Genomic DNA, 57,671 nt, shown 5'->3' with positions numbered 1-57,671 from the left:
TGCGGCACAGTACCAGGTGTCACGTCCAGACAGTGACGATGATTTCTTGCGTTTTTTAATTCGTCTAAAAAAGCAAGTTGCTACATCCGACGGAACTATTAATTCAATTGAACGGGTAATCGCTAATTCCTTGGAGATTGATCTAAGTGAGATTCACGTTGAATCTACAAGGGATGGCACAAATAAAGTAAATCATATTACTGTATATGGAATCCCGTTTGAATATGCGGATGACAAACGCAAAACAGAAATTATGCTAACTGGATTACAAGCTGCCACATTACTCGGAGTCTGGATTGATCAAGTGGCATTCACCATCAACACGCAATCTTCGCTTTATATAGCAACCCAAACGATTCAGGAAGAAATACTCTATGTATAGGAGGCAGCATGTAAATGCAAAAAATGGGTGATACTATTATTACGGACTTAGGGATGGATTTATTGAGTTCTGTAAATAATGGTAATGACAAAATTACTTATACGAAAACGGTATTAGCTGCTGACGACTTAACACAGGAATCTGATGTGGATATTCAAAAAACCACATCACTAACATTAATTCAGCAAACAACCGGAACAACGGTTATCAGTCGAGTTGATAATACAGTTAATTTAGGAGCCACTTTTACTAATAAAGAAGTTACTCAAAATTTCGATTTTTATGTTATTGGTTGGTATGCTAAGGGCAGTGCAGTTATAACAGATGAACGGTTATTTGCAATCACTCCCAGCACTGTTAAGCAAACAATGCCGGCGGGAAAGGATGGAGCAGCAACAGCTGCAATCTCGCCAAAATACGCCAGTGCTTTAAGCCGATCGGCAACTGTGAGCTTAAATCCTGATCAAGCAGGCACAGTTACTCCAGAATATGTTGACCAGAAGATTCAACAGATTATTAGCCAGGGAATTGTTAATGCAGGTTCAACACTATCAGAATCTGATAACCTTGACAGTTTTATTACCACGGGCTACCACTTGATTAAGGGCAGTTTGCCGCTTAGTGCACCAGAAGACTTTTCAACTAATGGCCAGATTATTGTTTATGGGAATAAAGACACAACGGATGGTGTCACACAATTGGCTTACGACGATATTAATGGCACAAGCTACGTTCGATCATATAATCCGACCAACAATAAATGGTCTGATTGGGATTTAGTTATTACCAAGTCTCAATTGAATGCGGTTTTGCCAACTGACATCGCCAGAACTGGTGAAAATAATGACTTCAAAGGCAAAAATACTTTTGAAACCGATCCCACTGATAGTGCAGGGAATGCTTATGCCAAAACAGTTGACGTTAATCAGCAACTGGATAAAAAAGTGAATATTGCTGATATGCGTAAACCAGCTAGTGATGTAGCAGGAATTGAAGAGGTTAGTTCCAAGCAAGATAAAATTGGTTACACACCTGCTGATGACAGTGAAGTAGCCCACCTATCCGGTGCCAACAACTTTGATACCGTTCCAACTGTTAACAATAATCCGTTATTACTAGCAAGCAGTTTACCGTCTGACCTAGCACGAACATCTCAGCAAACCAACTTTACAGCAGGTTTGCAGTCAGGAGGTGTTCCAGTCGCTACTAGCGACGATTTGAAAAGCGTTGAAAACTCGGCTTGGCATACGGTAACGCTTCCCAATTCGCAAGGATTAAAAAGTATTACAATGATATATAAAAACCATGAAGATGATAAATATATTGAGGCAAATATTTACGCGAACTCTGTCCATACAACTATTTATGCATGTACCATGCTTGATCTTAGCGGAATAGTTAATCGTATAACCGATATTGATTTATTATTTGTATCATATTCTAGTAACGGGTTTTTAAACAACGATGGAAGTACTGTTGGATCAATTTCAGCTACGGCTGCGGGAGCTAAAATTTCTTTACCAAGTAACTGTGAAATTTATTCACCAACAAACATCGCTATTATGTCAAACAGTGGAGGATCATTTGCAAAAATATACTATGATTCCCTAGTTAATAATTAGAAATAATGAAAATTTTATGAATTACTATGTAAAACTTGACACCGATGATCGGGTATTCAATTTTGGCAAAATATGATATAATTTTTCCGTGGATAACAGCCCATTCACTGTTGTTATTCATACCCTTCAAGTGTATATTCCCCCAGAATATATACCTCTAGATATATTCATACTTTTTCATATATCCCCTAAAAGTATATGAAAATGCATCTATCTACGGATAGGTGCTTTTGTTTTGCCCGAAAATTAGCCGTCTATGAAAATAGATGGCTTTTCTTTTACCCCAAAATAGAAGGGAAGTGAGGCCGTTGCCATTAAGCGATGAGGATCATCAAATGTTACTGAAACATGGCAAAGAATTATCAGACCATGAAAGACGCATTACTGATCTCAACAATAAAATGACTGACACTTTAAAGAGTGTTGATGAAAGTAATAAGTATTTACGAGAACAGAATACTCGAATTTTAGAAGCTGTCATTCGTGGAAACGAAAAGAATGAAACTCATAAAAACGAGATGGAAGTTATCAATCGTCAGAACTTGTGGAAGGTGGTTACCATTGCGATCGGGTCCAGTTCCGTTATTTATTTGATTCTACAACAACTCATTCATTTCTTACATTAGGAGGAGAATATTATGAAAATTTTTAAACAGATTAGTGATATTTTTAGCTGGCTTCAAAGTACCGGCATTCTAGCCGCATTGGTGGCTCTGATTATTGTGGTCGTGAAGCAAGTCCAACCATACTTAAAGATTCACATTAAAAATAAGCAACTTAACCAGGTGACGGATTTCGCCCTAACGACCGTTACCAAGTTTGCCACATTGGCGGGATTATCCAAATCTGACCGGAAAAAGGCGGCCGACAAAGATGTGGCTGACTTTGCGGCACAACTTGGGCTAACCTGGGTAACTCCGGAAATTGTTGACTCAATCGTTGAAGCAGCCTATCAGCAATTCAAGAAACTCGGCTATGATAATCATCAACCACAGACTTTGCCAGAGCCAACTGAGACAGCCGAAAATTCGGCCACCCCACAAACATCGGCAAGCTCTGCAGCACCAGTCGCACAATCATCCGCACCCAAACCTGAAGGTGTAGGACACTCCGCTTCTCAAGCACCTCAAACCATCCAATCAGTAGCAAATTCAGGGAGTGATCAGAATGCCTAAAATTGTAATTGATCTTGCCAGTTACCAAGGATCATCAGTTTCATACTTCAAAACTTTTAAAGCTCATGGAGTTGATGCTGCTATGGTCAAATTGACTGAGGGCACCAACTACTTGAATCCGAAAGCATCCGCCCAAGTGACGAATGCCTATAAAGTATTTGGTGCAGTTGGCGCTTACCACTTCTTTCATGGAAATGGGACAGCAGAAGCGCGGTACTTTTTGGCTTGGGTCAGGAAGTTTGGGCTGGATAAGTCAACAGTTCTAGCAATTAATGTTGAAGCATCCGGATTGCCCTACAATACAACTCCCCAAGTGAACGTCTTTTTGCGCTATCTTATCAATGCCGGTTATAAAAATGTCATCACCTACGGCAGCGGTTCCTGGTTCAATTCTGGACGAATTAAGCGATCGGAACTTATTGACAAGCATATCTGGGTAGCTGCCTATGGCGTTTCGCAGCCTGGGGTAGCCAACGCAAATAGTTGGCAGTTTACCGATGATTTTAAAGGACTAAAGGTTGATGCTTCGTATGACTTTGATGGCTCACTTTCTGGCAGTAAAATGGTTGCTAAGCCAAATTACTATAAGTCACCAAAAATTGGCTTGTATGAAGTGACTTCTCCCGTCTGGATCTACAAAAAGAAGAACTTCAGCAAAGACACGCAAAGCAAACAGCGTCTGATGAAAGGCTCACGGATGTGGGCTAAGGCGGTCAAAGCTGGTAAGATCACCCATTTAAAGCTGAAGTACGCTAAAGGCTATATCAGTAGCAATGCGGATTACGTTCACCGGATTTATTTAAAAAAGTAGTATGTTTACATTTTTCAGCTAAAAAGGCAAACTGTTAACATCATAGGCTCGTGTTAACTACGCTCACTCCTCTGGGGGTGGGCGCTTTTTTGCTTTTTGAAATTATATCTATTTAAATATAACATTTTTGCTTATTCTGTTTACATTTTTCAGCAAAAGGTGTAAAAGTGAATACATGATGTGAGAACGTTGATATATCAAGCTCACCTCGATAATTCGGGGTGGGCTTTTTTTATATTAGAGATTAAATTTAACTGGGTGGGCGTTTACACTTTTTAATAAATAGTGTATTTATAAGCGGCACCAGTTGAGAAAACTCGTTACTTTAGTGACGAGTAGTTCACGTTTACATCAATGTGAAAACACTGATATTAATCCCATCTTGTTAATTCGAGGTGGATTTTTTAGTTTTCAAAGTGTTTGGAAAAACATTTAACATTTCGACCTCAAGCGGTTTTTCTACTATATATATGATTGAATCATCTTGATAACGTAAGTACAATTTGTTATTAATTAATTCGTTTTGATCCATTATCATTATCTAGAATAATACATACGAAAGAAGATAGTTTTGTCTTCTAGAATCTTGTTGACCATTTTTTGACCCAATTTCTGAAAAAGAAATAAAGTAAGAGAAAATAACGACAACTTTCAGCTAAAATAAAAACGCCTCGAATCCATCATATAAAAGGATTTGAGGCGTCTTATCAACGTTGCAGTAAAACTGCTAAAAATGGTACACTATGTCGCAAGAGAGATTCGAACTCTCGACCTACGGTTTAGAAGACCGTTGCTCTATCCAGCTGAGCTATTGCGACAAATCAACAATAACAATTATATGAAATATTAACAGGGTAGTCAATGTTTAATCAGTCTTTTAGGGCAAAGATGTCAATATGATTATGAATTCCTTAAGAAAGTTGCATTTTTATTAAAATTTGAGTTGGTTGAATTCAAAAATTTGAACGTTCGTTGACAAAACTGGATAATGTAGTTGTGCAGCAATCTGCTGTCACAACAATTAGGAGGTGGACGTTGTGGGATTTGTAATCTTTATTGTCTTCATTTTCATCGTTAGTGGCATTATTCAGTATTTTACCAATTCTTCAACCACCACGCGAGCCAATGGCAGACATTTAGCTCAACGTAAATAAAACAGCCGTGGGTAGCGGTTGTTTTTTTATGGGATCAGGTTTCTATTGACGAACACCTGCCAATTATGTATACTAGTAACGTTGTAATTGTGGCTTCCACAGCTACAACCGCTCGATTCAAGCTGATAAGTCTTCGATAGTGATCGGAGCGCTTGTTCTCGGCGAGTCTAAGCAAACTTATAAGGAGGTGCACAAGATATGTACGCAGTTATTACTACAGGCGGTAAGCAATACAAGGTTTCCGAAGGCGACGCAATCTACGTTGAAAAATTAGACGCAGAAGAAGGCGCAAAGGTTACTTTTGATCAAGTTGTTATGGTTGGTGGCGATTCAGTTAAAGTTGGTACACCATTAGTTGATGGCGCATCAGTAACTGGAACTGTTGAAAAACAGGGTCGTCAAAAGAAGATTATCATCTTCCGTTACAAACCAAAGAAGGGCTCACGTTCAAAGAAGGGCCATCGTCAACCATATACCAAGGTTGTTATTGATTCAATCAAGGCATAATTTACTTTGAGGTGACTGATATGATTAAGGCGACCATTAAGCGTTATCGCGGTCATGTAAGTGGGTTCACCATTACCGGCCATGCCGATGCGGGTGAATATGGGCAAGACATTGTCTGTTCTGCTGTTTCTGTGTTAAGCATCACAACGGTTAACGGTCTTCAAGAGGTTGTTGGACTGGATGTCGATGTCGACAGTGACGATGACAATGGTGGCTATTTATCAGTCAATGTACCAGTTGTTAGCGATTCAAAAAAGCGCATTCAAGCTGATGCAGTTTTGAATACTTTTGCGAACGGAATGGCTGATATAGCCGAAAGTTATAGTAAGTATATTAAGTTAAACACAGCGAAATAAATCAATTAATCTGGAGGTGTAAACCTATGTTAGCAATGAATTTACAATTCTTCTCTCACCATAAAGGTGGTGGATCAACTGCCAACGGTCGTAACTCAGCTGGTCGTCGTTTGGGTACAAAGGCTGCTGATGGCTCATCAGTTCACAGTGGATCAATCATCTATCGTCAACGTGGAACTCATATTTACCCAGGGAACAATGTTAAGCGTGGTAACGATGATACATTGTTTGCAGTCGTTGATGGAGTTGTTCGTTTCGAAAGAAAAGGACGCGACAAGCGTCAGGTTTCAGTTTATCCAGTTGCTGAAGCTGCAAAGTAAGCACAATAGTTTAATTAAAGAGGCTGGGACAAAACGCGTGTTTTGCATCCCGGCTTTTTAATTGCTCAGGATTAGAATGCCATTTTCATTGGCTATTTTGACCGAAAGTATTATATAATCTATTTATGTTACATTACATTTAGGAGGAACAACAATGGCAATTTCAACTGCTGATTTTAAAAATGGTTTAACCATCGAGGTCGATAACGCAATTTGGCGGATTTTAAGCTTCCAACACGTTAAGCCTGGTAAGGGTGGCGCATTTGTTCGTTCAAAGCTGAAGAACTTGCGGACCGGTGCTGTTCAAGAAAAAACTTTCCGTTCAGGCGCTAAGATGGAACAGGCTCAAATCGATACGCGCAAAATGCAATATCTGTATGCTGATGGTGATCAACATGTCTTCATGGATATGGATACTTACGATCAAATTTCAATTCCTGCTGAACAAATTAAAAGCGAACTGAATTATTTACAAGAAAACATGGAAGTTCAAGTTATTCAATACGGCAACGAAACCTTAGGAATTGAATTACCTAATACCGTTGTTCTTGAAGTAGCTTCCACTGAACCTGGTATCAAAGGTGATACTGCTTCGGGTGGTTCAAAACCCGCAACTATGACGACTGGATTAACATTGCAAGTTCCATTCTTTGTTAACCAGGGTGACAAGTTGACTATCAATACCACCGATGGAACTTACATTTCACGGGCATAGTAGCCGATTGATCTGAAACGGAGGCTTTATAATGGCTGAAGACACGAATATCATTCTTCATTCAAATGATCCCGAACTTGGCAAAATTGAGATTGCACCCAATGTCCTGGAAATTATTGCTGGGGTAGCCGCATCGCAAATTGACGGCGTTAACCGGATGCGTGGCTCATTTTCAACGAGTGTCAATGAATTACTTGGAAGAAGAAAAGAACACGGTAAGGGCGTTAATTTGACATACACAGATGAGGAATTAACGATCGACGTCTATGTATACTTGAACTATGGCGTTTCAGTTCCAAAAGTTGCATTGGAAATTCAAAGTCAAGTCGAACAGCAGCTGTTGTTTATGACCGGCTTGAAAGTCACCGAAGTTAACGTGCATGTTCAAGGCGTGATTCCGGAAAAAACCACCAGTACGATTGATCCGGATAATCCGTTCGCTGACAATGAAGAAAATGGTGAGGAATAGTGGAATTAACACGACACCAGATCAGAGAAATTGCGTTTCAAACACTGTTTGCCCTAAATACCAACGATCAAACTGATTGGAAGGATTTCTTCCAAGTTTTGACGAGCGGTAAATATGGCGACGACTACCCAGAATACCTGCATCAACTTATTTCTGGCGTTTTGGAACACAAGTCTGAAATCGATCATACAATTGAAAAGTATTTAGCTTCCAGTTGGTCACTTGAGCGAATTGCCCGAACCGATTTAATCATCTTGGAGATTGCTATCTACGAGATGGTTTATGTGGATGACATGCCTGCCAAGGTATCAATCAATGAAGCAATCGAACTTGCAAAAAAATTTAGTGACGACCGTTCACGAAAATTTGTTAACGGGATTTTGTCACATGCTTTAGAAGAACTGGTAAAATAGATTTACACATGTGTAAATCTATTTTTTTGTACATATGATTTCTCACGATGAAAATATAAAGGAGCGGTTTCTAGATGGCAACGATTATTGATGGAAAAGCATTGGCAAAGAAGTTAAACGCACAGACGAGCGAACGGGTAAAACAACTCCAAGACCAACACGGAATCACTCCCGGGTTAGTTGTGATCATTGTCGGCACAGATCCTGCCAGCCAGCGATATGTCAGAAATAAGCATCGGACGGCCGTTAGATTGGGAATCTATTCAATTGTCAGGGAATTACCAGATACCATTACCCAAGATGAGTTGCTGAAAGTTGTTCAGGAGTACAATCAGGATCCCAAGATTACGGGGATTTTAGTGCAGGACCCACTGCCAAAGCAAATCAATGAAAAACAAATCACCCGTTCCATTTTGCCTGAAAAAGATGTCGATGGTTTTCATCCAATTAACGTTGGAAAATTATACTTAAATGATTCAACCAAGTATCCGGTTGCATGTACGCCCAAAGGTGTGATGACAATGTTTGATGAATATCACATTGATTTGAAGGGGAAAAACGCGGTGATGATCGGCCGAAGTGCCATTGTCGGTAAACCAATGGCTGCTTTAATGTTAAATGCTGGTGCTTCGGTTTCAATTCTCCATCTTTTAACAAAAGATATTACTGAATATACTAAGAACGCTGATGTGATTGTTTCAGCAACCGGGAGTCTTCATACCGTTACTAAAAACGATGTTAAACCGGGAGCCGTCATTATTGATGTTGGTCAAAATATTAATGAAGAAGGGCACCTAGTGGGAGACACCGACTATGATGATTTATTTGACAAAGTTTCTTACATCACACCCGTTCCCGGTGGTGTTGGTCCAATGACAATTGCAACTTTGATGCAGCAAACTGTTGATTTAGCAGAATGGAGCCTTGAACGTGGCGAATGATTATTTAACCGTTAGCGCCTTAACAAAATATATTAAAAGAAAATTTGATGTTGATCCGTATTTAACTAAGGTATACCTCACTGGGGAAATCTCCAACTTTCGATTGCGCCCGAATGCCCACCAATACTTTAGCTTGAAGGATGATCACGCGAAAATTAGTGCGATCATGTTTAAATCGGCTTTCAACCGGCTAAAATTCATCCCTGAAGAAGGCATGAAAGTTTTAGTTGTGGGCCATATTTCGGTCTATGAACCCAGTGGAAGTTATCAAATCTATGTGGAACAGATGGAACCTGACGGCGTTGGTCAGCTGTACCAAGCTTACGAACAGCTCAAACAAAAACTGTCCACCGAAGGGTTATTCAATTTGCCAAAGCAGCCGCTGGCAAAATTTCCCAAACGAATTGCGGTCGTCACTTCGCCAAGCGGCGCGGTTATCCGCGATATTATTACCACTGTCCGCCGTCGATATCCGATTGCCCAAATTGTCCTGTTTCCTGCCCTGGTTCAAGGAACCGAGGCCAGTGCAGACATTGTCCGACAAATTGAGCGAGTCAATCAAATTGGCAATTTTGATACCCTCATTGTCGGGCGTGGTGGCGGATCGATCGAAGATTTGTGGCCGTTTAATGAAGAAAACGTCGCCAGAGCGATTGTTGCCAGTAAAATTCCAGTCATTTCCTCAGTTGGTCATGAAACCGACACCACAATTGCTGATTTAGTTGCCGATGTTCGGGCCGCGACACCAACGGCAGCTGCCGAACTGGCAGTTCCCAGGTTGGATCAAGTGTTAGTTGACCTCAGGACGACCCAAAACCGCATCATTAATGCGACTTACCAGGTTGTTCAGCAAGACAAACAGCGATTGAAGCGACTCCGGCAGTCCACTGTTTTCACGACACCTCAACGGATTTACGAAACTTTTGCTCAACGTTTGGATCTACTGACGCAGCGACTCTATAATCAATCTGACAAGATTACCGGTAAACGAAAGGATCGTTTTTCTGATCTTAAATTGCGCCTGCGTTTGGTCGCGCCAACATATACGATTAGAGAAGAGCAGCAAAAACTGGCAACACTCAAAGGTCGACTCAACCGGGCAACAACTCAGAACCTGAAAAATGTTTCCCAACATTATCAGATGTTGGTCGGCTCACTTGACCACTTGAGCCCGTTGAAGATTCTCAGTCGAGGTTATACGTACACCACAGACGAACAGGGACATTTTATCAAACGGGTTGCCGACTTGAGCAGCAAAACAATTGATGTCCATTTCAGTGACGGTATCGTCAACGCTTCTGTCAATCAGATAAATGCAAAGAAGGAGAAATAATATGCCTGATAAACAAGACAATCAAACCTTTGAGGAAAAAATGGACCAACTGGAAACCATCGTCAATCAATTGGAACAGGGAAACGTTTCCTTGGAAGAGTCGATGGCCAAATTTAAAACCGGAATTCAACTGAGTGAACAGCTTCAAGACACCTTAACCAAGGCCGAACACACCATGGCCAAAATGATGGACAAAGATGGCAATGAAGTGGAATTCGAAGCACCTAAAGATGAAAAGGATGATAGCGATGGCAACCAACCTAACTGATTTTGAACGGTTGTGGGTTCCAAAAATCAATCAGATTTTGGAAAATGACATCAAACCGGATACGGATCAGACGACTCTGGAAGCAGCGATGAGTTATTCAGTCAACGCTGGAGGGAAACGCTTACGACCCTTGTTGACGCTTGCGGTATTGGCGAGTTTGGGCGACCCAATCGACCAGACCGTCTTAAAAACCAGCTGTGCACTGGAACTAATGCATTCGTATTCTTTAATTCATGATGATTTGCCGGCTATGGACAATGATGACCTCAGACGGGGAAAGCCTACCAATCACGTAAAATTTGGCGCTGGGATGGCAACTCTTGCAGGTGATGGCCTCCAACCACTGGCATTTCAGTGGCTGGTGGATAATGATTTGGACAGTCAAACCCAAGCTGAACTGACTTTGGCACTTGCCAAAGCTGCCGGCCCCCATGGGATGGTTTCAGGTCAGGCCGACGATATCGAATTTGAAGGCACCCGGCTATCGTTGTCAGGGCTTCAAAAACTTGACCGCAACAAAACCGGTGCCTTGATTCGCTATGCCGTTGAAGCTGGCCTGATTATGGGCCGGGTTATTCCGGAAAAACGCAAGTCACTGTTAACGTTTGCTGAGAAGTTTGGCGAAGCTTACCAAATTTACGATGACATCTTAGACGTTGTTGGGACAGAAGCAGAAATCGGCAAACCGGTCCACCAGGACGCTAATAAAAATACGTATCCCAATTTGCTTGGTTTGGCCAAATCATATGAAATGCTGAATCAGACGGTCGCCGATGCCCAGCAGGCCCTCGCAACTGCCAGAGAAGCGCTATCGATTGATACCAGTCTGTTAAATGATTTCACAAGCTATTTTAAAAATAAGGACGAAAAGTAATATGGAAAAGCAACGAGTCGATGTACTACTAGTAACCCAAGGACTGTTTGATACCAGGGAAAAGGCCAAACGTGCCGTCATGGCGGGAGAGATTCTTGGTGATAACGAAGAACGGTTGGACAAACCGGGAACCAAAATCCCTGTGGATACCGACCTGCACCTTAAAGGCAAGCCAATGCCGTATGTCAGTCGTGGCGGGTTAAAACTCGAAAAAGCCCTCAAAGTATTTCATCTGAATGTTAAAGGGCTGACCGTGTTGGATATCGGCTCCTCAACTGGCGGGTTTACGGATGTGATGCTGCAAAACGGTGCCAAATTAAGCTACGCACTGGACGTCGGCAGTAATCAATTGGTCTGGAAACTGCGGGAGGATCCCCGGGTTGTGGTCATGGAACACACCAATTTCAGGTACAGTAAGTTGGCCGATTTCACCCATGGACAGCCTGAGTTTGCCTCAATTGACGTTTCATTCATTTCTTTAGAGTTAATCCTGCCACCGCTGAAACAGATCATCACTAAAAATGGTCATGTGGTGGCTTTGATTAAGCCTCAATTCGAAGCTGGTAAGGCCAATGTTGGCAAGCATGGTATCGTTAAGGATCCCGCTGTGCATAAAATGGTCTTGGAAAAAATTCTGAACTTCGCTGTGGCCAACGGTTATTCAGTTCAAAACCTTGATTTCTCGCCGATCAAGGGTGGCGCTGGCAATATTGAATTTTTAGTTGAGTTAGAATCTGATGATCAACCAGTCATGTCACCAAATGTTTCGATTGAAAAAGTCATCGAGAACGCTTATTCTGAATTAAAGGGTTCGTAAACCTGTATTTTTATTCAATTTTATTGTTGGGGGTGTAATGATGCGTAAGAAAGAACGCCAAAGGCTAATCAAACAATTACTGACAAGTAATAATATTCAAAGACAGGAAGATTTTGTCTCGCTACTGGATAAGCAGGGGATAAAAGTTACTCAGGCCACTGTTTCCAGAGACATTAAAGATATGCAGCTCGTCAAAGTACCTTCAGTTACCGGTGGGTATCGATACAGTTTGCCGACGCAAAAAAATATTGATACTGAAAAGAAACTGGTTCAATCGATTCGAGATTCGTTTGTGTCGGTTGACTCTCAAGACAAGTTGGTCTTTATGAAAGTCTTACCTGGTAGTGGACCGGTCATTTCTAGTTTGATGTACCAGATGAACTACAGCGGGATTTTCGGCACCCTCGGCGATGACAACACGGTCTTGATTATCTGCAAAACCGAAGCCGATGCGATTAATATGCGCAATCAGATCAATAGTATGTTGGGAACTGAATAGAATTATTGAGAGGTTGAAAACATGTTACTCGAACTATCAATTACCGATTTTGCAATCATTGAACACTTAGATATTGATTTTCAGGCAGGAATGACCGTGTTAACCGGTGAAACCGGGGCTGGAAAGTCGATCATCATTGATGCTGTCGGCCTCTTGGTTGGCGGCAGGGGATCCCATGATCTCATTCGGACCGGGGCTTCCAAAGCCGTTATTCAGGGAAACTTCATCCTTCATGATGATAACCCCACCTACAACGTCCTTGATGACCTTGGAATTGATCACAGTGACGGTAACGTGATTATCGAGCGGGTCATTTTTGCCAATGGTCGCAACAGCTGTCGGGTAAACGGAATCATGGTCAATATTGCCACCCTCAAACGAATCGGCGAAACGATCGTCGATATTCAGGGTCAAAATGATCATCAGGAGTTAATGCGGCCGGAACGGCACATTCAATTATTAGATGACTATGCCGAAGATGAACTGGCAAGTGTTTTGCAATCTTATCAAGACCAATACGATCAATTTATTAAGCTGCGCGATCTAAATCAAAAGAAACATCAAAATGAGAAGCAGTGGGCTCAACGGGTTGATATGCTCAAATTTCAAATTAAAGAGATTGAAGCTGCCGATCTCCATGAGAATGAGGACACAGATTTAGTCGCTGAAAGAGACCGGTTGAACAATTTTCAAAAGATTCATGATGCGCTCTTGGCTAGTTATGAAGGCATTAACGGCGACGAGGAGGCCAGCGGGTCAATTGATTCAATCGGATCGGCAATGAGTTCGATGCAGGACATTGAAGATTTGGATCCTGAATATAAACAAATTTCGGATAATCTATCCGGAGCTTTCTTCGCGCTTCAAGATGTTGCCAGTCAGATTTCCGATCAATTGAGTAATTTAGAATTTGATCAGGACCGTTTGGATCAAGTTGAGCAGCGTCTCAACACCATCTATCAACTCAAGCACAAATATGGTGATTCAGTCAGTCAAATTTTGGACTATCTTGCCAAAATCAAACAGGAACTGAAACAAATGTCGGGGGATGCCGAAGCCAGCGACGATTTGGATAAGCAATTAGCCACGCTCAAATCCGATTTGATTCAGCAGGCAACTAAGATCTCAGACATTCGCCACCGGTGGGCTAAAAAGCTTGAAAAAGCCGTTCACCAGCAGTTATCCGACCTTTACATGGATAAAGCGGTCTTTGAGGTCAATATCCAGCAAAATCGTGCTTTAAACCGGCTGGGTGCAGATCGAGTTGAATTTTATATTCAGACCAATCCTGGTGAGAAAATGCTGCCATTGGTCAAGTCAGCTTCTGGAGGCGAATTGTCCCGGATTATGTTGGCTTTAAAGACCATGTTTGCCAAGGCTGCTGGTGTCACATCAATTATTTTCGATGAAGTCGATACCGGCGTTTCTGGACGGGTTGCCCAGGCGATTGGCAATAAGATTTATACGATTTCACAAAAATCTCAAGTTTTATGTATTACCCATTTACCACAAGTGGCTGCGATGAGTGATCATCACGACTTTATTGAAAAAAAGATTGCTGACAATCGGACAACCACGACGATTACGGAACTGACAACCGCCCAAAGTGTCGCTGAAATCTCGCGAATGCTTTCCGGAACGGCAATTACCAAGTTAACCAAGGAACATGCTAGTGAGCTGTTGAAATTGGCGGATGAGGAAAAACAAAAGATCAAAGCATCTTAAGTGCCGTCGAAAAATAAATGATTAATTTCCGCTATCCACTTGGAAGCTGCTGTTGAACGCACTGTTTACCCAGATTAATCCTAAAAATGCAAAAGGGCTTGGGACAAAACATTCAGTTTTGTCTCAAGCCCTAAAATATAATCTGATATAATCTTAGTATTTACGAATCGCTTTAATTTCTGACAACTTCACAATTCGAGTGAAATGATTATCATCTGAAGTCAATAGGTAACGGTCTGCGGAAAGTTTGGTTAAGTAGCCGGTCTGTTCATTATCCTGATCGTTAAATTCGATCGTGATGGGAAAGTTGTTTTCGAGTGTCTGTTGAATGAAATAATTCAGCTGGAAAGTCGGCATTTGTTTGATTTGGTGAGTGTTACGGACAATTTCGAAGAAGCGATCATAGTTGGTTCGAAAGGTCTTGGTAATTTCTGAGAGATATGATTGTTTGTTTTGCATTTTGTTCACCCCGAACATTTGTTTGTAGCTTCATTATACGAACGTTCGTTCTAAAACGCAACCCCCAAATGCAAATTTCTTAATCAGTGCCCTGGGACTTGTCAAATGGGGCAAAAAGGGCGATAATAGCAGGTATTACAAATAATTGAAGGGATTTTTTCGATGGCTAAAAGAGGAATGTTGATTGTTTTATCAGGACCGTCCGGAGTTGGTAAGGGAACGGTGCGTAAGGCGTTGTTTGAGGAGCCTGATGTTGATTTTGAATATTCAACTTCAATGACAACCAGAAAGCCGCGTCCCGGTGAAAAGAACGGTGTCGATTATTATTTTGTTTCCAAAGAGCAGTTCGAAGAGAATATTCAGAATGGTGAAATGCTCGAGTACGCCAAGTATGTTGACAACTACTATGGGACCCCATTAAAATATGTTAACGAGACCTTGGAATCCGGCAAGGATGTTTTCTTGGAAATTGAAGTCAATGGTGCCATGCAGGTTCGCGCCAATGTTCCTGATGCGGTCTTCGTCTTTTTGACTCCGCCAGATCTAATGGAATTAAAACACCGTCTGGTTGGTCGTGGAACTGACAAGATGGATGTTATTAATAAGCGCATCAAAAAGGCCGTCGGCGAGATCAGCATGATGCGTAATTATGATTACGCCGTCTTAAACGACCAGGTTCCTTTGGCTGTTGACCGAATCAAGTCGATTATTAGAAGTGAACGATTAAAAGTTGCTCGGGTGATGCCCGATTATGAGTCAATGTTAGGAGATAAATAATTATGTTACTTTACCCATCTGTTGATAAATTGTTAGATAAAATTGATTCCCGTTATTCATTAATTGCGCTTTCCAGCAAGCGGGCCCATGAATTGGATGCCGGTGCCAAGCCATTATTGGATCACTACAAATCACAAAAATCAGTCGGCAAAGCTTTGGAAGAAATTGCTGCTGGTGTATTGAAAATCGATCCTAAAGCAAAAGATTTTGAATAAGATTGATCATTAAGGGACTGCGGCAAAACGACTGTTTTGCTGGCAGTCCCTTTGTCTTTGTTGGACAAGATGATACCAGCCAATCCTGTTGTCAGCTTATCTTGTGATCCCGGCCGAAACTCGGCGTTAGCAATCCGGGGGGATCATTTTGAAGTTAATCGCCTTTTCCACTGGGGTGCAGCCAACTTTTAAGACGCCGACTGTTTTTATCCGTCTTAGATTTGGTACAATAAAGAATGAAATCTGAAACGGGGTGGAAGAATGTTTCAAAACAAAAACGTTGCCGTATTTGTGACGGGCAGCATTGCCGTCTACAAATCACTGTCACTGGTACGCCTATTAGTGAAGAACCACAACGATGTTCACGTCATTATGAGTGAAGCAGCCCAAAAGTTTGTGACACCGCTGGCATTTCAAACTGTCAGTAAGAATACCGTATTGACCAGCGATTTTGACAGTAAAGATCCGACAATCATTCCCCACGTCAAGACTGCTGATGATGCTGATTTGGCAATTGTTGCCCCGGCATCCGCGAATACGATTGCCAAAATGGCGAATGGCATTGCGGATAATATTGTCACTTCCACATTATTAACGATGGCAGTGCCGGTATTTGTTGTGCCTGCCATGAATACTCACATGCTCGCCAATTTTGCCACCCAACAAAATATCGCCAACTTAAAACAAGCCGGTATTCAAATCATGGAACCGGCTGAAGGCTTCCTTGCCGAGGGCTATTCCGGGAAGGGCCGGATGCCGGAACCCAGCGAAATTTTAACGTGGGTTGATGGAAGCTTAAAGCTGAAAGGTGGATCCTTAGCCGGAAAATCTGTCGTCGTCACTGCCGGAGGAACCCGTGAACCACTTGACCCGGTTCGCTATTTAACCAACCATTCATCTGGAAAAATGGGCTTCGCAGTGGCCAACGCTTTCAAAAATGCCGGTGCCAATGTCACGTTGATCGCGGCTAATCCGTTGATTACCCCGCCATCCGGCGTCAATTTCATTCGAGTTGAAACGGCGGCTGAATTGTTAGCAGAGGTCAAACAAGCCTTTGTTCACGCTGATATTTTGGTAATGGCCGCCGCTGTTGCCGATTATCGACCGGCCAAGGTAGCCGATAAAAAAATCAAAAAAACAGCTGATAATCAAACCATGACCCTGGAACTCGTTAGAAATCCCGATATCTTAAAAGAAATTGCCACTATCAAACAGCCTGGCCAATTAGTGATCGGCTTCGCTGCCGAAACCAATGATTTAATCAGCAACGCCACCAAAAAAATTCAATCAAAGAATTTGGACATGATTGTGGCTAACGATGTTTCCCAAAGCGGGATTGGCTTTAACGCCGATAACAACCAAGTGACATTTTTATTTGCTGACGGCAAGCAAATTAAGACGAATGTCGAGAGTAAGGCAAAGGTTGCCGATCAGTTAATCGATATTATTGCCACACAAATGCAAAATCAGTGAAAGGAGAATCTGCCTTGCAGGTTGCTCAAGTTATTGTTGACGTCCCAGCACGCCAAACCAACAGTCCGTTCAGCTATTCGATTCCAGATCATTTAGCGGATCAAATTCAACCTGGCATGCGCGTCCAGGTTCCTTTTGGCAACCGCAAAATTACTGGGTTTGTGGTTGGTCTTTCCGACAGTTCCAGCTTCAACGGCAAACTCAAACCGATTGCCGACCTGATTGATTTATACCCAGTCGTTAATTCTGAGTTACTTAAATTGGCTGAGTGGCTGGCTGATCAAACCTATTCCTTTAAAATCAGCTGTTTACAAACCATGCTTCCAGGTGGAATGCGGACTAAGAACCAAAAGAAACTAATTGCCAAAAATGAACAAGTTTGCCAGCAGTATCCGGAAATCTTCCAAGGACAGCCAGAAGTCGAATATGACCGCCAGAAATATAATAATCAGGTTTTAGCAGAGATTTTAAATCTGCAGAAAGCCGGCGATATTCAAGTTGAGTATGATCTCACCAACCGCGCCCGGCCAATTATGCGAAAAGCTTATCGAGGTCAATTAAATGACGTCCAGATTGATGACGCCCTCAAAACCGTACGGAAAAATGCTCGTGGACAAATTCAATTGTTAAACCTGCTCAAGACCCATCAAAACGAAACACTTCTGGTTTCCAAATGGGCATCCCTTGGAGTGACCAGCGCCACTTTGAAAGCTGCCGAAAAGAAGGGGTGGGTGGCTTCAACATTGAAGCGCCATGTTCGCAACCCATTTCTCAGAGATGTCGCCCCCAGTCAGCCGTTTAAGTTACAACCTGATCAACAAGCAGCAGTCAATTCGATTGAACAGGCGGTCGTCCACAAAAAAGATCAGGTCTTTTTATTGGAAGGCGTCACCGGTTCTGGAAAAACCGAAGTTTACCTGCAGTCAATTGCCCACGCGCTGGAACTTGGGCGGACGGCGTTGATGCTGGTGCCCGAAATCACCTTGACCCCTCAAATTGTTGGCCGCATTCGCAGCCGATTTGGTGATCAAGTGGCGATGCTTCATAGTGCGATGTCTTCCGGCGAACGCTACGATGAATGGCAGCGGATTAACCAAGGGAAAGCCAAAGTGGTCGTTGGGGTTCGCTCAGCTGTGTTCGCGCCGCTCAGCAATATTGGCTTAATCATTATGGACGAGGAGCATGACAGCAGCTACAAACAAGCCGACAACCCTCGCTACCAAACCCGAGATGTTGCTAAATGGCGGGCTGCCTATAATAATTGCCCCGTGGTACTGGGAAGTGCCACTCCATCGCTGGAATCCCGTGCACGGGCAATGAAGGGCGTCTATACACTGTTAAAGCTGCCGCATCGCATCAATCAGCATGCTTTACCGCACGTTTCGATTATTGATATGAAAACTGAACTGGCAAAACACCACAGTGCACTATCGACAAAATTGGCCGATGCGATCCAGGTTCGCCTCGACAAACATGAGCAGGTGATTTTATTGCTGAATCGCCGCGGTTATTCTGCCTTTTTGATGTGTCGAGACTGCGGGTACGTTCCTCGATGCCCCAACTGCGATATTTCGCTGACGATGCACAAAAATACACATACCCTTAATTGTCATTATTGCGGCCACAAAGAACCGGTGCCAACTGTCTGCCCACAATGCCACAGTAAACGGATTCGCTTTTATGGCATGGGCAGTGAGCAGCTTGAGGAACAGGTCAAAGACATGTTTCCAACTGCCAGAGTTCTGCGAATGGATGTTGATACCACTCGTAAAAAGGGGTCTCATGAAGCAATTATTGATCAATTTGGCGCCCACAAGGCGGATATTTTGCTGGGAACGCAAATGATTGCCAAAGGATTGGATTTTCCTGAAGTCACCTTGGTCGGCGTCTTAAACGCAGATTCAGCGTTGCAGTTTCCAGATTTTCGATCAAGTGAACGGACTTTTGAACTCCTCACGCAAGTCTCGGGCCGCTCGGGGAGAGCCGACAAAACCGGGGAGGTCATCATCCAGACCTTTAACCCTGATCATTATGCGATTCAATTGGCCAAAACGCAGTATTACGAGAAGTTTTACGCCACCGAAATGCGTGTCCGCCACGATGGCAAATACCCACCGTACTACTATACAGTTAAGTTAACCGGCAATTCTCCCAGTGAGAATCAAACGGCTTCGGAGATGTTTGGGATTATGAACTTTTTAAAAAAGCAGCTATCCCCACAGGCAATCATTCTCGGCCCAACGCCAAAAACGATTACCCGAATTGACAACCGTTACTATTACCAAATCATTATCAAGTATCGAAAGGAACCTCAGTTAAAGGCCACTTTAGACGAGATTTTAGTCCAGTCACAAAAAAAGCAACGTCAAGGCCTCCAAATTGCAATTGATAATGAACCGCTGGACTTTATGTAATTTGAATCACGAAAGGAAACGATAAATTTGACGACAGTTGTGTTCATGGGAACGCCACAGTTCGCGGTCCCAATTCTACAAGGATTACTTGATCAAAAATACGATATTTTATGTGTTGTCACCCAACCGGATCGACCAGTCGGCCGGAAACACCGGATTTCACAAAGCCCGGTTAAACAAGCCGCCGTTGCCAATCATCTGCCGGTGTTTCAACCTGAAAAACTTAGTGGGAGCCCGGAAATGCAGCGGGTCATTGACTTTCATCCAGACTTGATTGTCACGGCAGCCTACGGTCAATTTTTACCGACGAAGATGTTAAACGCCGTCAAAATTGCGGCCGTCAATGTTCATGGCTCACTTTTGCCTAAGTACCGTGGTGGCGCGCCTGTTCAGTACGCGATTATGAATGGTGATTCAGAAACCGGCATCAGTCTCATCTACATGGTTAAAAAGATGGATGCCGGCGACATTTTGGCACAAAAAGCGGTTCCAATTCAGCCAGATGATGATACCGAGACGATGTTTGACAAACTCAGTATCGTGGGCCGCGACCTGCTGTTAGCCACTTTGCCAAAAGTGATCACCGGCGATATCTCCCCAGTGCCTCAAGATCAGGATCAAGTCGTCTTTTCACCCAACATCAAACCGGAAGAAGAGCAACTGGACTTCAATCAAACCGCGTTTATGGTTAACGCCAAAGTTCGTGCCCTGCGGCCGGATCCGGTCGCTTATACGGTTATCAACGGTAAACGAACCAAAATTTGGCGGGCACAAGTCGTCGATCAAACCACTGAAATGGCGCCAGGATCAGTGGTTGAGAAAACCAAGCATCAATTATTATTGTCAGCAGGAAAAGGCACTGTTTTATCCATTCAGGAGCTTCAGCCCGCCGGCAAACCAAAACAACAAATAACAGATTACTTAAATGGGATTGGTCAGTCACTTAAAGTTGGCCAACAGGTGATTAAATAAATGAAATATACAACAAATAATCCACGCCAACTTGCAGTCATGACGTTGGTTCGCACCAGTAATGGTTCATATTCAAATCTGCAGATTAATGCCGTGATTCAATCCACTTCAATGGGCCCAGCTGATAAAGGACTGTTCACCAACATTGTGTACGGGGTCATTCAGCATCGATTAACGCTGGAATATCAACTCCGGCCGTTTTTGCGTGAACCGGAAAAGACTGAAGCCTGGGTCAAAGAGTTGCTCTATACCGCGATGTACCAGTTGGAGTATCTGGATCGGGTTCCCAAGCGGGCAATCTTTGATGAAACAATTAAAATTGCCAAGCAGATGGGCCATGACGGCACCCGCCGATTTGTGACCGGTATTTTGCATCAAATGGATCGGCAGGGGATGCCAAACTTGGATGACATTCAGGACGAAAAGACCCGACTATCGATTGAATATAGTGTGCCAACCTGGTTGGTAGAAATGCTTGACGAACAACTTGGCAAGCCAAAAACGGCTTCAATCTTAGCATCCCTGAATAAAGCGCCAAAACAATCGGTTCGTGCCAATTTAGCCAAAATCTCTCAAAAAGATTTGCTGGCAGATTTGGCCAAGGACGGCTATGATGCCGAACCCAGCCAAGTTTCCAGTGAAGGGATTATTATTAACGATGGCCAAATCATTCACAGTGACTTTTTCACTGACGGCCTGTTAACCATTCAGGATGAAAGTGCCATGCTGCCAGTTGAATCAATGCAGATTTCCCCTGATAACAACGTTTTGGATGCCTGCAGTGCCCCGGGCGGCAAAACTACCCAAATTGCCAGCCGTTTGAAGGCCGGCAAAGTCTTTGCATTAGATATTCATAAAAACAAACTAAAGACCGTCCAGCGAAATGCCACTCGTCTCGGAGTCTACAAGCAAGTTGAAACTTTTGAATTGGATGCCCGCAAAGTCGATACCAAATTTGAAGACGGCTTGTTTGATTCAATTTTAGTTGATGCACCGTGTTCTGGGCTGGGACTCCTCAGAAGAAAGCCGGAGATTCGTTATGACAAAACAATTGCTGATATCAATCGTCTAAGTGAGATTCAGTTACAAATTTTGAATGCCGTTTCCGCTAAAGTTAAAACTGGTGGTACTATTACATATAGTACCTGTACGATTGTTAAACAGGAAAATCAAGACGTGATCGCCAAGTTTATCAGCGAGAACCCTAATTTTGAAATCACGAAGACAAAGACTGCCAATCATTTGAATCCGGATAGCAAGATGGTTCAAATCTACCCCGATGACTATGATTCAGACGGCTTCTTTGTTTGCTCCCTCATTCGGAAATCATAACGGAGTTGATCAATTTGCAAATTGCATATCAATCCTCAACTGGAAAAGTTCGCGACAAAAATGAAGATGCGGTCGGCGCGTTCAAAAATCAAACCGGCCTCATTTTGGCATTAATTACCGACGGAATCGGCGGCAATAATGCTGGCGAAGTCGCTTCTCAAATGGTTGTCACCCACATGGGAGCCGCTTTTGAAACGACCAGTATTTCCAGCCTGGATAAAATTGAAACTTGGTTTGAAAACCAGTTGGCAAAAGAAAATACCGCGATTATCGATGAATCCAACACGGACACACGACTCCATGGTATGGGGACGACCATCGTGGCGACACTTATTGATGGCAAACAGAGTCTGATCGCCAACATTGGCGATAGTCGAGGTTATGTCTATTCCAACGGGCAATTCACTCAGATCACGGAAGACCATTCCTATGTGAATGAATTGGTCAAACACGGTGATATCACTCCAGACCAGGCCAAAACCAACCCATACAAAAATATTATTACCAAGAGTCTGGGAATCAACAACGATTCGGCCGCCGACTTCAAACCGTATACCGCCCAACCTGGAGATCAAATTTTACTCTGTACCGACGGTTTGACCAATATGGTCGACGATGCCGACATCGAAAAAATTTTGTCAATGGATGAAGAATTACAGACTAAGTGTGACATGTTGGTGTCCTTGGCCAATCAAAATGGCGGCTTGGACAACATTACTGTCTTGATCGCCCAATACGATTCGGAGGTGACCGCCGATGAATAAAGGCTATGTATTAAACGGTCGCTATGAAATTATCGGTCGCTTGGGCGAGGGTGGAATGGCCGACGTATACCTGGCCGAAGACCTCATTTTGAAGCGAAAAGTTGCCGTTAAACTGTTGCGACTTGATTTCCGAGACAACCCCAAAGCTAAGAAGCGCTTTCAGCATGAAGCAATGGCGGCGACCCAACTGGATAATCCTCACATTGTTGGCATTTATGATGTTGACGAGGTTGAGGGGATGCAGTATTTGGTCATGGAATTTGTTGACGGTGAAGATTTAAAGAAATACATCAAGGACAACTTTCCCATTCCCTATGCCGAAGTTGTCAATATTATGGAGCAAATTTGCTCAGCTGTCAGTGAAGCCCACCGGCATAATATTATTCACCGTGATTTAAAGCCTCAAAACATTTTGGTCGATAAGAACGGTTATATTAAGATTACCGACTTTGGAATTTCCCGGGCCGGTACAGAAGATACGATGACTCAGACTCGTTCGATTATTGGCTCGATTCACTATTTGTCCCCTGAACAAATTAAGGGCCAGATGGCGACTGCCAGATCGGACATTTACTCATTAGGGATTATTCTCTATGAAATCTTGACCGGCAAAGTGCCATTTAACGGTGATACCGCCGTTTCAATTGCCATTAAACATTCACAAACGCCAATGCCTTCAGTCAGGGATTTCGATCCGCGCATTCCCCAGGCAATGGAAAATGTTGTCTTGAAAGCCACCGCTAAGAATCCCGATGATCGTTATCAAACAGTTAATGAAATGGCTGCTGATTTGAATACGTCATTGGACAAGTCACGGGCTAATGAACCTAAATTTACGGTTCAGCCGCCACAAAACCCGGTTGATGAAGCAACCCGGGTGATGCCATTTTCACCATTGGATGATACGACTGCCTCAGCGGATGCCAATCCGGCTAAACGCGAGGAAAAGCCTGCCGGTACCTCGAACGACAAACCAAAGCCGCCGAAGAAAAAACGGCGACGAAGATGGTGGATTATCGGTGGGATTGTTGGCCTGCTGTTAATTATTCTGGCCTTCATCATGATTGTTTCAGCTAACGGGAAAACCACGGTGCCAATTGTCTCCGGGACGTTGGAAACTGAGGCGGAAGCCAAGATTAAAGCCGCTAATTTGACCGTTGGCAGTGTCAAATATCAAAGTAGTGATAAGATTGATCGTCATCGCGTCATCAGTTCCAGTCCCAAGGAAGAAACCAAAGTCAAAAAGGGCACCAAGGTCAATTTGGTCGTGAGTTCCGGGCCTCGTCGCGTTCGGGTCGGCAACTATGTCGGTCAAGAATATGATGTTGTCAAACAGAAATTGGAAGACGAAGGGTTTACGGTTCATCGGCGTAACGCTCCTTCAAGTTCATTTGGCTCAGGCAGAATTCTCCAACAGGACTTTGAGTCCGGCAAACGGTTCAATCCGGCTACCAAGACACTGACCTTTGTGGTTTCAACCGGTGTTAAACGGATTACGCTGAAAGACTTAACCGGCATGACCAAGGCTCAAGTGGTCTCATATTCTAACAAGGTGGAAATTAACCCAACTTTTGATTATGTCTACTCTGACGATCAGCCCAAGGGGCGAGTTGTCCGCCAATCACCAAATGCCAACGAATCGATTCAACAGGGCGGCAACGTCGCGGTTTGGATTTCTCGTGGGCCTAAGAAAGACAGTTCGGATGAATTGAAGAGTTTCAATGTTAAAATTATCATCCCGTACCTCGACAACAGTTCGGCGGCATCATCTGACTCCACATTGAATGAAAGTGGCATCTCCAGTGATGCTGCTTCCACAGATAGTTCCAGTGGTTCCAACGAGAACGTGGTCTTGATTTATCTCAAAGACCATGATCATAGTTTGTCGACGGTTTACAAGCAGATGGTGATCACAAAGGATACGCAAGTCACCTTGCCATTTAAATTGTCTGGCAATGAAGTCGGTCAATACAAAGTGGTCCGCGATGGTCGGACGATCATGCGTGATAACAACGTGACCTACGATTCACATTAATAATTACTGCAAAACAAAGTCACTTCTCTTATAATGTAAGGGAAGTGATTTTTTATCGAGGTGATCAATTGAAACAGGGAAAGATTTTTCAGTCTTTGAGTGGCTTTTATGATGTTCACTCAGAAGGCAAGGTTTATCGAACACGCGCCAGGGGGAATTTTCGAAAGCGTCAAATTACACCGTTGGTCGGCGATGACGTTGAGTTCCAAGTTGAAGATGGCGACAAAGGATACATATTGAAGATGCTGCCACGAAAGAATTCTCTGGTTCGGCCACCGATTGCCAATATTGATCAGGCGATTGTGACGACGGCAACCACTCAGCCGGAGTTTTCCAGTAACTTATTGGACCGTCAGTTGATTGCATTGGAAATTGCCAATATCAAGCCGATCATTTATTTCACCAAGACGGATCTGTTATCTGAAAAACAACTGAATTATTTTAAAGATTTAGCAGTTGCCTACGCTAACATTCCTTATGACGTTATTCTGCCGGAAGCCGCGTTTGATGAAAATTCGTTGAACCATTTACGGCAATTGTTTTCAGGAAAAGAAAATGTGATAATGGGACAGACGGGTGCCGGCAAATCGACACTTCTCAATCACTTGGCACCGGATTTGCAGCTCGCTACCGGTGAGATTTCTACGGCATTAAATCGTGGAAAACACACAACCCGAAAAGTTGCTTTATTGCGGGTCAACGATGGGTATATCGCAGACACTCCCGGATTTTCCTCGTATGATACCTTGGAGATCGATTACCGCCAGCTTGCCAATTATTTCCCAGAGTTCAAGCGGGCATCTGTGAAGTGCCGCTTTCGGGGATGTGTGCACGTCAATGAGCCGGACTGCGAAGTGAAAAAAGAAGTGGCCAGCGGTGAGATCATGCAGAGTCGGTATGAGAATTATCTGCAGTTGTACACCGACATTAAAAACCGGAAACCAAATTATAAAAAGTGAGGAAGTTAGTTATGATTAAAGTTGCACCTTCAATTTTGAGCGCGGATTATGTCAATTTACAAAAAGATATTGAAAAAGTCGACCAGGGTGGGGCAGAAGTGCTCCACATCGACATCATGGACGGTCAGTTTGTCCCCGCTTTATCTTATGGACCTGGGTGGGTCAAAGCCATTCGTCCGATCACCAAGATGATCTTGGATGTCCATATGATGGTTGAACAACCGGAACGTTTCATTGACCAATTCGCGGATGCAGGAGCCGATATCATCGGAGTTCACGTTGAGGCAACCCCTCATATTCACCGGGCTTTGCAGATGATCAAGAACAAAGGGGTCAAGGCTGAAGTTGTCATCAACCCAGGTACGCCGGTATCAGCCATCAAGCCAGTACTATACATGGTTGACCAGGTCTTGGTAATGACGGTTAATCCTGGATTTGGCGGTCAGAAGTTCCTGCCTGAAACGGTTAAAAAGATCGCAGAACTCGATGAGTTGAAAAAAAGTGAAGGCTTGAACTTTGACATCGAAATTGATGGTGGCGTTAATGACCACACGGTTGTGGGTGCCTATCAAGCCGGTGCAACGGTGGCAGTTGCCGGATCATACGTTTTTGACGCCGATGATCCTGTTAGCCGAATCAAAGCAATAAAGGATGCGACCAAATAAATGAAGATCTTAAATCTATTGGTTGGCGGCCCCATTGACCTCTGGCCAGACGAATTGAAAAATGGACAGATTAAAGGTGATTGGATCGGCATCGATAGAGGCAATCTCCATTTGATTGAACGGGGAATCGACCCACTTGTCGCGATTGGTGACTTTGATTCCTTAAAACCGGCAGAACTTCAATTGGTTCGTGACCACATTAAGGATATCCGCCAATCAATTCCTGAAAAAGACGATACTGATACCCAATTGGGGTTGAAGGTCGCCTTGCAGGAACATCACGCCGATCGACTTGACATTTACGGTGCGACGGGTGGTCGGCTGGATCATTTTCTAGCCAATCTGTGGATGGTTTTGGAGCCCCGGTTCAAGCCCTACGCACCGAAAATTCGAATGATTGACAAGCAAAATACGATTACTTTCTTTTTGCCAGGGACTTATCAGATTGAAAAAGAACCTGATAAAAAATATTTGGCCTTTGTGGCGTTAACGCCGATGGATCATTTAACTTTGTTTGATGAAAAATATCAGCTGAATGATTATCAGGTTAAACACCCAATGTCGCTTGCCAGCAACGAATTTGTTGGTGAAACTGCCAGGTTTAAATTTGGCAGTGGGGTGATGTGTGTTATTCAAAGCAAAGATATTAATCGTTATAACTAAAAAAAGGGGCAACCCTCAGCTCACCGAAAACGGCTGCTGAGAGTTGCCTCTATTTTTGAAGGTAATAAAAAAGACCGATTAACATCGATCCAAGTTATTACTATACACGGGTTACTTTACCTGATTTAAGTGTTCGGGCAGAAATCCAAACCTTCTTAGGCTTGCCATCAACAAGAATGCGAACTTTTTGCAAATTTGGCTTCCAGCTGCGACGGCTTGAGTTTAAAGCGTGTGAACGTTTGTTACCAAAGTGGGTACGCTTACCGTTAATAAAATCCTTTGCCATGGGTAACAAATCTCCCTTCTCTTTGATTTTAGTGTTAAAGTCTGTTTCATTACACTAGAATAATTTATCATACATACATTGATATTGCAATACTTTTCTTTCAAGTAATTATACTTGACAGTCTTCTTGGGGGCATCAAGATTACTTTGGTTTTTAGCGTTATTGTGGTAATATTAACTATCGTTAATAGGTTAATAGAAAATTAAGGAGGCTGCTGCACATGGCCGTCAAAATCAAAACCAGATTTGGAACAGTTGACATCGACAACAACGTCATCGCAAATGTTGTTGGTGGGGCTGCCACCGATAATTACGGAGTCGTGGGTATGGCAAGTCGCAATCAGCTCAGAGACAATGTCAACACGATTTTAAACCGCGAGAATTATTTCAAAGGTGTTGTGGTTAAACAACACGATAATGAAATTGAAGTTAACGTTTATATTATCGTTGCTTATGGCAACAAAATTTCAGAGGTTTCTAAAAACGTTCAAGCAAAGGTTAAGTATAACCTACAAAGTATGCTTGGGGTATCTGCAAATTCGGTCAATGTCATCATTCAAGGCGTTCAGGTAATGAATGACTGATTATGCAAGTGACCAAGGAGGACAAGTTGTTGAAGGTTACAGAAATTACCAACACCGAATTTACGGCAATGGTTCAAGCAGCCGCAACTAAACTAAATAAAAATTCTGATTTTATCAATTCACTGAACGTATTCCCGGTTCCGGATGGAGATACCGGAACCAATATGAGCCTATCCATGGCTTCGGGTTATAAATATGTGAATAAAGATGTCAAGACAAACGTTGGCGATTTAACCGCTGCTTTGGCTAAGGGACTTCTAATGGGAGCCCGAGGCAACTCAGGGGTTATTTTATCGCAGATTTTCCGGGGCTTTTCGAAGTCCACGGAGGGTAAAGAAACTTTGAGTGCCCAAGATATTTCTGATGCCTTCGTTGCCGGGACGGAAATCGCCTATAAGTCCGTTATGAAGCCAACCGAGGGAACCATTTTGACCGTTGTGCGAATGGCCGCTACTGCTGGTAAGAAAGCAGCCGCTACGACCAATGATGTTGTCGCTGTCATGGATGCCATCTACCAGGCCTCACAATCCGCTTTGGAGAAAACACCGGATTTATTGCCGGTTCTGAAGCAGGTTGGCGTCGTCGACTCGGGTGGACAAGGATTGGTATTCGTTTTGGAAGCTTTCGATGATGTCTTGAATGGCAGAAACGAAGCTGAATCTGGTGAATATCAACCTAACGATGCGGAAATGAATCAGATGATTAAAGTGGCCGATCAAAGTGTTCAAAGTAAATTAAATCCAGAAGATATCGTGTATGGCTACTGTACGCAAATTATGGTCCGAATCGGCAAAGGCCGCGAAGTCGATCATCAATTTGACTATCAGACCTTTTATGATTATCTCGCCAAACTTGGCGATTCATTGCTGGTGATCAACGATGATGATATTGTCAAAGTCCATGTTCACACTGAACATCCCGGCAAAGTGCTTGCCTGGGGTCAGGAGTTTGGAGATTTGGCAACTGTTAAAGTCGATAACATGCGACTTCAACAAGAAACCATCATTGAAGAAGATGAGGACAGCCAAGAGGATGCTTCACCAATTCAAAAAGCTGAAAGTATCAGCACCCAACAGCCAACTTCAGATACTGCCATTATTTCTGTTTCTTCAGGCAAGGGGCTGAACCAACTGTTTGAAAGTTTGGGCGTCAACTACATTGTCAGCGGCGGACAGACGATGAATCCTAGTACCGAAGACATTGTCAACGCAATTCAAAATACAAAAGCCAAACAGGCAATCGTCTTGCCGAATAACAAAAACATTTTCCTGGCGGCTGAACAAGCTGCCAAGGTGGTTGATATTCCGACGGTCATTGTTCATTCAAAGACGATCTCACAAGGGATTACCGCCATGCTTGGCTTTAATCCGGAAAATTCGCTCGAAGATAACCAAAAGGCAATGGAAGATAATTTGCCAACGGTTAAGTCCGGCCAAGTGACGACCGCCATTCGTGACACTAAGATTGATGATTTGGATATTAAAAAAGATCAATTTATGGGCATCGTTGACGGCGATATTGCCACCGTTGGTGATAAACTGATTGACACGGCCATCCAGATGGTTAAGAAGATGCTGGATGACGATAGTGAAGCCATTACGATCATTTACGGTGAAGGCGCTGATCAGGCGGCTGCCGAAAAAGTCCAGGCCGGCATTTTGAAATTGGATGACGAACTGGAAGTTGAGATTCACGAAGGTGATCAACCAGTCTACCCATTCTTAATTTCGGTTGAATAAACAATTCCTAAAAGTTTGGTCAACACTGGCCAAGCTTTTATTTATATCAATGACAAAGGAGGGATAACATTGGCCAGCTTAAGTGATTCGGTTGGGGTTCTCAAAGGAGTCGGCGAAAAGCGCCTGACTGCTTTTAATAAGCTCGGAATCAATACCATCAACGACTTACTGACTTATTATCCCCGCCGATATGATGATTTATCGCTAAAAGATTTAAGAACTGCCGTCGATGGCCAAAAAGTCACCGTCAAAGGGATCGTGATTAGCGAGCCAACTGTTCGTTTTTTTGGTCGGCGCAAAAGTCGGCTTGGTTTTCATTTAAAAATTAATGATGAAATCTATAACGTCACTTTTTTTAATCAGCCGTGGCTGAAAAAGCAGCTTGAGTTGGAAGCCCAAGTGATTATTTTTGGTACCTTTGACCGCAATCGTAACCAGATTCAAGGGATGAAAATTTTAAACGGCGAAAAAAGCGAAACCTATGATTCAATCTATCCAAGTAACAAAGAAGTCAAACAAAATACCATTAAGCAATTGATCAAGCTTGGATTTGATGAATACCAGGATCAGCTAGTTGACGTTATTCCAGAATCAATTCGCACCAAGTATCGATTGGAATCTTTCCACGATACCATTCAAAATATCCATTTTCCAACATCACCGGTCGCTGCCCAAAAAGCTTTTCGAACTGCCAAGTTCATGGAATTTTTCTTATTTGCCATGAAAATTCAAATTTTAAAACAGCGCCACAGAAAACCGGATCCGGCAGCCAAAGTCACCTACGATCCCGATCTGGTTGGGCAGTTCACCAGTCAACTAAAATTCAAACTGACCGATTCCCAAAACAAAGTTGTCAATGAAATCTTGACAGACTTGGGCAAACCATTGGAAATGAATCGCTTGCTCCAAGGGGATGTTGGTAGTGGCAAAACTGTGGTTGCTGCAATTGCTATTTTGGCAGCGATTAGTGCCGGCAAACAAGCCGCAATTATGGCCCCAACTGAAATTCTAGCCGAGCAGCATGCCAACACGTTTGCCAAGTTGTTTGAAAAATTTGATATCAACATTGCCCTGTTGACCGGGGCGACCACTGGCCTAGCCCGTAAGGCGATGCTGCCACGGATTGCTGACGGCGAAGTCAATCTGATTGTCGGCACCCACGCCTTATTCCAAGATCAAGTTGACTATCACGATCTTGGTTTGGCGGTCATTGACGAACAGCATCGCTTCGGGGTCAACCAGCGCCAGGCCTTACGACTGAAGGGAAATAGTACCAACATGCTGGCAATGACTGCCACGCCGATTCCGCGGACACTGGCGATTACGATGTACGGTGATATGGACGTTTCTGTGATCGACGAACTGCCAAAGGGCCGCAAGCCAATTAAGACAACTTGGATTACCTCCGCTAAAACGGATAGTGCCATCCGATTCGTTAAGAAACAATTGGATGCCGGAAATCAAGTGTACGTCGTCACACCGTTGATAGAGGAATCGGAAGCTGTCGATATGAAGAACGCCATGGCGATTTTCGACCGTTTCAAAGCGATTTTTGAACCGCAGTATTCGGTTGGTCTCCTACATGGGCGAATGTCCGATGAAGAAAAGGATACGGCCATGGCCGATTTTAAGAACAATCAATTCCAAGTTCTGGTGGCGACAACGGTGATTGAAGTTGGCGTTGACGTGACGAATGCCAATACCATGCTGATATTTGATGCCGATCATTTCGGTTTGGCACAACTCCACCAACTTCGCGGTCGCGTTGGCCGTGGCGACACGCAGTCCTACTGCATTTTGATTGCCGACCCCAAAAACGAGTTGGGTAAAAAGCGGATGACGGCGGTTGCCAGCAGCACCGACGGCTTTTTCCTCTCCCAAAAGGATTTGGAATTGCGTGGCCAAGGTAACATCACCGGCAGTAAACAATCAGGGATGCCTGATTTCAAAGTGGCCGATCCGGTTGGTGATTTGAATATTTTACAAGTTGCCAATCAGGAGGCCCAGAGTATTACGGTTCATCAAGACTGGCAAAAGCAGCCAGAAAATGTACAATTATCACAGTATTTAAAATATAATGAAACTATTACTACGGATTAAATAGGAGTTAAATATGAAAATTGCAGTTGACGCCATGGGCGGCGATTACGCCCCTAAAGAAGTTGTTGAAGGAATTGAATTGGCACGGGATGCTTATGCCGATGTTGAATTCCAACTATTTGGTCAAACCGACCAAATTAAAAAATATCTTAAAAATGATGATCGAATTCAGATTGTCCAAGCCGATGAAGTCATCGAAATGGGTGATGAACCGGTTAAAGCCGTTCGTACCAAAAAACAATCCAGCATCGTTCTGGCAGCAACCGCCGTTAAAGAAGGAACTGCGGATGCATTCTTCTCGGCAGGGAACACTGGTGCCATTTTAGCCGCTGGTTTGTTTATCGTTGGCCGCATCAAAGGAATCGATCGTCCCGGATTGACCACCACTTTGCCGGTCATCGGCGTTAAGAATCAAGATAAATTTGTGATGATTGACGTGGGAGCCAATGCCGACACCAAGGTTTTAAATATTTACCAGTATGCCTTGATGGGAAAATATTACGCCCAAAACGTCAACCAAGTTGAAAATCCACGAATTGGTCTCTTGAACAACGGGACCGAAGCGGATAAAGGTGATATGAATCACCGGAAAGTGCATGATCTTTTGGCAGCCGACAAAGATATCAATTTTGTCGGCAACGTTGAATCCCGTGAATTACTCAACGGGGCCGCCGACGTGGTTGTGACCGACGGCTTTACCGGAAACGCCGTATTAAAGAGCATTGAGGGAACTGCTTTGTCGATGCTCAGCTTAATTAAGACGACCATCATGGATAGCGGCACTAAGGCAAAGTTTGGGGCTTTGATGTTAAAAGACGCTTTCCACAAAATTGGTGGTTCAATGGACTATTCACAATATGGCGGCGCAGTTTTACTCGGCGTTAATGCGCCGGTCGTCAAGACACATGGCAGCAGCAAAGCAGACACGGTGAAGAATACGATTGGCCAAATCCGCCAGATTATTGCCTCAAATATGATTCCTGATCTGAATCAATACGTCGTCGACCATGCTGATGAACTGCAGCAGATAAAAGATAGTATCAAAAGCAGTAAATAGTTGATATAATAATCATTAGCAAATTAATTTTATGAAATAGGTGTTTATCAAAATGGACAAAGATGAAGTGTTTAATAAAATTGCCGATTTGGTGGCTGACCAGTTTGATGTCGACCGAAGTAAAATTACCGGTGACTTAAATTTCAAAAACGATCTTGATGCTGATTCAATTGATTTTGTTGAATTCGTATTGGATATGGAAGATACTTTTAACGCAGAAATTTCCGATGAGGATGCTGAAAAGCTGAATACCATTAACGAGGCCGTTGATTTTGTCATGGCTCATCAAAAATAATAAAAGTAATCTTAAATTGGAATTATCTCAAGTTTGATATAATTTCAATTTTTTACTGTTATCTGGATTTTATGTGGAGGTAAAAGATTGATAAAGGGTTTAAATGAGATGCTAAAGCAAGATTTTGGCATCCATATCGACGATCAGGATTTGCTTGATGAAGCATTCACACAGGCTTCTTACGTCAATGAGCATCGCGGTGAAGGCTTAAAATTTTATGAGCGTCTGGAGTTTTTGGGGGATGCAGTTTTACAGCTGATCGTCTCCGACTACATTTTCAAACGTTATCCAAAGATGCCTCAAGGACGGCTCACGCGACTTCGAGCAGCAATGGTTAATGAGCAAAGTTTCAGCACCTTTGCCAGAGAATGTCATTTTAATCAGTATATCCGTCTCGGTAAGGGCGAAGAAAAGGCGGGGGCTCGTGATCGGGACTCGCTGTTATGTGATATTTTTGAATCATTCGTCGGCTGCCTTTATTTGGACCAAGGGCAGGCCGAGGTAACACGGTTTGTGACCAAAGTGATTTTTCCAAAGCTCGATGAAGGCATGTTTGCCGAATTCTTTGATCATAAGACCGAGTTACAAGAACTCGCCCAAGCAGACGGTCCGGTGGCCATCGACTATGAATTAGTGGACGAATACGGACCCGACAACGACCGTTCGTTTAAGGTCAACGTCTCAATTGACGGCAAACTTTACGGTGTTGGAATTGGCCATTCCAAGAAAGGCGCCGAGCAAAAGGCCGCCCAACAAGCCCTGGAACAGTTTGATACCGAGGGCGACAATCTAGTTTAGACTGGAGAATGAGTGTGCAACTTAAATCCATTGAAATTATCGGTTTTAAATCATTTGCAGACAAAACCCTCATCAAGTTTCCGGGTGGAATGACTGGAATTGTTGGTCCCAATGGAAGCGGTAAGAGTAATATTGCCGAATCAATCCGTTGGGTAATGGGGGAACAATCTGCCAAAAATCTCCGTGGGTCGCGGATGCCTGATGTTATTTTTTCAGGCTCCGCCGATCGACGGTCTTTAGGCATGGCCTCGGTGACTTTAACCTTGGACAACTCCGACCATTTCATTAAGTCTCCCTTCGATGAGCTCAAGCTTTCCCGGAAACTCTTTCGGAACGGCGATAGTTCCTATTATTTAAACGAAAAACAGTGTCGTCTTAAGGACATTACCGATTTGTTCATGGATACCGGCATCGGTCAAGGGTCATTGTCGATCATTTCTCAGGGTAATGTGGAACAAATCTTCAACAGTAAACCTGAGGAGCGACGATCAATTATTGAAAATGTCGCCGGCGTCTACAAATACAAGCAGCACAAGAATACTGCCCAAAAAGAAATCGATGAGACTTCCGATAATCTCAATCGAGTGGAAGACATCATTTCTGAACTTCAAAGTCGAATGGCACCGCTTGAAGAGCAAAGTAGTCTGGCAACGGATTATCTGGATCAAAAAAAGCGTTTAGATCAGTTTGAAAAGCAGCAGTTAATTTTGGCAACTCAGAAATTGATCGCAGCCGGCCAGCAGCTCAAACACACCGTTAGTGAAAAGTCTGACTTGGTTAATAAAATTTACGCTCAAGTTCGCCGGGATGAAAATGACCGCGACAAACTGAAAGCCAATTTAACTCAAAACCGGGCCCAAATCGACCAAATCAACGAGCAAATTCTGACAGCAACCGAACAAATTCAGTCGCTGAAGAGCAAGCATCAGTTGTCCGCCCAAGAGAAGTCTTTTAAGGACGCCGATTTAAACCGGATTTCGGAACAAATCAAACTGACTGACAAGCAAATTGACGATTTTCAGGTCAAACTCACCCAATCGGTGGATGCCGGCAAACGGCTATCGGAAAAAATTGCTGCCAAACAAGCCGATTTCGACAAACTGGCAGAAGCCCAAAAAGCGAATAGCGTTTCGGTAATTGAATCTGAAATCGACCAATTGCGTAATCAATATGTCGACTTACTGCAGCAAAAAACCGACATTAAAAATCAAATTACCATGAAAACTCATGATGAAGCCCAACTTGAGCAGCAACTGGGGTCACAGCGACAGCGGATTAATAAAGTGCGCGAAGACCTTGGCCAAACCCAGGCAGAATTGGCTAACAAACAAACCGCTCTAGCATCCAGCCAATCTGAATTGACGGATGTTTCCAAGCAGCTGGCTGATTTAACTCAATTAATGAATACTCACCAGCAGGCTGTCGACAGTTCCCAAGCCAATTGGCTGGCAGCACTCAAAATTGCCGAGCAGGCCAAAGCAAAAGCCGAGTCTTTGAAGAATCTCCATGACTCTTATCGTGGCTTTTATCGGGGCGTGGCGAATCTTCTCAAACGGAAAAACCAATTAACCGGGATTTTGGGGCCGGTCAGTGACTATTTAACGATTGATCAACGATATGTGAAGGCCATCGAGACCGCATTAGGATCTCAAGCCCAACACGTCATTGTCGAGGATAACCGGGCCGCTTCCTCCGCCATTGGTTTGCTGACCAAAGAGCGTTTGGGGCGGGTGACCCTGCTGCCAATTTCAACCATTAAAAGTCGGTGGCTAAGTTCGACAATCGTCCACGAGTCACAAGAAGTTCTTGGATTCATTGGTGTAGCAGCCGATTTGGTATCCATGCCGGATAATCTCAACCAGATTAAAGGCTTCCTTTTGGGGACCACGATTATCGCCGATACGCTTGACCACGCAATTAACATTTCCAAGCAAATTAATCAGCGCACGCGCATTGTCACTTTGGATGGCCAAGTCGTCAATGCCGGTGGATCCTTAACCGGTGGTGCCAGTCGTCATGATAACCAAGGGGTGTTGGTTCAAAAATCCGAGTTGGCCGCTCTCAATCAATCGACCGCTCAAATGGACCAAAAGCTGACGGAAAATGAACGTCGGCTCCAGCATGCCAAGGATGAGCTGGCTAAAATCACTGCGTCACATGAGCGTGGTCAACGAAAAGCGTTCGAAATTCGCCAACAGACCGCAACCTTGGAGGACCAGTGTCATTCACTTGAAGAGGCTGTTCAGGAAAAGCAGCGTGAATTTAAGACCCTCCAGCTCGCTTTGAAGAACGCTGCCCAGTCCGATGGAACAACTGACACCGACCAGCTGGTCAACCGTCAGGATGCCATCGACAAACAATTGCGGGCAGTCAATGACGACTTGGATAACAAACGGGTTCAACTGGCAAACGTTAAACAATCGGCTCAAAAATTTACCACGGAAAAGCAACAAGTCCGAGAGGCGATTGTTGTTGAGCAGCAAAAGTTGAATCAGCTTGAAGTTGATCAAACAGGAATCAAAAAGCAGATTGCGACTCATCGGCAGAATCGGGACCGCCTGATCAAACAGCGAGACCACTTAAAGGCTGAACTCAGTCGTCAAGTGGACGCGGGGACGTTGAACGAGCAAATTAAGACTGCCGAAGCCAGCCAACACGCACTTAACCTGACGCAAAACAAGTTGAAAGCCACCGTTGGCGAAGCGCAGGATCATTTGGATCAGTTAAATCAAAAGATTCAAGATGAGCAGATTAACTTGAATAACGCCAAATATGAACTTACCAGTGCCCAGACAGCTGCTGCTAAAAACCACCAGAATCTGGATACCAACTTTGCGACTCTGGAAACGACTTATCAGATCGATCAACATGATTTAGCGAATCCCGACTGGAATTGGGATGAAAAGCAGGTTGCCAGCCAAATTAAAATGCTGCGGACCGGGATTGACGAAATTGGGCCGGTGAATATCGGTGCCATCCAGGAATTCAAGGAAGTTTCCAAACGTTTTGAATTTTTGACCAGTCAAAAACAAGACCTCTTGGATGCCAAGGATCATTTAACCGCCACCATGCGCGACATGGATGACACCATCACGACTAAATTTGCCACGGCGTTCAAACAAGTCAGCCAAGCCTTTTCAAAAGTCTTCGTTGATATGTTTGGCGGCGGTGAAGCCAAACTGGTCTTGACCGATCCTGATGATATGTTGGATACTGGAATTGAGATTATGGTTAAGCCGCCTGGCAAGAACTATCGCAACTTAAATCTCTTGTCCGGTGGCGAGAAAGCCTTAACAGCGATCACCATGCTGTTTGCGATCATTAAGGTTCGACCGGTGCCATTTTGCATCTTGGATGAGGCCGAAGCCGCCCTTGACCCGTTTAACGCAGACCGCTTTGCAAAATACTTAAAGCGTTTTGGTGATGAGACCCAGTTTGTGGTCATCACTCATCGAAAAGAAACCATGATTTACGCCGATCAACTGTATGGGGTAACGATGCAGGAATCAGGCGTTTCAAAAGTTGTTACTGTTAATTTAGATAATTTAAAAACGGAGGTGAGTTGATTGGGACTTTTTGATATATTTAAACGTCGTTCCAAAAAAGACGATGAAAAAAAGCCGACTGAATCAACTGAACAAACCGAACCCAAACCAGAAGCACCTGCCAAAGACGACCAAAGCGCCGCCACTTCAAATCAAACAACCACAGATGTTGAAGAGTCCGCCAAAGCCACTAAGAGGCCGGCTGATGAACCAGCTGAAAAGACCGAAGAACAACCGACAGAACAGCCTGAAGAATCAAATGGCCAACAAACCACAAAGCAGCCGGACGATGCTCAAAAACCAGCACCAACTGTTAGTGAACCAAATTCATCGGCTGAGCAGGAATCTTCGACAGAAGAGTCGCATATGCCAGCTGAGCCTGAAAAATCAGCTGAAAGTCCAGAACCGGCAGAATCAGCCACAGATTCAAATACTCAGCAATACGAAAAAGGATTGGAAAAGTCGCGGTCCTCGTTTGGTCAAAAACTGAATGCCCTTTTAGCAAACTTCCGTCACGTTGATGAATCATTTTTTGACGACTTGGAAGACATGCTGATTGAATCCGACGTCGGTTTTGAAACCTCGATGCGAATTGCCGATGAGTTGCGCGATGAAGTCAAGCTGCAAAATGCCAAGAAGCCCAAAGATGTTCAAAACGTAATCGTTAAAAAATTGATTGACATGTACGATCAAGCCGGCAATGGTGAAAATTCGGCCATTAACATGGCAAAATCCGGTCCGACAGTTATCATGTTTGTCGGTGTCAACGGGGTTGGTAAGACAACCACGATTGGTAAGATGGCTAAGATGTATAAAGACCAAGGCAAAAAGGTCGTTTTAGCCGCTGCCGATACCTTTAGAGCCGGCGCAATTGAACAACTCAATGTTTGGGCAGAACGAGATGGTGTGGATATCGTCAAAGGCAAAGCGAAAAGTGATCCGGCATCTGTGGTCTACGATGCGGTTGTTAAAGCCAGAAAAGAAGACTATGACATCTTAATGGTTGATACCGCCGGTCGGCTGCAGAATAAGGTCAACCTCATGAACGAATTAAGTAAAATGAAGAAAATTCTAACTCGTGAGATTCCTGAAGCCCCACACGAAGTCTTGCTGGTACTTGACGCCACCACCGGCCAAAATGCCATGACTCAAGCCAAAATGTTTAAGGAAACCACTGATGTTTCCGGAATTGTTTTGACCAAGCTTGACGGCACAGCTCGTGGTGGGATTGTCCTCGCTATTCGCAGTGAATTACATCTGCCGGTCAAGTACGTTGGTTTAGGTGAGCAGGTCGGCGATTTGAAGCCGTTTGATCCAAACGACTTTGTTTACGGTTTATTCAAAGGCCTCATTTCCGAATAGTCAGGTATTTTAACGTTGACTGACGTTATATAAATCTGTACGCTAGATGACGTATTGGCCGTCAAAGGAGTTTCAATATGGAACTGGAAAAAAATAACTACATCAATTCTTTGTTTGAATTTTACGAGCCACTGCTCACCAAAAAGCAGGCCAACTATATTGAACTGTATTATGCTGACGACTACTCGCTGGGGGAAATTGCCGGTGAATATAACGTCAGTCGGCAGGCCGTCTATGATAATATTCGCCGTTCCGAGAAGATTCTTCAGCAATATGAAGACAAGCTGAATTTGTATCACAGCTTTGTTGACCGGAACGACAAACTAGACCACATTCAAGCTTATATTCAAAAAAAATATCCACACGATGACAAACTGAATTCAATGATCAAAAATTTGGAAACAACCGAAGAACAATAAGGGGTGAATTAATTGGCTTTTGAAGGATTAACCGAGCGTTTACAAAACGCCATGAAAACTTTACGTGGCAAAGGAAAAGTTTCCCAGTCCGATCTGCGGGCAACCATGCGGGAAATCAGACTGGCTTTACTGGAAGCCGATGTTAATTTCCAAGTCGTCCGTGACTTTGTCAAAACCGTTGAGGAGCGTGCCAACGGTGCCAAGGTGTTGGAAGGGCTAAATCCCTCGCAACAAATTGTCAAAATTGTTGACGAAGAGTTAACTAAAACGATGGGGGAAGAAGCTGTTCCCCTGAATAAAGCAGAAAAAATCCCCACCATTATCATGATGTCTGGTCTCCAAGGTGCCGGTAAAACCACAACTGCCGGGAAGTTGGCTTTAAAATTAAAGAATGAGCAGAACGCCCGACCGTTATTAATTGCCGATGATATCTACCGGCCGGCTGCCATTGATCAGCTGCAGACGGTTGGTCAGCAAATCGACGTCCCCGTGTTTTCACTGGGAACGGATGTTGACCCGGTCGAAATCGCCAAACGGGGTGTCGAACAGGCCAAGCAAGACCATAATGACTACGTGATCATTGATACGGCCGGTCGTCTGCAAATCGACGAAAAGTTGATGGACGAATTAAGTCATATCAAGGATGCCGTTGAACCCAACGAAATTCTGTTGGTCATTGATGCCATGACTGGTCAAAACGCCGTGGCGACCGCCGAAGGATTTAATAAGACCTTGGACGTAACCGGAGTTGTCTTAACCAAGTTGGATGGTGACACCCGTGGTGGTGCCGCACTTTCAATTCGGGCCGTCACTCAAAAGCCAATCAAATTCGTTGGTCAGGGTGAGAAAATGTCTGATTTGGACGTCTTCTATCCTGATCGAATGGCTTCGCGAATTCTTGGAATGGGTGATATGCTTTCACTCATTGAGAAGACTCAAAAAGAGTATGATGAAAAGCAGGCTCAGGAATTATCTGAGAAAATCCAAGAGAATACCTTTGATTTCAACGATTTTGTTGACCAGTTAAATCAAATTCAAAAGATGGGACCCTTGGATGAAATCATGAAAATGATTCCGGGGATGGCTAATAATCCCCAATTAAAAAACGCCAACATGGACCCTAAAGACATGGACCACCTGAAGGCGATTGTCTATTCAATGACCGATCAAGAACGGACTGACCCTGATGTATTAAACCCATCAAGGCGCCGACGAATTGCCCGCGGTTCCGGTCGACCAATCCAAGAAGTCAATCGAATGATTAAACAATTTGGCCAAATGAAAACCATGATGAACAAGGTTTCCAAAGGCAACATGTCCGGCATGGAAAATATGATGAACAGTACCGGCATGGGCGGTAAAATGTCCAAACTGGCAATGAAACAGTTCAGTCGTAAAATGAAAAAGAATAAGAAACGCCGTTTGAAGAAAAAGAATAAGAAGCGCCGTTAATTCTGACAAGTTATCAGCATTGACACGCCATTAATTTGGTCAGTTTGGCCAAAACAAGTCAATCCGTCAGTTCTTTTGATGGTGTAAAGAAAAAAACCTTTACAAGCATTCGAATTACTGGTATATTATTAATCGTTAAAACATTACAGGAGGTAAAAGCATGTCAGTTAAGATTCGTTTAAAGCGCATGGGTTCAAAGAAGCGCCCATATTACCGTATCGTTGTTGCCGATTCACGTAGTCCTCGTGATGGTCGTTTCATCGAAAACGTTGGTACTTACAGTCCATTAACTCAGCCTGCCAAGATTACTCTTGAAGAAGAGTCAATCATGAACTGGTTGAACAATGGTGCCCAACCATCTGATACTGTTCGTAACATCTTATCAGATGCCGGTATTATGAAGAAATATCACGAAGCTAAATACTCAAAAAAGTAAGTGAGTGATTATCATCATGACAAGTATTGATGGTTTAATTAATAAGATTATCTCACCGTTGGTAGACTATCCTAAGGATATCGAGATTTCGCATAATGAATCCGATCGATTTATGGAATATCATCTGAAGTTGAACGAAGAAGATATTGGCAGAATCATTGGAAAGCATGGCCATGTGATTCAGACCATCCGGACCATTGTTTACAGTGTTCCGGTTGAGGGTCAAAAGAAAGCTCGTCTGATTGTCGACGATGGGAAACAATAGGGTTCTTAAGCGAAACGAAGGTTTTGTTTAGGCCCTTTTTCTTTATTCAAAATGAGATTCATTAGAGCTGGAGGAGTGAGTGAATGAATTATTATAATATTGGCAAAATTGTCAATACCCAAGGCTTGAAAGGCGAAGTCAGAGTGATTTCGATTACTGATTTTCCAGAAAAACGGTTCAAAGTCGGCAACACGGTTTTTGCCAAATTGCCTAACAAGCACGAACAAGTGGCGCTGACAATTGACGGTGTCCGCAAGCACAAAGGATTTATCCTATTGCACTTCAAGAATCATCCCTCGATCAATGACGTTGAGTACTTAAAGCCATCAGAACTTAAAATTGATGAGGAAAGCCTCTCAAGTGATGATCTTAAGCCTGGTGAGTATTACTACCACCAAATCATCGGCCTGGACGTTGTTGATCCAAATGGTAACCCAATTGGCCAAGTGAAGGAGATCCTCTCACCCGGCGCCAATGATGTTTGGGTGGTTGAACGCGATCAGCAAAAAGATTTACTGCTGCCAAAGATCGATTCTGTCATTACGAATGTTGACCTTGATGCCGGTAAGATAACCGCAGATGTTCCGGAGGGCTTGGACGAATGAGAATCGACGTACTGAGTTTATTTCCAGAAATGTTTTCAGTCCCGATGCACGATTCGATTATTGGAAAAGCAATTGAAAATCACATTATTGATTTAGATGTCACCAATTTTCGTGAATTTACCACCGACAAGCACCGTCACGTGGATGATTATCCCTTTGGCGGTGGTGCGGGAATGCTGCTGCAGGCGCAACCCATTTTGGATGCGTACGACCACACCAAACAAACTGCTGAAGCTGCCGGCTATCCTAAGGGCAAAGTGATTCTCATGGATCCGGCCGGAAAGCCATTCAAACAGCATGATGCTGAAGAGTTGTCACATGATGACCATTTAACCTTTATCTGCGGTCATTATGAAGGGTATGATGAACGCATTCGTTCCATCGTGACCGATGAGTATTCATTGGGGGACTTTGTCCTGACTGGCGGGGAATTGCCTGCGATGGTCATGATCGACGCTATTACCCGGCTAATTCCCGGTGTTTTGGGCAATCATCAATCCAGCGTTGAGGAATCCTTTTCAACGGGTCTCTTGGAAGAGCCCCAGTATACCCGGCCGGCAGAGTTCCGGGGAATGAAGGTCCCTGAAGTTCTCATGAACGGCGACCATAAAAAAATCGCCTTATGGAATCAAAAGGAGGCATTGAGACGAACTTACCTCCGGCGACCCGATCTGATCGACCATCACAATTTAACCAGCACCCAAAAGAAATTGTTGGCTGACGTCCGGATTGAGGAAGAAGAAAAGCAAACCGCAGAAGATACTGACAAGAAAAATACCTTTACAGACGATGAATAATTGTGTTACACTAATTTTTGGCGCAAGCCGCAAAACAACATTCCGCTGTCAGACAAGATAATGAATGTTAGTGAAAGGAAGATTTGTTTATGCGACAAAATCAATTGATTGACAAGATCAACGAGAAGCAACTACGTAATGACATTCCTGATTTCCGTGCCGGAGATTCTGTAAGAGTTTACGTTAAGGTTGTTGAAGGTACCAGAGAACGTATTCAGTTGTTCGAAGGTGTTGTTATCAAACGCAAGGGTTCAGGCATTCAAGCCACTTATACCGTTCGTAAAGTAAGTAACGGTGTTGGGGTTGAACGAATTTTCCCACTTCATTCACCACGAGTTGATAAAATCGAAGTAGTAAGACAAGGTCACGTTCGTCGTGCCAAGCTTTACTACCTGCGTGACTTACAAGGTAAGGCTGCTCGTATTCGAGCTTCCCTTCGTTCACGTGGATAATGAATCAATTAGACTGGATCGAATTATTCGATTCAGTTTTTTTGTATTCTCGTTTTTAGGTTCCAGGCTACCACAATGCTTAAGTTCTGGTTAAGACTAGCACAATCGATTGATGACTGCTAATCAGGTCGGTAAAATGACGCTTATTCGATGATTATGATCGGATTTAGTTTTGGTTAATTTCATAGCAAACTGCGCACAAACGGCGTTTATTTGCTATCATAGATATTAGGACATGAACACGATTACATCGTTGAAGGTGATAGTTATGGCTGAATCAGATGAAGATCAAAAAAATATTCAATGGTTTCTGAAGTATTTACAGAGTGACCGTCACTATTCTACTGATACCATCCAGGCTTATCAGCAGGCCATTGCCGAATTCACCCGCTTTCTGGCCGAAATTCCCAGTGAACGCAAACCATTGACCCAAGTGGACTCGTTTGATGTTGAAGCATTTTTGAGCGATCTTTACGAGCGAAAGTACGCCAGGAATTCCATCGCCCAAAAGGTGTCGGCATTAAAGTCGTTCTATGCTTTCCTGGTGAAGAATACTGTGATCGCCAACAATCCATTCGAATATGTCCACTTGAAGAGCAATCATCGGCGTTTGCCCAGATTTTTGTATCAAAATGAGATGCGGGCGCTTTTTCAGGGAGCCAGACAAAATCCCAATCACCAACTGGGATTGCGCGATACGGCTGTTCTGGAAACTTTATATGCGACTGGCATTCGGGTCAGCGAGTGCGCCGGAATTCAGCTCAATGACATCGATTTGGACAACCGAACCATCTTAGTCACTGGGAAGGGCAACAAGCAAAGATACGTGCCCTTTGGGGAATATGCTCAAGAGGCGATTGAAACTTATCTCAGCGACGCCAGAAGCCCAATCATGGCCAAGTACCATCAAGACCATCCATTTTTATTTGTGAATCATTACGGCCGACCGCTGACAAGTCGGGGCATCGAATATCTGATGGATCAAATCGTCAAACAAAGTAGTCTGACGACGAAGATTCATCCCCACATGCTGCGACACACGTTTGCGACCGAAATGCTCAATAATGGTGCCGATATGCGGTCGGTTCAAGAGTTGCTGGGACACAGCAGCCTGTCGACAACTCAAATCTACACACACGTTACCAAATCACATTTAATGAATGATTATAAAAAGTATTTTCCTCGAAATAATGATTCATTAAAATCAAACTAACAAAGGGGTATATTATGCCAATCAAATTTGAAGCAACTACTATCGTCGCTGTTCGCCACAATGGCCATCTCGCAATGGCTGGAGACGGTCAGGTTACCATGGGTGAAAAAGTCATTATGAAGGGAACCGCCCACAAAGTTCGTCTGATTTATGACAACCAAGTCGTTGTCGGCTTTGCCGGAAGTGTCGCTGACGCCTTTAACCTCGAAGAACGATTTGAGAAGAAATTAAACCAGTTTGACGGTGACCTGAAACGTTCCGCCGTTGAACTGGCCCAAGAGTGGCGTGGCGACCAACAGTTACAGAAGCTCGAGGCTTTGTTAATCGTGATGAACGACAAAGATTTATTGCTGGTATCCGGTCAAGGTGAAGTGATCGAACCGGACGATGATATTTTAGCAATTGGTTCCGGCGGTAACTTTGCCTTAGCTGCGGCAACTGCCATGAAACATCATGCCCAAGACATGAGCGCCAGAGAAATTGCTGAAGCCGCCATTCACATTGCCGGCAACATCGATATTTTCACGAATCAAAACGTGATTTCTGAAGAATTATAGGAGGAACTTAAATTGACTGAGTCTACTCAAACACCAAAAGAAATTGTTTCCGTGCTTGACCAATATATTGTTGGCCAAAACGAGGCCAAAAAAGCGGTTGCTGTGGCCTTGCGGAACCGATACCGCAGAATGCAGCTGTCAAAAGACATGCAGGATGAAATTTCACCAAAAAACCTTTTGATGATCGGACCGACCGGAGTTGGGAAAACTGAAATTGCCCGCCGTTTGGCTAAAATAGTTAACGCACCGTTTGTGAAGGTTGAGGCTACCAAATTTACCGAAGTCGGTTACGTGGGTGGCGATGTTGAATCAATGGTTCGTGACCTGGTCGAAAATGCCATCCAATTGGAACGGGCTGATCAGTACAAACAGGTCCATGTCGAGGCAGAAAAGCAGGCCAACAATCGCTTGGTCAAACTTTTGGCACCGGCAAAGAAAAAAGAGAACCGCCAAAATGAGATGCAGAACCTGATGAATATGTTTACTCAGATGCAAAATGGCCAGATGCCGTCTGAAAATCAGGACGATCAAGAAGAAGTAACTGATGATATCCGTGAAAAACGGATGTCGATCGCAGAAAAACTCAAGGCCGGTTTGCTGGAAAACGACCAGGTTGAAATTGAAATGGATGATCCATCCCAACAACCCGCTGGTCAAAGCACGATGATGAACCAAATGGGGATCGATTTGAATGATACCTTAGCCGGACTGATGCCCAAAAAGAAAATCAAGCGCACCGTCCCTGTAAGCGAAGCGCGTGAAATTCTAACCCGCCAGGCTTCTGAGGAATTGATCAACAAGGCCGATCTTTACCATAATGCGATCGTTCGCGCCGAAAATACCGGAATCATCTTTATTGATGAAATTGATAAGATTGCTCCGGGAAAGTCTCAAAACAGTGGCGAAGTTTCCCGTGAAGGGGTTCAACGCGACATTTTGCCAATCGTTGAAGGCTCTCAGGTGAATACCAAATATGGGACCGTCAACACGGATCACATGCTCTTCATTGGTTCGGGTGCCTTTGCCGAAAACAAGCCCTCTGATTTAATTCCAGAACTCCAAGGACGTTTCCCAATCAGAGTTGAGTTAAATGATTTAACCAAAGAAGACTTTGTCCGCATTTTGACAGAACCAACCAACTCATTGACCAAACAATACATTGCGTTGATCGGGACTGATAATATCAAAGTAACCTTCACCATTGAGGCGATTAATCGAATTGCCGAGATTGCTACTGACGTCAACCACAATACTGATAATATCGGTGCCCGTCGTCTGCACACGATTCTTGAGAAACTGCTTGAAGATATCCTTTACGAAGGACCGGATATGCAGATGGGCGATATTACGATCACTGAAAAATACGTCGATGATAAAGTTGGCAAACTGGCTCAAAATAAAGATCTTTCACGTTACATTCTGTAAAATTGGGAGGAAGAGATTAAATGATTACCTTGAAAAATCAGTATTTGACCGTGCTCATCAACGAGCAGGGTGCCGAACTCACCTCCGTGAAAGATACTGACGGATTAGAATATATTTGGCAGGCGGATCCAGCATTTTGGAAACGGCATGCGCCAATTCTGTTCCCGATCGTCGGTCGACTTAAGGACAACCAATACACCTATGCTGGCCATACTTATGAAATGACCCAACACGGGTTTGCCCGGGACAATCAGTTTGAAGTTGAATCCCAATTACCAACCAAAGTCTCACTGGTTTTGCGGCCCACTGAGGAAACGTTGGCCAAATATCCGTTTAAATTCGAACTGCGAATCATTTACGAACTGGTCGATCATCAATTGAATGTGAGTCTAAACGTCATCAATCCAAGTCAAGACACACTGTTATTTTCAATTGGAGCTCATCCCGGCTTTAACATTCCTTTGGTCAAAGGGGAAGGTAACTTCGAGGATTCCTTTATTCGGGTAGCACCAAAGAAGTCATACGTTCAAATCCCCTTAAAACCGCCGTATAGCGATCCAAACGATCCCCAGGCAATTGACCTGACCAAGCCGCTGCCGTTGAACCACGAGCTGTTTAACAGCGATGCCATCGTTTTGAGCCTTGATCGCCAGGAAACGACTGTGATGCTGGCCAATGCCCAAAATGATCATGGTGTTTCACTCACGGTTGAGAATGCACCATATGTCGGTATCTGGTCACCGTACCCAAAAAAAGCCCCATTTGCCTGCATTGAACCGTGGTGGGGACTGGCTGATACAGTGAATGCCGACGGCAAGCTGGAAGATAAATTTGCGATTAATCAGTTGGCTGGCCGCCACGCCTTTGCCGGCCGATATTCAATCAGTTTCTTCTAATTGATAGTAGCTGTCGCATCAATTGTCCGGCCGATTAAAATCCAAACTAAAAACGAGTGATTCCTTATTTCAGAAATCACTCGTTTTTGATTGGTTATTCATTCGGATCTTTACGTTTTCGCAGCCGATTGCCAAGGCCAAATGGCACCATACTTTCGGTGCCATTTTTAATTCGGCTGATATTGGCCCGATGCCGGTAAAAAATGAAAAAGGTCAGGATCACCGCCATGACACTCAATAAAATGTCGTGGGTAAAGAAAATTGCGATGGTCGTTAAGGTAAAACCGATCATGCTGGCAAGACTGACCATGCTGGTTAACAAAATCACCAGAATCCAAATCCCGGCTGCCAAAAAGAAGAAAGCCGGCTTGTATGCCAGCAGCATCCCTGCACTGGTTGCCACCGCCTTGCCGCCTTTGAATTTATCAAAGATTGAAAAGGTGTGCCCCAAAATCGCCATGAATCCAAAGATCAACGGACTGATCGCGGTGATATGAAAAAATGTCGGCAGTAATGTCGCTACCGCTCCTTTAGAAATATCCAGCGCCATGACAATCGCGCCGGCAATCGGCCCTAAAACCCGGTAGGTATTGGTAGTCCCGATATTGCCGGAACCGTGTCGGCGAATATCAATGTGAAAGAAAATTTTACCAATCCAGACACCGCTGGGAATTGATCCCAGCAAATAAGCTAGCACTAACAGCATTATAATTTGTTCAATATTAGAATTCATCTCAAACCTCACAATAGTCGCAATTAATAAACTTAATAGCGTTTCTCATTTTAGCATGTAATTTGAGTTCAGCCAATAAAATTTCGTTTCCATCGGCGTAAATTTAGGTTATTATGAAGTAGATTGCAAAAAAAGGAGTCATAACGAATGGTAAAGCAAAAGCAAAAATATGATGATTCCTCGATTCAAATTCTTGAGGGACTCGACGCGGTTAGAAAGCGTCCTGGAATGTACATCGGTTCCACTGATTCACGCGGCCTGCATCATTTGGTCTACGAAATTGTTGATAATGCCGTGGACGAAGTTTTGGCCGGTTATGGGGACGAAATTGACGTCTCAATTCATAAGGACAACAGTATCACGGTGGTCGATCACGGCCGGGGGATGCCAACTGGTATGCACGCTTCAGGGAAACCAACTCCTGAAGTGATTTTAACGATGCTTCATGCCGGCGGTAAATTCGGTCAGGGCGGCTACAAAACATCCGGTGGACTGCACGGCGTCGGCGCCAGCGTTGTCAACGCACTTTCTACTTGGCTGAAAGTTGTGATTGTCCGTGACGGTTACCGTTACGAAGAAGATTTCAAAAACGGCGGCCATCCGGTGGGCACACTGAAAAAATTGGGCAAGACCCGCGCTCATAGTGGGACAACGGTAACCTTTAAACCGGATCCAACTATTTTCACCAGCACGGTTTACAATTTCTCGGTTCTTTCCGAGCGATTACGGGAATCCGCCTTTCTACTTAAAGGAACCAAAATTACCCTGACTGACGAACGAACCGATCAGGAGCAGGAAGACGTTTTCCATTACGAAGAGGGTATTAAGGAATTCGTTCAATATTTGAATGAAGATAAGCATACCCTGGGCGACGTGATGTATTTCGACGGCAAAAAAGACGGCGTGGAAGTCGAAGTGGCTGCGCAGTATAACGATGGTTATTCTGAAACCATGCTGTCATTTGTTAACAACGTTCGAACCAAGGACGGCGGCACGCACGAGGCGGGTCTGAGAAATGCTTGGACGAAAGCCTTTAATGACTATGCCCGAAAAGTGGGGATGCTCAAGGAAAAGGATAAGAACCTTGAAGGCAGCGATGTCCGCGAGGGACTGTCCGTCGTATTATCGTTACGAATTCCAGAAGAAATTCTCCAATTTGAAGGTCAGACCAAAGAAAAACTAGGCACCCCTGAAGCCCGCTCAATCGTTGATAACGTTGTCAGTGAGAAGCTGGGCTACTATTTGATGGAAAATGGTGAATTTGCCCAGACTCTGGTTCATAAAGCCTTGCGTGCCAGACAAGCCCGACAGGCGGCAAGAAAAGCCCGGGATGAAACCCGAACCGGCAAACGGCATAAAAAACAAGAACGCCTGCTGTCAGGAAAATTGACCCCGGCTCAATCAAAGGATTACAGCCGAAATGAGCTGTTTCTGGTCGAAGGGGATTCAGCCGGCGGTTCTGCCAAACAGGGCCGAGACCGAAGATATCAGGCAATTTTGCCCCTTCGAGGGAAGGTCTTGAACACCGAACGGGCAAAGCTCCCGGAAATTATGAAAAACGAAGAAATCAATACTATGATTTATACAATTGGTGCCGGCGTTGGTGCCGATTTTAACATTGATGATGCCAACTACGATAAGATTATCATTATGACCGATGCCGATGATGACGGTGCTCATATTCAGATTCTCTTGTTGACGTTCTTCTACAAATACATGCGGCCAATGATCGATAATGGCAGAGTCTTCATCGCCTTACCACCTCTTTACAAGCTACAGAAGGGTGCCGGCAAGAAGTTGAAAGTCCAATATGCTTGGACCAATGAAGAATTAAATAAGGTATCAAAGGACTTTGGCAAGGGCTACAGCCTCCAGCGGTTCAAAGGTTTGGGTGAGATGAACGCTGACCAACTGTGGGAAACAACCATGAATCCTGACACTCGGACTTTGATTCGGGTTCGGATCGATGATGCCGCTCTCGCTGAAAAACGGGTGACCACTTTGATGGGCGATAAAGTTGAACCCCGAAGAAAATGGATTGAACATAACGTCAAATTTAATTTAGAAGAAGATGGCAGCATCTTGGATAATACAAGTGATTAGGGGGCGCGTCTAAAAAATGAGTAAAATTGAAAGTTTGACCCTCGAAGATGTCATGGGCGAACGGTTCAGCAGATATTCCAAATCAATCATTCAGGAACGGGCCTTGCCTGACATTCGGGATGGTTTAAAGCCGGTTCAACGACGAATCCTTTATGCCATGAACAAAGACGGCAATACGTACGACAAACCGTTTCGTAAATCAGCAAAATCCGTGGGAAATGTCATGGGTAATTTTCATCCCCATGGCGACAGTTCGATTTATGAAGCATTGAATCGAATGAGCCAAGACTGGAAGGTTCGCGAGCCGCTGATTGAAATGCACGGCAACAATGGTTCAATGGACGGTGATCCGCCTGCCGCAATGCGGTATACCGAAGCGCGTTTGAGCAAAATCGCCAGCGAAATGCTGCGGGATATCGAAAAGGACACGGTCGACTGGGTCCTCAATTTTGATGACACCGAGTACGAACCAACTGTTTTGCCATCCCGATTCCCCAATTTGCTTGTGAACGGTTCTACTGGAATTTCTGCCGGCTATGCGACCGATATTCCACCGCATAACCTCGGAGAAGTGATTGACGCGATTCTTTACCTGCAGAAGCACCCGGATGCAACTCTGGATGATTTGATGCAGTTTGTGAAGGGACCCGATTTCCCAACTGGCGCAATTGTTCAAGGAATTGACGGCATCAAAAAAGCATACGAAACCGGTCACGGCAAGATTATCGTCCGCTCGAAGACTTCCATTGAGCCACTGAAAGGCAACAAATCACAAATTGTCATCACAGAAATTCCTTACGAGGTTAATAAGGCCCAACTAGTCAAACGGATTGATGAAATTCGCTTGAACAAGAAGATCGAAGGCATTTCGGAGGTTCGTGATCAAAGTGATCGTAACGGACTCAGCATTGTTGTCGAATTAAAGCGTGATGTTGACTCAAAAGGAATTTTGAACTACCTGTTCAAGAATACCGACTTGCAGGTTTCCTACAATTTCAATATGGTTGCCATTTCCCATATGCGGCCGGAACGTTTGTCACTGAAAAAGATCTTGGTGGCCTATCTCGAATTCCAACAAGAAGTCATTGAGAAGCGGACCAAATACAATTTAAAGAAGGCTCAGGACCGTCAGCATATCGTTGAGGGATTGATTCATGCCTTATCAATTTTGGACAAGGTCATCAAAACCATCCGAGCAAGTAAGAACCGTAAAGATGCCCGTGACAATCTGGTCAAAACCTACGATTTTTCAGAAAAACAGGCTGATGCCATCGTCGCTTTGCAGCTGTATCGTTTGACCAATACTGACGTGACAGAGTTGGAGAACGAACACCAGCACCTGGCCGACGAAATTACCAAAGACAACAAAATTTTGAATAGTCCAAAAGAACTCAATCGGGTTTTGGCCAACGAGTTACGCGCATTGGCGAAAACTTATCGCAGCGCTCGGAGAACCGAGATTCAAGCTGAGGTTTCAGATATCAAGATTAATACAGATGTCTTGATCCCTGACGAGGATGTGATCGTGATGGTCAGCCATGACGGCTACATCAAGCGAAGCAGCATTCGGTCATATAAAGCTTCGACAACCGACACTGGTTTAAAAGATGAAGATTATCCAATCTTTATGGCCGAATTAAATGCCCGCGATCATCTGTTTATGTTCACCAATAAAGGTAATCTGATCTATCGGCCAGTCTTTGAATTGGCAGATGTGAAGTGGAAGGATACCGGTGAGCATATTTCTCAGACCATCGGGTTGGATGCTGACGAGGAAATCATTGGCACCTATGCTTTTGATTCACTCAAGCAACCAGGAACCTTCTTGATTGCAACTGACCAAGGGCATGTCAAACAAACTGGTTTTGCGGATATGAAGCCGGGACGGACCTACAAGAGCCATGCCTACACCTATGAGAAGCTCAAAACTGCTGATGAGCGGGTAGTGGCCATTCATTATTTGAAGACGCCCGCAACTGCTGGACAAATGCTTCTTATCTCTAATAATGGCTTAGCCTTACGCTATGGGATCGATGAGGTACCGGTTAATGGCGCCAGAACTACCGGCGTAAAATCCATGGGGCTTCGAGGTGTTGATAAAGTCACCAACCTCCAACTGGTCTCTGAAGACGATGTCTTGGCAATTGTGACCCAACGTGGGTCTTTCAAGAAATTAGCTGTTAAAGAAATTCCTGCCACTTCAAGGGCTCGAAAGGGCGTTATGATCCTGCGGGAACTTAAAAATAATCCGCACAGAATTGTGGACTTTTGTCGAATCGAAAGCGAAGACCAGCCGCTTGAAGTGCGGACCGATCATCGCCGGGTTCACGATATTTTACCAGCAGATTATTCATTGGGTGGGCGTTATTCCAACGGCTCATTTGTAATTGATGTTGACAGTGAAGGCACCCCGGTTTCAATCAGACCAAAGTTTGTCGGCTTATCAATTGATTAAATTTTTACCATATTAATTGATTGTATTAACAATAAGAATTATCATAATAGCAGTATCCTGTTAATTATATAATGGTCGCACGGACCGATAAGGAGAGTCTGAATGAAAACCACTCAGGAAAATATTTTTGCATCAAAGACTTTATCGTATTTTCTCCAGTTGTCAGAAACGATGAACTACACACAAGCTGCCCAGATCTTGGGAATTACGCAACCAGCGCTGACCCAACAAATCAAGAAGCTTGAAAAGACAATGGGAACTGAATTATTCTACTCGGTTGGCAAGAAATTAAGGCTGACCGATGCAGGTGTGATCATGTTGAAGACAACCCGGCAGATATACGATCTGTTAAATGATGCCAACGACCAGATTCAACAAGCTACCAGCTCAACGACTGGTCAAATTAATCTGGGAATCCTCGCTTCCGTTGAAACCAAAGTCTTTGAAGATTTTGCCCTGGCACTTTACCAGGAAAATCCGGATTTGGAAGTCAATTTCCACATGCTGACCAGAAAAGAGATTTGGGAAAGCTTGGAGAACAACCGAATCGATTTGGCAATCATGTACCTGCCGGATGAATCGATTAAGAACTGGAAGCCATACAGCTCCAAGAAGATTATCTCGGATGACTTATTGTTTATCCACCACAACCCAAGTTTGGCCAAACGTAAACGGGTCCACTTGAAAGATGTCAACGACAGGCCATGGGTGATGTATCCACAAGATTATTATCTCAACCAAACTTTGCGGGAATCCTTTAAGAACCAAATGGTGGACTGGCCAAAGGTAGCGGCACGATATACCATGCCCGAGCAGATTTTGAAGTTCGCCATTAATTCCCACACCAACACGGCATTACCAAAGTCATATATGCTCAATATCGACCTTAAGAAGTTGACTGACGATGACATTTGGGTCACTGAATTGGATCCTAAAGTCAAGTTTGATCTGAATTTCGTCTACCGGAACCGCAAGAACGAAATCCCGCGGATTGAACGTTTCTTACAGAAGTTCGATGAGTTCCTTGCTAAAGAAGATTATTTAGCCCGTTTAGGGAAATAAATTTTGATTATCAAAGGAGATTATGTAAATGAGTAAAGAATTAGTTTTTGGTCATCAAAGTCCTGATACAGATGCAATCGTTGCTGCAAAAGCCTATTCATATCTGCAGAACAAATTAGGGTATGATACTGAAGCCGTTGCTTTGGGTGAACCCAATTCAGAAACCGCATTTGTGTTAAATTATTTTGACGAGCCGACTCCACGAATTATCAAAACTGCTAAAAATGAAGTTGACTCCGTCATGTTGGTTGACCACAATGAATTCCAACAAAGTGTCAGTGACATCAAAGATTTAACCATCACTCATGTGGTTGATCACCACCGAATTTCTAATTTCCAGACTGATCAGCCACTATACTACCGCGCCGAACCAGTTGGCTGCTGCAGTACGATTATCGTTAAGATGTTTGACGAAAACAAAGTTGAAATCCCTGCTCAATTAGCCGGCTTAATGCTTTCAGCAATTATTTCAGATACGTTGTTACTGAAGTCACCAACGACCACTGAAGAAGATAAAATTGCTGTCAAGACTTTAGCTGAAATTGCTGACATCGATTACGAAAAGTACGGCATCGAGATGCTTAAAGCTGGGACCAACGTTTCAGCAAAGACGGACCAAGAACTCATTGATTCTGATGCCAAGTCATTTACAATGGGCGGTAAGAGTGTTCGGATTGACCAAATCAACGTCGTTGAATTCAGCGAAATTGACAAGCGTAAAAATGACATTGAGAATGCCATGAAGGCTGAAGCTGCTGATAAGGGCTACGACTTGTTCTTAGTTCTGATTACTAACGTTTTGAACAGCGATTCAAAGATGATTGTTGTCGGCGAACCATCATCTGCAGTTGAAAAAGCATTTAACAGCAAACTCAGTGACGACACAATGTCATTACCAGGTGTTGTTTCACGTAAGAAGCAAGTTGTTCCGCCATTAACAGATGCATTAAGCTAATTCATCAACTCTTTCAAACGGTCCGGCTAATCTGAATGGTTAGTTTGGCCGTTTTTGTTTACTTTGGGTTGGTTGGCCACTATAATGAACTTAGTTTAGTTGTACACAACCTAATTTAATGGAGGGTTATCATGGACAAGCAGGAACTCAAAAACAAACTAACCCCGGAACAATACGATGTTACCCAAAACAAAGGGACTGAGGCGCCATTTAGCGGTCAGTATGATGACTTTTACCAAGCCGGTATTTACGTGGATGTCGTGAGCGGAGAACCGCTGTTCTCATCGACCGATAAATATGATGCCGGCTGTGGTTGGCCATCATTTACGAAACCGATTGACCCAGCCAATATTGATAAGCACTTGGACACTTCTTTTGGCATGATTCGCGAAGAAGTCAAAAGTAAGCAGGCGGGTTCACATCTTGGGCACGTGTTCCCAGACGGTCCCAAAGATGCTGGTGGTCACCGATTTTGCATTAATTCAGCAGCCTTAAAATTTATTCCGGTTGCCGAATTGGACGCAAAGGGATACAGTAAATACAAACAATTATTTGAATAAATGAAATTGAGGTGCAATGCATGGAAGATACAGCAATTTTTGCAGGTGGATGTTTCTGGTGCATGGTCAAGCCATTTGACACTATTCCCGGTATTAACAAGGTCGTTTCCGGCTATACTGGCGGCCATGTTCCCAACCCAACTTATGAACAAGTTGCCAGCCACACCACTGGCCACACTGAAGCGGTCAAAATTTTCTTTGACCCTGAGGTAATCTCGTATGATAAGTTAGTGGAAATCTATTGGCATCAAACTGACCCAACGGACGCCATGGGACAATTCCAAGATCGCGGTGATAATTATCGTCCGGTAATTTACGTGAAGGATGAGCAGCAAAGAAAAATTGCCGAAGCTTCAAAGAAAGCCCTCGCCGAGAGTGAACAATTTGACAGTCCAATCGTGACCCAAATTGAGGATGCCAAACCATTCTATCCGGCAGAAGAAGAACATCAAGAATTCTACAAGAAAAATCCGCTCCGTTATCAAATGGAAGAAATGGGCGGACGCGAAAACTTTATCAAGAAGAACTGGCAGAAAAATTAGTTAGCCAAGGATATTTCAGCTATTAATGACCATTCACATAAAGGGCTGTGACAAAACGCAAATTTTGCCAACAGCCCTTTATTATTTTGAATTAAACTGTAAGGAGAAATCGTCAGATGATCAAATGGTCAAATAAGACAATCAAAGCATTTCAGGAGACGCTACTAGCCTGGTATGACCAAAATAAGCGGGATTTGCCATGGCGGCAGGATCAGGATCCTTACCATGTGTGGGTGTCAGAAATTATGCTTCAGCAAACTCAGGTGGAAACAGTCATTCCGTATTATTTACGGTTTATGAACGAATTTCCAACGATTGAAGATCTGGCTGCAGCCCCGGAGGACAAGCTGATGAAAGCTTGGGAAGGACTGGGCTACTATTCTCGGGCCAGGAACCTTCAAAAGGCGGCTCAACAGATTGTTTTCGATTATCAGGGCCAATGGCCAACGACTGCAAAAGAGCTTCAGGAATTGAGCGGTATCGGGCCCTATACGGCCGGTGCCATTGCCAGTATTGCTTTTGGCCAACCAGTGGCGGCAGTGGATGGAAATGCCTTTCGCGTTTTTGCCAGGCTGTTAGAAATCGACGATGATGTTGCTAAACCACACACTCGTCAGGTATTTGAAAAAATAATCAACCCAATCGTTTCAAAGGATCGACCAGGCGACTTTAATCAAGCAATTATGGATTTGGGTGCCAGCTACATGACAGCCACCAATTATGATACCAGCCAATCACCGGTCAAGGATTTCAACCAGTCATATCTGGATGGGATTGAAGACCATTACCCAGTGAAGACCAAAAAGAAGCGGCCGGTTCGCCACGATTACTTTGGAGTGGTCATCCATTCCAAGGCGGGGTACTTATTTGAAAAACGCCCGAGTCATGGCATTCTGGCCAATTTTTGGATGTTTCCGTTATTTGACCGCAAAAATTTAACTGATGACCAACTGGCGACAGAATCAACGTTAATTGACATAATCGAAACCCGACTAAAGACCGATTACCAACTAAGTGTCGCGTTGCATCCAGTATCTACGCCAACGGTTGTTCACACCTTTACCCATCAGCAATGGAAAATTAAGTTACTGGAAGGCCAAATAGCGGAAGATATTGATTTAAGCTATTTTCCGGGTAAATGGATCCACTCCAGTGAATTTGATCAGATGACATTTTCGAAAGTTCAATCAAAAATGTGGTCTGCCTATCAGAAAGCTGTAAAATCAACTCAATCAGTTGAGGGGTCAGCTGTGGATCAAAAAACAAATCGCTGAGGAATTTTGTGGCAATCTACCCACGAATTTTTTTAGTGACGCTGTTTGTCACGATGAAGTTTATCAAGGGCTTGGCGTTGCTTGGTGTCAATGATGTGCGTGTATAAGCCAGTCGCATTGGTTGAACTCTGGCCAAGCTGAGTGGCCACCAAGTGCTCATTGTTGGTTTCCAAATAGAGCTTCGAAGCCAATGTATGCCGTAACTTGTGGGGTGTAATCCGCACGTGGTTGAAAACTTGGGAGTATTTCGCCACCAATAGTTCAACAGTCGCGGTGGAAATTCTTCTGGGTTGGCTTGCCCCTTTCGTCAAAAAGAGGGCAGGGGTAGTCTTGGTGGCCAAATACCGTTGCTTACGGACGTTTAAATAGGTTGCCAGATAGGGAAGCACCCAGCTGGCAATGGGCACGGAATCGTACTTGCCGCCTTTTCGCCGGACGACAATTGCCGCTTTGCTCAAATTTAAATCAGAGACATTTGCATTGGTCAGCTCGGACACCCGAATGCCAGTGCCAAGCATCAGCGCATTGATTGCCACGTCACGTTCACGATCGCGTTGATATAATGACAGCGTTCGTTTATTGGTCAGTGTCTTGGG

59 protein-coding genes, 1 tRNA gene and 1 other annotated feature (2 of these 61 only partly in view) are annotated in these 57,671 nt (G+C 43.9%); of the genes, 55 read left to right on the top strand and 5 right to left on the bottom strand.

The annotated features are described in order from the left end of the window. The 5 genes from KE627_RS11890 to KE627_RS11870 form a co-directional block, all read left to right on the top strand. On the top strand, positions 1–382 hold the 3' portion of the coding sequence (locus KE627_RS11890) for a hypothetical protein (RefSeq protein ID WP_056939056.1). The gene continues 185 nt to the left of window position 1, outside the view; 382 of the gene's 567 nt are visible here — the last part of the coding sequence; its start codon lies beyond the left edge, outside the window; its stop codon occupies positions 380–382. Between the two features lie 14 nt (positions 383–396). Next, the gene (locus tag KE627_RS12400) at positions 397–2,004 is read left to right on the top strand and encodes a pyocin knob domain-containing protein (protein WP_056939055.1); all 1,608 of its coding nucleotides are present in this window, start codon (positions 397–399) and stop codon (positions 2,002–2,004) included. Positions 2,005–2,339: 335 nt separating this feature from the next. Next, positions 2,340–2,630, top strand: coding sequence for a hypothetical protein (locus KE627_RS11880; protein WP_133286508.1), 291 nt, complete (start codon positions 2,340–2,342; stop codon positions 2,628–2,630). Between the two features lie 12 nt (positions 2,631–2,642). Continuing rightward, complete coding sequence (locus KE627_RS11875) at positions 2,643–3,179, top strand: phage holin, LLH family (RefSeq protein ID WP_211772856.1); 537 nt, start codon at positions 2,643–2,645, stop codon at positions 3,177–3,179. Then, positions 3,172–3,990, top strand: coding sequence for a GH25 family lysozyme (locus tag KE627_RS11870; RefSeq protein WP_211772855.1), 819 nt, complete (start codon positions 3,172–3,174; stop codon positions 3,988–3,990). The genes KE627_RS11875 and KE627_RS11870 overlap by 8 nt, the downstream gene beginning before the upstream one ends. A 744-nt stretch (positions 3,991–4,734) precedes the next feature. On the opposite strand, the gene KE627_RS11865 is transcribed toward KE627_RS11870, so the two are convergent. Beyond that, positions 4,735–4,808: transfer RNA gene (locus KE627_RS11865), tRNA-Arg, on the bottom strand. A gap of 432 nt (positions 4,809–5,240) precedes the next feature. Next, positions 5,241–5,323 (top strand) — a sequence feature (ribosomal protein L21 leader region). Positions 5,324–5,342: 19 nt separating this feature from the next. On the opposite strand from KE627_RS11865, the gene rplU reads away from it, so the two are divergent. From rplU to recN, 13 genes are all read left to right on the top strand, one after another. Beyond that, positions 5,343–5,651 carry a 50S ribosomal protein L21 gene (gene rplU / locus KE627_RS11860; protein WP_014940015.1) on the top strand — a complete coding sequence of 103 codons (309 nt, stop codon included), beginning with the start codon at positions 5,343–5,345 and terminating at the stop codon, positions 5,649–5,651. Between the two features lie 20 nt (positions 5,652–5,671). Next, on the top strand, positions 5,672–6,007 hold the full coding sequence (locus tag KE627_RS11855; protein ID WP_013727963.1) for a ribosomal-processing cysteine protease Prp: 336 nt from the start codon (positions 5,672–5,674) through the stop codon (positions 6,005–6,007). 26 nt (positions 6,008–6,033) lie between these two features. Further along, positions 6,034–6,327: a 50S ribosomal protein L27 gene (gene rpmA / locus KE627_RS11850; RefSeq protein ID WP_014940013.1), complete on the top strand. Its 294-nt coding sequence runs from the start codon at positions 6,034–6,036 to the stop codon at positions 6,325–6,327. A 154-nt stretch (positions 6,328–6,481) separates the two neighbouring features. Further along, positions 6,482–7,042, top strand: coding sequence for an elongation factor P (gene efp / locus KE627_RS11845; protein ID WP_013727961.1), 561 nt, complete (start codon positions 6,482–6,484; stop codon positions 7,040–7,042). Positions 7,043–7,073: 31 nt separating this feature from the next. Then, entirely contained in the window at positions 7,074–7,511 is a 438-nt protein-coding gene (locus KE627_RS11840; RefSeq protein WP_013727960.1) for an Asp23/Gls24 family envelope stress response protein, read from the top strand. After that, on the top strand, positions 7,511–7,924 hold the full coding sequence (nusB, locus tag KE627_RS11835; protein ID WP_013727959.1) for a transcription antitermination factor NusB: 414 nt from the start codon (positions 7,511–7,513) through the stop codon (positions 7,922–7,924). The genes KE627_RS11840 and nusB overlap by 1 nt, the downstream gene beginning before the upstream one ends. Positions 7,925–7,998: 74 nt before the next feature. Further along, positions 7,999–8,865: a bifunctional methylenetetrahydrofolate dehydrogenase/methenyltetrahydrofolate cyclohydrolase gene (locus tag KE627_RS11830; protein WP_013727958.1), complete on the top strand. Its 867-nt coding sequence runs from the start codon at positions 7,999–8,001 to the stop codon at positions 8,863–8,865. Next, entirely contained in the window at positions 8,855–10,198 is a 1,344-nt protein-coding gene (gene xseA, locus KE627_RS11825) for an exodeoxyribonuclease VII large subunit (RefSeq protein ID WP_013727957.1), read from the top strand. Before KE627_RS11830 ends, xseA begins: the two co-directional genes overlap by 11 nt. Position 10,199: 1 nt before the next feature. Further along, positions 10,200–10,466 (top strand): exodeoxyribonuclease VII small subunit, encoded by a 267-nt coding sequence (locus KE627_RS11820; protein ID WP_013727956.1) that lies wholly within the window; start codon positions 10,200–10,202, stop codon positions 10,464–10,466. After that, a complete protein-coding gene (locus KE627_RS11815; protein WP_082602298.1) occupies positions 10,447–11,340 on the top strand; it encodes a polyprenyl synthetase family protein in 894 nt (297 codons plus the stop codon). Before KE627_RS11820 ends, KE627_RS11815 begins: the two co-directional genes overlap by 20 nt. Before the next feature lies 1 nt (position 11,341). Continuing rightward, the gene (locus KE627_RS11810) at positions 11,342–12,157 is read left to right on the top strand and encodes a TlyA family RNA methyltransferase (RefSeq protein ID WP_013727954.1); all 816 of its coding nucleotides are present in this window, start codon (positions 11,342–11,344) and stop codon (positions 12,155–12,157) included. A 40-nt stretch (positions 12,158–12,197) separates the two neighbouring features. After that, positions 12,198–12,656: an arginine repressor gene (locus tag KE627_RS11805; protein WP_056938623.1), complete on the top strand. Its 459-nt coding sequence runs from the start codon at positions 12,198–12,200 to the stop codon at positions 12,654–12,656. A 21-nt stretch (positions 12,657–12,677) separates the two neighbouring features. Then, positions 12,678–14,381, top strand: coding sequence for a DNA repair protein RecN (gene recN, locus KE627_RS11800; protein WP_013727952.1), 1,704 nt, complete (start codon positions 12,678–12,680; stop codon positions 14,379–14,381). A gap of 153 nt (positions 14,382–14,534) precedes the next feature. Here the strand turns inward: recN and KE627_RS11795 are convergent, their stop codons facing one another. Further along, complete coding sequence (locus tag KE627_RS11795; protein WP_014940005.1) at positions 14,535–14,840, bottom strand: hypothetical protein; 306 nt, start codon at positions 14,838–14,840, stop codon at positions 14,535–14,537. A 162-nt stretch (positions 14,841–15,002) separates the two neighbouring features. On the opposite strand from KE627_RS11795, the gene gmk reads away from it, so the two are divergent. From gmk to KE627_RS11740, 11 genes are all read left to right on the top strand, one after another. After that, the gene (gmk, locus tag KE627_RS11790; RefSeq protein WP_013727950.1) at positions 15,003–15,617 is read left to right on the top strand and encodes a guanylate kinase; all 615 of its coding nucleotides are present in this window, start codon (positions 15,003–15,005) and stop codon (positions 15,615–15,617) included. Between the two features lie 2 nt (positions 15,618–15,619). Beyond that, the gene (gene rpoZ, locus KE627_RS11785; protein WP_013727949.1) at positions 15,620–15,832 is read left to right on the top strand and encodes a DNA-directed RNA polymerase subunit omega; all 213 of its coding nucleotides are present in this window, start codon (positions 15,620–15,622) and stop codon (positions 15,830–15,832) included. Positions 15,833–16,093: 261 nt separating this feature from the next. Beyond that, entirely contained in the window at positions 16,094–17,305 is a 1,212-nt protein-coding gene (gene coaBC, locus KE627_RS11780; RefSeq protein ID WP_056938622.1) for a bifunctional phosphopantothenoylcysteine decarboxylase/phosphopantothenate--cysteine ligase CoaBC, read from the top strand. Between the two features lie 14 nt (positions 17,306–17,319). Continuing rightward, positions 17,320–19,719: a primosomal protein N' gene (priA, locus tag KE627_RS11775; RefSeq protein ID WP_056938621.1), complete on the top strand. Its 2,400-nt coding sequence runs from the start codon at positions 17,320–17,322 to the stop codon at positions 19,717–19,719. A gap of 27 nt (positions 19,720–19,746) precedes the next feature. Continuing rightward, positions 19,747–20,691: a methionyl-tRNA formyltransferase gene (fmt, locus tag KE627_RS11770; protein WP_013727946.1), complete on the top strand. Its 945-nt coding sequence runs from the start codon at positions 19,747–19,749 to the stop codon at positions 20,689–20,691. Next, positions 20,692–22,023, top strand: coding sequence for a 16S rRNA (cytosine(967)-C(5))-methyltransferase RsmB (gene rsmB, locus KE627_RS11765; protein ID WP_013727945.1), 1,332 nt, complete (start codon positions 20,692–20,694; stop codon positions 22,021–22,023). Between the two features lie 14 nt (positions 22,024–22,037). Further along, positions 22,038–22,787: a Stp1/IreP family PP2C-type Ser/Thr phosphatase gene (locus KE627_RS11760; protein ID WP_013727944.1), complete on the top strand. Its 750-nt coding sequence runs from the start codon at positions 22,038–22,040 to the stop codon at positions 22,785–22,787. Then, positions 22,780–24,822 carry a Stk1 family PASTA domain-containing Ser/Thr kinase gene (pknB, locus tag KE627_RS11755; RefSeq protein WP_013727943.1) on the top strand — a complete coding sequence of 681 codons (2,043 nt, stop codon included), beginning with the start codon at positions 22,780–22,782 and terminating at the stop codon, positions 24,820–24,822. The genes KE627_RS11760 and pknB overlap by 8 nt, the downstream gene beginning before the upstream one ends. 68 nt (positions 24,823–24,890) lie before the next feature. Next, positions 24,891–25,781: a ribosome small subunit-dependent GTPase A gene (gene rsgA / locus KE627_RS11750; RefSeq protein WP_013727942.1), complete on the top strand. Its 891-nt coding sequence runs from the start codon at positions 24,891–24,893 to the stop codon at positions 25,779–25,781. Positions 25,782–25,792: 11 nt separating this feature from the next. Continuing rightward, the gene (rpe, locus tag KE627_RS11745) at positions 25,793–26,446 is read left to right on the top strand and encodes a ribulose-phosphate 3-epimerase (RefSeq protein ID WP_013727941.1); all 654 of its coding nucleotides are present in this window, start codon (positions 25,793–25,795) and stop codon (positions 26,444–26,446) included. After that, positions 26,447–27,109 (top strand): thiamine diphosphokinase, encoded by a 663-nt coding sequence (locus KE627_RS11740; RefSeq protein ID WP_013727940.1) that lies wholly within the window; start codon positions 26,447–26,449, stop codon positions 27,107–27,109. Between the two features lie 100 nt (positions 27,110–27,209). On the opposite strand, the gene rpmB is transcribed toward KE627_RS11740, so the two are convergent. Further along, entirely contained in the window at positions 27,210–27,395 is a 186-nt protein-coding gene (rpmB, locus tag KE627_RS11735) for a 50S ribosomal protein L28 (RefSeq protein ID WP_008856832.1), read from the bottom strand. A 220-nt stretch (positions 27,396–27,615) separates the two neighbouring features. Here rpmB and KE627_RS11730 point away from each other — a divergent pair, with 220 nt between their 5' ends. The 19 genes from KE627_RS11730 (at position 27,616) to KE627_RS11640 (ending at position 47,391) form a co-directional block, all read left to right on the top strand. Beyond that, on the top strand, positions 27,616–27,978 hold the full coding sequence (locus KE627_RS11730; protein WP_013727939.1) for an Asp23/Gls24 family envelope stress response protein: 363 nt from the start codon (positions 27,616–27,618) through the stop codon (positions 27,976–27,978). A gap of 29 nt (positions 27,979–28,007) precedes the next feature. Beyond that, on the top strand, positions 28,008–29,717 hold the full coding sequence (locus tag KE627_RS11725; protein ID WP_056938620.1) for a DAK2 domain-containing protein: 1,710 nt from the start codon (positions 28,008–28,010) through the stop codon (positions 29,715–29,717). 69 nt (positions 29,718–29,786) lie between these two features. After that, positions 29,787–31,817 carry an ATP-dependent DNA helicase RecG gene (gene recG / locus KE627_RS11720; RefSeq protein ID WP_056938619.1) on the top strand — a complete coding sequence of 677 codons (2,031 nt, stop codon included), beginning with the start codon at positions 29,787–29,789 and terminating at the stop codon, positions 31,815–31,817. Between the two features lie 13 nt (positions 31,818–31,830). Then, positions 31,831–32,874, top strand: a complete 1,044-nt coding sequence (gene plsX, locus KE627_RS11715; protein ID WP_056938618.1) for a phosphate acyltransferase PlsX — start codon at positions 31,831–31,833, stop codon at positions 32,872–32,874. A gap of 52 nt (positions 32,875–32,926) precedes the next feature. After that, on the top strand, positions 32,927–33,169 hold the full coding sequence (gene acpP, locus KE627_RS11710; protein WP_013727935.1) for an acyl carrier protein: 243 nt from the start codon (positions 32,927–32,929) through the stop codon (positions 33,167–33,169). Between the two features lie 87 nt (positions 33,170–33,256). Further along, entirely contained in the window at positions 33,257–33,967 is a 711-nt protein-coding gene (rnc, locus tag KE627_RS11705) for a ribonuclease III (RefSeq protein WP_013727934.1), read from the top strand. Between the two features lie 14 nt (positions 33,968–33,981). Continuing rightward, positions 33,982–37,533: a chromosome segregation protein SMC gene (gene smc / locus KE627_RS11700; RefSeq protein WP_056938617.1), complete on the top strand. Its 3,552-nt coding sequence runs from the start codon at positions 33,982–33,984 to the stop codon at positions 37,531–37,533. Next, a complete protein-coding gene (gene ftsY, locus KE627_RS11695; protein WP_056938616.1) occupies positions 37,534–38,874 on the top strand; it encodes a signal recognition particle-docking protein FtsY in 1,341 nt (446 codons plus the stop codon). A 77-nt stretch (positions 38,875–38,951) separates the two neighbouring features. Then, positions 38,952–39,293: a putative DNA-binding protein gene (locus tag KE627_RS11690; protein ID WP_013727931.1), complete on the top strand. Its 342-nt coding sequence runs from the start codon at positions 38,952–38,954 to the stop codon at positions 39,291–39,293. Positions 39,294–39,305: 12 nt separating this feature from the next. After that, positions 39,306–40,745: a signal recognition particle protein gene (gene ffh, locus KE627_RS11685; protein ID WP_013727930.1), complete on the top strand. Its 1,440-nt coding sequence runs from the start codon at positions 39,306–39,308 to the stop codon at positions 40,743–40,745. A gap of 160 nt (positions 40,746–40,905) precedes the next feature. Then, positions 40,906–41,181, top strand: coding sequence for a 30S ribosomal protein S16 (gene rpsP / locus KE627_RS11680; protein WP_013727929.1), 276 nt, complete (start codon positions 40,906–40,908; stop codon positions 41,179–41,181). Positions 41,182–41,197: 16 nt separating this feature from the next. Further along, positions 41,198–41,446: a KH domain-containing protein gene (locus KE627_RS11675; RefSeq protein ID WP_013727928.1), complete on the top strand. Its 249-nt coding sequence runs from the start codon at positions 41,198–41,200 to the stop codon at positions 41,444–41,446. Positions 41,447–41,529: 83 nt separating this feature from the next. Next, complete coding sequence (rimM, locus tag KE627_RS11670; RefSeq protein WP_056938615.1) at positions 41,530–42,051, top strand: ribosome maturation factor RimM; 522 nt, start codon at positions 41,530–41,532, stop codon at positions 42,049–42,051. Then, entirely contained in the window at positions 42,048–42,848 is an 801-nt protein-coding gene (trmD, locus tag KE627_RS11665) for a tRNA (guanosine(37)-N1)-methyltransferase TrmD (RefSeq protein WP_056938614.1), read from the top strand. Before rimM ends, trmD begins: the two co-directional genes overlap by 4 nt. A gap of 89 nt (positions 42,849–42,937) precedes the next feature. After that, positions 42,938–43,300, top strand: a complete 363-nt coding sequence (gene rplS / locus KE627_RS11660) for a 50S ribosomal protein L19 (RefSeq protein WP_013727925.1) — start codon at positions 42,938–42,940, stop codon at positions 43,298–43,300. A 268-nt stretch (positions 43,301–43,568) separates the two neighbouring features. Beyond that, on the top strand, positions 43,569–44,513 hold the full coding sequence (xerC, locus tag KE627_RS11655; RefSeq protein WP_013727924.1) for a tyrosine recombinase XerC: 945 nt from the start codon (positions 43,569–43,571) through the stop codon (positions 44,511–44,513). A gap of 14 nt (positions 44,514–44,527) precedes the next feature. Beyond that, positions 44,528–45,070 carry an ATP-dependent protease subunit HslV gene (hslV, locus tag KE627_RS11650; RefSeq protein ID WP_013727923.1) on the top strand — a complete coding sequence of 181 codons (543 nt, stop codon included), beginning with the start codon at positions 44,528–44,530 and terminating at the stop codon, positions 45,068–45,070. A gap of 12 nt (positions 45,071–45,082) precedes the next feature. Next, on the top strand, positions 45,083–46,495 hold the full coding sequence (hslU, locus tag KE627_RS11645; protein ID WP_013727922.1) for an ATP-dependent protease ATPase subunit HslU: 1,413 nt from the start codon (positions 45,083–45,085) through the stop codon (positions 46,493–46,495). Between the two features lie 20 nt (positions 46,496–46,515). Further along, the gene (locus KE627_RS11640; RefSeq protein WP_056938613.1) at positions 46,516–47,391 is read left to right on the top strand and encodes an aldose 1-epimerase family protein; all 876 of its coding nucleotides are present in this window, start codon (positions 46,516–46,518) and stop codon (positions 47,389–47,391) included. A gap of 94 nt (positions 47,392–47,485) precedes the next feature. Here the strand turns inward: KE627_RS11640 and plsY are convergent, their stop codons facing one another. Beyond that, positions 47,486–48,124, bottom strand: coding sequence for a glycerol-3-phosphate 1-O-acyltransferase PlsY (plsY, locus tag KE627_RS11635; protein WP_056938612.1), 639 nt, complete (start codon positions 48,122–48,124; stop codon positions 47,486–47,488). 147 nt (positions 48,125–48,271) lie between these two features. On the opposite strand from plsY, the gene parE reads away from it, so the two are divergent. The 7 genes from parE to mutY all read left to right on the top strand — a co-directional run bounded on the left by parE (position 48,272) and on the right by mutY (position 57,075). Next, positions 48,272–50,227: a DNA topoisomerase IV subunit B gene (parE, locus tag KE627_RS11630; RefSeq protein WP_013727919.1), complete on the top strand. Its 1,956-nt coding sequence runs from the start codon at positions 48,272–48,274 to the stop codon at positions 50,225–50,227. 16 nt (positions 50,228–50,243) lie between these two features. After that, positions 50,244–52,682 (top strand): DNA topoisomerase IV subunit A, encoded by a 2,439-nt coding sequence (parC, locus tag KE627_RS11625; protein ID WP_013727918.1) that lies wholly within the window; start codon positions 50,244–50,246, stop codon positions 52,680–52,682. 102 nt (positions 52,683–52,784) lie between these two features. Next, positions 52,785–53,744: a LysR family transcriptional regulator gene (locus KE627_RS11620; RefSeq protein ID WP_013727917.1), complete on the top strand. Its 960-nt coding sequence runs from the start codon at positions 52,785–52,787 to the stop codon at positions 53,742–53,744. A 28-nt stretch (positions 53,745–53,772) separates the two neighbouring features. Next, entirely contained in the window at positions 53,773–54,699 is a 927-nt protein-coding gene (locus tag KE627_RS11615; RefSeq protein ID WP_013727916.1) for a manganese-dependent inorganic pyrophosphatase, read from the top strand. Positions 54,700–54,830: 131 nt separating this feature from the next. Continuing rightward, positions 54,831–55,259 carry a peptide-methionine (R)-S-oxide reductase MsrB gene (gene msrB, locus KE627_RS11610; RefSeq protein ID WP_013727915.1) on the top strand — a complete coding sequence of 143 codons (429 nt, stop codon included), beginning with the start codon at positions 54,831–54,833 and terminating at the stop codon, positions 55,257–55,259. Positions 55,260–55,279: 20 nt separating this feature from the next. Next, positions 55,280–55,801 (top strand): peptide-methionine (S)-S-oxide reductase MsrA, encoded by a 522-nt coding sequence (gene msrA / locus KE627_RS11605; RefSeq protein ID WP_013727914.1) that lies wholly within the window; start codon positions 55,280–55,282, stop codon positions 55,799–55,801. 116 nt (positions 55,802–55,917) lie between these two features. After that, entirely contained in the window at positions 55,918–57,075 is a 1,158-nt protein-coding gene (gene mutY, locus KE627_RS11600) for an A/G-specific adenine glycosylase (RefSeq protein ID WP_056938611.1), read from the top strand. Positions 57,076–57,107: 32 nt separating this feature from the next. Here the strand turns inward: mutY and xerS are convergent, their stop codons facing one another. Beyond that, a protein-coding gene (gene xerS / locus KE627_RS11595; RefSeq protein WP_013727912.1) for a tyrosine recombinase XerS crosses the window boundary here: on the bottom strand, positions 57,108–57,671 show its 3' portion. The gene runs 534 nt beyond the window's last position; the window shows 564 of its 1,098 coding nt (coding positions 535–1,098); its start codon lies off the right edge, out of view; its stop codon occupies positions 57,108–57,110.

The organism is Lentilactobacillus buchneri, assembly GCF_018314255.1.
Classification (GTDB): domain Bacteria; phylum Bacillota; class Bacilli; order Lactobacillales; family Lactobacillaceae; genus Lentilactobacillus; species Lentilactobacillus buchneri.
This window is presented reverse-complemented; position numbering and strand designations above follow the sequence as displayed.

What these genes read in the sequence shown, in the direction of transcription:
- KE627_RS12400 (WP_056939055.1), top strand. Translation starts at nt 397, where the DNA reads ATGCAAAAAATGGGTGATACTATTATTACGGACTTAGGGATGGATTTA.
- KE627_RS11880 (WP_133286508.1), top strand. Translation starts at nt 2,340, where the DNA reads ATGTTACTGAAACATGGCAAAGAATTATCAGACCATGAAAGACGCATT.
- KE627_RS11875 (WP_211772856.1), top strand. Translation starts at nt 2,643, where the DNA reads ATGAAAATTTTTAAACAGATTAGTGATATTTTTAGCTGGCTTCAAAGT.
- KE627_RS11870 (WP_211772855.1), top strand. Translation starts at nt 3,172, where the DNA reads ATGCCTAAAATTGTAATTGATCTTGCCAGTTACCAAGGATCATCAGTT.
- rplU (WP_014940015.1), top strand. Translation starts at nt 5,343, where the DNA reads ATGTACGCAGTTATTACTACAGGCGGTAAGCAATACAAGGTTTCCGAA.
- KE627_RS11855 (WP_013727963.1), top strand. Translation starts at nt 5,672, where the DNA reads ATGATTAAGGCGACCATTAAGCGTTATCGCGGTCATGTAAGTGGGTTC.
- rpmA (WP_014940013.1), top strand. Translation starts at nt 6,034, where the DNA reads ATGTTAGCAATGAATTTACAATTCTTCTCTCACCATAAAGGTGGTGGA.
- efp (WP_013727961.1), top strand. Translation starts at nt 6,482, where the DNA reads ATGGCAATTTCAACTGCTGATTTTAAAAATGGTTTAACCATCGAGGTC.
- KE627_RS11840 (WP_013727960.1), top strand. Translation starts at nt 7,074, where the DNA reads ATGGCTGAAGACACGAATATCATTCTTCATTCAAATGATCCCGAACTT.
- KE627_RS11830 (WP_013727958.1), top strand. Translation starts at nt 7,999, where the DNA reads ATGGCAACGATTATTGATGGAAAAGCATTGGCAAAGAAGTTAAACGCA.
- KE627_RS11820 (WP_013727956.1), top strand. Translation starts at nt 10,200, where the DNA reads ATGCCTGATAAACAAGACAATCAAACCTTTGAGGAAAAAATGGACCAA.
- KE627_RS11815 (WP_082602298.1), top strand. Translation starts at nt 10,447, where the DNA reads ATGGCAACCAACCTAACTGATTTTGAACGGTTGTGGGTTCCAAAAATC.
- KE627_RS11810 (WP_013727954.1), top strand. Translation starts at nt 11,342, where the DNA reads ATGGAAAAGCAACGAGTCGATGTACTACTAGTAACCCAAGGACTGTTT.
- KE627_RS11805 (WP_056938623.1), top strand. Translation starts at nt 12,198, where the DNA reads ATGCGTAAGAAAGAACGCCAAAGGCTAATCAAACAATTACTGACAAGT.
- recN (WP_013727952.1), top strand. Translation starts at nt 12,678, where the DNA reads ATGTTACTCGAACTATCAATTACCGATTTTGCAATCATTGAACACTTA.
- KE627_RS11795 (WP_014940005.1), bottom strand. Translation starts at nt 14,840, where the DNA reads ATGCAAAACAAACAATCATATCTCTCAGAAATTACCAAGACCTTTCGA.
- gmk (WP_013727950.1), top strand. Translation starts at nt 15,003, where the DNA reads ATGGCTAAAAGAGGAATGTTGATTGTTTTATCAGGACCGTCCGGAGTT.
- rpoZ (WP_013727949.1), top strand. Translation starts at nt 15,620, where the DNA reads ATGTTACTTTACCCATCTGTTGATAAATTGTTAGATAAAATTGATTCC.
- coaBC (WP_056938622.1), top strand. Translation starts at nt 16,094, where the DNA reads ATGTTTCAAAACAAAAACGTTGCCGTATTTGTGACGGGCAGCATTGCC.
- rsmB (WP_013727945.1), top strand. Translation starts at nt 20,692, where the DNA reads ATGAAATATACAACAAATAATCCACGCCAACTTGCAGTCATGACGTTG.
- pknB (WP_013727943.1), top strand. Translation starts at nt 22,780, where the DNA reads ATGAATAAAGGCTATGTATTAAACGGTCGCTATGAAATTATCGGTCGC.
- rpe (WP_013727941.1), top strand. Translation starts at nt 25,793, where the DNA reads ATGATTAAAGTTGCACCTTCAATTTTGAGCGCGGATTATGTCAATTTA.
- KE627_RS11740 (WP_013727940.1), top strand. Translation starts at nt 26,447, where the DNA reads ATGAAGATCTTAAATCTATTGGTTGGCGGCCCCATTGACCTCTGGCCA.
- rpmB (WP_008856832.1), bottom strand. Translation starts at nt 27,395, where the DNA reads ATGGCAAAGGATTTTATTAACGGTAAGCGTACCCACTTTGGTAACAAA.
- KE627_RS11730 (WP_013727939.1), top strand. Translation starts at nt 27,616, where the DNA reads ATGGCCGTCAAAATCAAAACCAGATTTGGAACAGTTGACATCGACAAC.
- plsX (WP_056938618.1), top strand. Translation starts at nt 31,831, where the DNA reads ATGAAAATTGCAGTTGACGCCATGGGCGGCGATTACGCCCCTAAAGAA.
- acpP (WP_013727935.1), top strand. Translation starts at nt 32,927, where the DNA reads ATGGACAAAGATGAAGTGTTTAATAAAATTGCCGATTTGGTGGCTGAC.
- KE627_RS11690 (WP_013727931.1), top strand. Translation starts at nt 38,952, where the DNA reads ATGGAACTGGAAAAAAATAACTACATCAATTCTTTGTTTGAATTTTAC.
- rpsP (WP_013727929.1), top strand. Translation starts at nt 40,906, where the DNA reads ATGTCAGTTAAGATTCGTTTAAAGCGCATGGGTTCAAAGAAGCGCCCA.
- KE627_RS11675 (WP_013727928.1), top strand. Translation starts at nt 41,198, where the DNA reads ATGACAAGTATTGATGGTTTAATTAATAAGATTATCTCACCGTTGGTA.
- rimM (WP_056938615.1), top strand. Translation starts at nt 41,530, where the DNA reads ATGAATTATTATAATATTGGCAAAATTGTCAATACCCAAGGCTTGAAA.
- trmD (WP_056938614.1), top strand. Translation starts at nt 42,048, where the DNA reads ATGAGAATCGACGTACTGAGTTTATTTCCAGAAATGTTTTCAGTCCCG.
- rplS (WP_013727925.1), top strand. Translation starts at nt 42,938, where the DNA reads ATGCGACAAAATCAATTGATTGACAAGATCAACGAGAAGCAACTACGT.
- xerC (WP_013727924.1), top strand. Translation starts at nt 43,569, where the DNA reads ATGGCTGAATCAGATGAAGATCAAAAAAATATTCAATGGTTTCTGAAG.
- hslV (WP_013727923.1), top strand. Translation starts at nt 44,528, where the DNA reads ATGCCAATCAAATTTGAAGCAACTACTATCGTCGCTGTTCGCCACAAT.
- KE627_RS11640 (WP_056938613.1), top strand. Translation starts at nt 46,516, where the DNA reads ATGATTACCTTGAAAAATCAGTATTTGACCGTGCTCATCAACGAGCAG.
- plsY (WP_056938612.1), bottom strand. Translation starts at nt 48,124, where the DNA reads ATGAATTCTAATATTGAACAAATTATAATGCTGTTAGTGCTAGCTTAT.
- parE (WP_013727919.1), top strand. Translation starts at nt 48,272, where the DNA reads ATGGTAAAGCAAAAGCAAAAATATGATGATTCCTCGATTCAAATTCTT.
- parC (WP_013727918.1), top strand. Translation starts at nt 50,244, where the DNA reads ATGAGTAAAATTGAAAGTTTGACCCTCGAAGATGTCATGGGCGAACGG.
- KE627_RS11620 (WP_013727917.1), top strand. Translation starts at nt 52,785, where the DNA reads ATGAAAACCACTCAGGAAAATATTTTTGCATCAAAGACTTTATCGTAT.
- KE627_RS11615 (WP_013727916.1), top strand. Translation starts at nt 53,773, where the DNA reads ATGAGTAAAGAATTAGTTTTTGGTCATCAAAGTCCTGATACAGATGCA.
- msrB (WP_013727915.1), top strand. Translation starts at nt 54,831, where the DNA reads ATGGACAAGCAGGAACTCAAAAACAAACTAACCCCGGAACAATACGAT.
- msrA (WP_013727914.1), top strand. Translation starts at nt 55,280, where the DNA reads ATGGAAGATACAGCAATTTTTGCAGGTGGATGTTTCTGGTGCATGGTC.
- mutY (WP_056938611.1), top strand. Translation starts at nt 55,918, where the DNA reads ATGATCAAATGGTCAAATAAGACAATCAAAGCATTTCAGGAGACGCTA.